Source organism: Pseudomonas sp. P1_F1_2 (genome assembly GCF_056405815.1).
Genome location: NZ_JBFUBK010000024.1, coordinates 1 through 57,671 on the forward strand (window position 1 = coordinate 1; position 57,671 = coordinate 57,671).

The window sequence follows — 57,671 nt, forward strand, 5'->3', positions numbered from 1 at the left end:
ACCGCACGACCCTGACCCTGACATTTGTGAGGACTTCGCTGCGGTTATTTGGCTGGAGCCCGATGGTGTCACGACCCCACAATGGCGTGAAGACGGCTGGCATGTGAGCAGTCTCAGTCAACAAGGGTTGTTGCAGGCATTACAACTGGCTAACGGAAACGTATCGACAGTCTCGAATCTCTACAACGACCGGCATCCGGAAACGCCCAAAGCGCTGCACGTGTTGGCGGTGGAAGATCATCCGATCAACCAACTGGTCCTCACCGAGCAGCTTGAGCAACTGGGCTGCCAGGTGACGATGGCCTCTGACGGTCGTGAGGCGTTGCAAATCTGGCAGCGTGGCGACACATTCGACGTGATGTTGACTGATGTGAACATGCCGCATCTGGACGGTTACCAGTTGGCCCGACAGTTGAGGGCAGACGGAGTTGACATTCCGATTGTGGGCGTCACCGCAAATGCTCATGCGGAGGAGGGTGAGCGTTGTCGCCAGGCCGGGATGGATGCGCATCTCGCCAAACCGTTTTCACTCGCGAGTTTGCGAGAGGCCTTAAACATTGTGGGGGCCATAGTTGATGCTCCCGAAGAAGATTCGTCCACCGCGAATATATTGTCGACATTGAATGGAATCAAACCTTCCATGCGCGAATTGTTTGTTTCAACCACTAGAAGTGACTGGGCCACCATGATGGCCGCGATCTCGGATGAGGATGCAGTCGTTGTCTCTCAATATGCGCATCGACTCAAAGGTGCATTCGCCACTGTCGGACTAATTGGCGCTGCCGAGAATTGCTCGCAGATTGAAACACTGTCTGCGTCAGGGCGACTGTCCCAGATCGACGAGCACCTGCAGCGTCTGAAACAGTTTTTGAATCCTATTCTGGAGGCATCTTCATGAGCCTGAAGGTAATACTTGCCGATGATCATCCTATCGTCTTGTTAGGTGTTCGTATGGCCCTTGAGCACGAACCGGGGATTGAAATTCATGGTGAGGCTGCGGACTCGACTGAACTCGTCGCACTGATGGATAAGGTAAAACCCGACATTTTGATCAGCGATTTTTACATGCCCGGTGGCGCCCATGGCGACGGGCTGACTCTCCTGACATTCGTGAAACGCCGCTATCCGCAAGTAAAGCTGATCATCCTGACCATGATGACAAATCCGTTGATCCTGGAGAACATCATTTGCGCCGGTACCGAAGGGGTTTTGCTGAAAAGTGGAGGGCAGGATGAAGTTCTCGACGCGATTCGGCAGGTCGCCTCAGGCCAGCAATACATAGGAGCAGCGGTCAAGAAACTGCTCCAGGATTTCAAGCTCGATCATTTGAATTCGCGGGGTGATGCGAGCCACAAGGCGCTCTCAAAAAAAGAATCCGAAGTGTTGAGATTATTCGTGAATGGGCATACCGTCTCGGAAATAGCGACCGTGCTGAATCGAAGTGTCAAAACCATCAGTCACCAAAAGATTTCCGCACAACAGAAGTTGGGGATTGCCAACGACAAACAACTCTACGAATACGCTTTGCGCAATGGCCTGTTATAGTGGGTTGTGTCGACCAAGACTGCTCGACAAAACCTGCTCAGCAAATATTGGTATGGAGTTTCGACAGAGTGTTGTAGCCGTTCGCTAGTTCCATGCTGATTCTACTCGCGGCCAAACGGGCCCCGGGAGTGCAGTACCTTCACTGATACGAAAGCGTGAATGTGACAACGCCATTAGCAACACCACTGCTCACAGTGTTATTGGTTTTCACATAAGTTGCGGTGAAGGGGAGTGTTATGGTTCCTGCTACTGTCCCCCCCAGACTTAGCTGATGCAATGTGCCAGGCGAAGACGAGTCGGGGCCGAAGCTCACGATGGGCCCATTGATTTTGCGAATGCGGATGCCCACACCGGAGGCCACTGAGTTACCGGGCGTTAAACTGAGCACATCAGAAATATTGGCCAGATTGTTGCCATCGGTGAAAGTGGCAAATAGATTGATCCCACTACTACAATTCTCCAGTACGATATTGAAGTCGCCGTTGCCTGCGGTAGTACTGACTACACCAAAATCACTTGTTCTAACTTCACCAAGGAGGACAGATAAGTTTCTTGAGCCTGCACTGACGCTGCAGCTTTTGGCCTGTACCACGGTGGATGTTACGAGATTGAGTGGAACCTCCGAGGTCGTGCTACCACTGCTTTTTTCTATAACGCGCATCAACCCCACTTGGCCGCCGACCACGGTTCCGCTGATGATTGGCTCGCCTGTAGCTATCAATCGAATGGCTACACTGGCATCCCAGAAAGACGACCAGCCTTGAAGTAGATCGGTATATGATGTTTGCACCGCGAATAAGCCACTGTGTTTGTCTTTGGCCGAAAAAATTATGCCCACACCGGGTACACTAGTTTCATACACGGTGTAAGTAATGCCAGTATCAACGACGGTTTTGCCGGTTGCAATCAGAGTGCTACGAGCCTGAATGTAGGTCGTGGTTGTATCGGTAGCAGTGCAGCCACTGAGAATTTGCGATTCCGGAGGCTGTATCCAGGCGCTCAGAGGCGCTCCAGGATTCAAGTCGCGGGGAGGGCTGATCGATATAGGCAATGAAACGCTGATGCCCGGGGAAGTCGTGGTGCAGGTGATAGTCGCATTTGCGGCATGGGATAACGCTAGTCCGGTAAAAAATAAAACTCCTTCTATTGCACGAATAACGTAATTCGTCCAACGGAGTACATCGAAGAATTCGGATACGTGTTTTTTTGAATTTGAGCGATTACGGTTCATTGGTTTCCAGCGTACTAAATTGATTGATTGTTCTTGGGGGATCAGCTATTGAAGCTTCCTCATGCTATCGCTTCTCTCAATACTTGCATGTCAGATCAATCGCGTCTAGGTTCGATGCGTCTTTGCCTTTTGCCCCAGACCTTGCCATTTACGTATATGCAACTTGCCTTGATTACCATTTATCCGGGCCAAGACAAGCAATTGTATGGATATGCGTTGTGCAACGGCTTGCTGTAGAAGGTGGCTCGATCAGGATGTCATACGCGCCAACTGATCTCGCAAGTGCACAAGTGCCTTCACTGATATGAAAGGGTGAAGGTGACTATTCCATTGGCAATGCCACTGGTGATGGTGTTGCTTGTTTTCACATAGCTTGCTGTGAAGGGGAGGGTGACCGTACCTATTGACGAAGGACCCAATGTCATCTGATTAAGCGTACCAGGCAAATAGGAGTCAGGTCCGAAACGCACTGTTGCGCCGTTGCCAGTAAGGAGGCGAATCCCCACACCGCTGGCTGTTTGACTGTCGTTGGTCAGGCTAAGTACATTTGAGGTGTTGCCGGGGTTATTGGCATCCGTGAAGGTGGCAAACAAGTTGATTCCTGTACTGCAATTTTCCAGGGCGATGCTGAAGTTGGCGTTACCGGCGGTGGAGCCTGAAGCGCCAAACTCGCTTGTTTTTACAATCCCAAGGGGAACGGAAAGGTTTTTTGAACTGGCGCTGACAGCGCAGGTCAATGCATTGATGACGGTGCCGTCTGCCACACTCCAAGTTACGCTGGGGCTGTTGCTGCAGTCACCCGAATAACTAATGGTCATTGAGGGCAACGCTGTCAAGATACCTGACTGAATAGGGCCAATGACAACCAATTGGGCTTGGACGTAATTTACGCCGCCTCCCGCCCCCGTCTTGCTGAAAGTTGTTGTGAATGGAGCATCGCTGAACCCCCCAAGCCAACCATAAGTGGCTTGGAATTTGATTCCTATACCATTTAAATTGGTTTTGTAAACGTTAGTGAATCCTGGAGCGAGGGGGCCGTTGACCGTAGCCGTTTGAATTACATTGTCCGCACTTGACATCAAGCCCAAGCCTGGATTCGAATAAGTACTTTGCAATACGGTATTTAGCGTTTTGCTGCCAGCAGTGGTGACTGGACTGTTAAACTGTAAAACCGTAGATACTGGATTATTTGGATAGATGCAGGTGGTTGAGGCAGCCTGTGCCGCATGAGGGAGCAGTAACCCGAGCAGTAACACCCAGAAAGAAAGTGTTCGGCGAGATCCGCTCAATACGTTCAGGCAATTATTCATTTTTGATCCTCATAAATTGTGGAGGTATTGGGCTGGAGCAACCGGCGGACGATGAAATGAATCTACGCAATCAAACAAGTTGTCTGCGGCGTTTTGTAACTCTCAGCGCTTGCAAGTCAGATCAACGGTTTCCAGCTTCGATGAAACTTCGTCTTTCACCTTCGGGGCCAGTTGATAGGCCAGGTGGCATGGACTGGAGTCCTTGCCGTCGCCGCTGATGCGCAACGTACCTTGGTCACCCTCAACCCGGGCAAAGATCTGTCCGCCCTGGCCAACCGCACCCACGTCTTTCCCTTGTTCATCGTATACCCCGGCACCGAAAGGCAAAGGCTTGCCGTCGACTTGATGAGCGTTGATCAGCAGCGCCCGGCCAGCGACGGTGTTGAATTTGGCCATGATCACCGAACCACTGCGTGGAACAACTTCCTGACTGGTGCGCTGCAGTTCTACGTCATCGGAAATGCCTTTCGGATCCAGTTCCAGAGTGTTTATCCGGTAAGGGTTCAAGTAAGGCACCACCGCTTGACCGCTCTGATCGAGCTTTACCCCTGTTGCATTGGTGAGCGTTGCACCTACGGCATCAGGGGCAACGACAATCGCAATCGAGTCACCCAGTGGCTGGCCAAAAGTGATGCCGGCCGGGTGGACGACCACCGAACCGCTCGCACCCAAGGACGCTTGCTGGAAATCGTTGCCCTTACTGGCGGAGGCGCTGAGGTTGGCCGCGGAGGTTCGGTATTGCCCGTTACCACTGATATTGGTGGTTCTGTCGCCCTCGGCTGGACGATTGTTGCTGCTGGTAATGCCATAACTGAGCGATTGGTCGTCGCCGCTGGTGCCGCTTAGGGTCGTTTGGAAATTGGCACTGCCATCACTGCTGGAAGTGGCGCTCGCACTCAGGTAAGGCCGATTGTGAGAACTGGCCGAACCCAAGGGAATGGACACGTTGAAGATGTATTGGGTGGTGTCGTTTCCCGACATGTCCTGGGTACGCGAGGCACCTATACCGGCGCTACCCCAACTGAAGTTTTGGCTGAAACCGGCCTGATACTGCTTGTCGGTGCCCGAACTGTTCCAGTAGCTCTGTACGGAGCTATTGATGTACAGGTAAGAACGGCTGCCGAGATTCTGACTGACGTTGAGTTGTGCCTTGCTGCGGGCGTGTCGGAACGAATCCACACCGCCTTGGCTATCTCCGAGTGCGTCCAATTGATCGCGGGCATTGAGAGCGTCGTTGATGCCGAAATAGCCTGCGGTGGAATAACGGTAAGCAGCGACTGTGAAGTTGGTCCCGGTGCTTTGCAGAATCTTGTTATAGGTCACGCGGGCCGATTGACCGGTAAAGGTCTTGCCTTCCAAATCGGTTTTCGACGTGGTGAGGTCTGCACCAATCGCGCCGTATTCGCTGTTCAACACGCCACCGAGAATCGCCGAGCCGTAGCCTTCGGTGGCGGAAAAGCCGGTGTAACCGGTGACGAGGTTGGTCAGGCCACGCTGGTAAGTACCCTGTGTAACCAGCGGTTTGCTCCCATAAGGCAGTTCGCGAGCCTGGCCGACTGTCGCAGTGTAGCGTGACGTACCTTCGCGCAAAGAACGGCTGACCGACGAAAACGGCACGATGAAATGTTTTTCCTGGCCATCGGCCTCGGTCACTGTGACGTCGAGGTCGCCACTGGTGCTCGCGGGATTGAGGTCGGTGATCGCGAAGGCACCCGGTGCGACGGTGGTTTCCTGGATGATGAAGCCGTTCTGGCGGATGGTGACGCGGGCGTTGGTCGAGGCCACGCCCCGGATGACTGGAGCATAACCGCGCTGAGAGTCCGGCAGCATTCGATCGTCAGTTGCCATGCGCACACCTCGGGTCGCGACGGTGTCGAACAGTTCGCCGTCGGTGAAGCTGTCTCCCAAGGTCAGCTGAGAACTCAGGGTGTCGATGTCCCGTTGTGCATAACTGTCGACAGCTTGGTAGTCCTTGCCGGTTTGTTTGTCCCAGTTCAGCGTCGAACGCTGGCGCAGGCGCCAGTCACCTAGGTTTATGCCCGCCTTGAGGTTCGCGTAGGCGGTATTGTTCTGAACACCCTGGCTAGTTGTCTGGTAGGTGTTGACGTTGTAGTCGACGAACGCCGCATCAACACCCCGATCCCAGCGTGTCGGGCTGACATAACCGCGTGGACGATTGAGCAACGCTACCTGCGGAATGCTCAATTCCAGCCGTTGATCAGCACTGTTGTATCGATAGGTGGCATCCGGGATGAGATTGAGCAGATCGTGAGCCGGTGCGCTGTCGGTACTGCTTTGAAGCTTTTCGGTATTGACGCCGACCTTCTCAAGCAACTCGATCGACAACTCGGGCTTGGCGTGGTCAGCAGTTGTCCCGGAAACGAAGGTGACATCGTAGCGACCGGCAGGGGTGCCATTGAGGCTGACGTCCACGCTGTAGGTGCCAGGCTCGACCGGGTTACCTTCGCTATAACGGTCGACATTCAGTGACTGCGCGCCTGCGCCCCAAAGCATGCTGTTGTCGAAACTGGCAAGCTCTTTGGAAGTGTCGCGATTTTCTACGGCACTGACGCTGGTCGCCAGGCTGCCACCGGCAAACATGATGGCGACGGTGAGTGGCTTCAAGCAAAAACGAGCAGCAGACATAGCGTTGATAACAGTGAGACCGTAGTTGCAATGCTTGATCATGTTTCAAAGTCCTGCATACAAGATTCAATGGCTGCGTGACTGTTTCCAATGCCGTCTTTCGTGCAGCCGGAGAGCGTCACGGGAACTTGTGAGTTCGTGATCTGAATAGGTGCTATGACTGCTTAAAATTGGAGGAACAGTGCTTCCATCCCAAATAGAATCAGAAAAATAATGCTGAAGTGTCGGGGTGTATGGCCCAAATTACACCCTTATGCAACCAGAGCGGTTCAGCAGTAAAGTTTACTGCGTGAGAGGCTGTATAAGCGTTTGGATTCCTCCGTAGTCATTGATTGCAGAAAACTCAACTTGCTTTACGCCTGGTGCATCTGTTGTGCCCTTGAGTGGCAATGTCTTGTGTTCGCCAGGTGCGAATATACTGTTTGTCAGGTCCAGTTCTGCACTGGCGCTACCGACTTTTACAGCACTCAGGTTTAAGTAATAGGGTGTAGGGTTAGTTGCGTCCAAACCCCATGAGTCGGCATTCCTGACCAACCGCCATTGCATTTGCTGTGCGATCTGCAAAGTATCGAGCTTTAATGCCGTTGGGCGATAAAAGAATTTGACCCTACTGCGGAAGGCAATTTTGAGTTTGTTCTGACCATCATCGGTGGAGGGGGGCACTTCCAGCACGTTCAGCCAGAAAATCGATTCTCTGTCCTGCGCCAGGCTCTTCTGACCGGTGAAGCGCACCCGTAAGGTTTGCCCTTCATGCTTATCGATTCGGGCAATGGGCGGGGTAAGAACAAAAGGTGCCTTTGAGTTATCGGGCGTGGAGTGAGCATCACCTTCGTCGATCCAGGACTGAACGAGCAAGGGAGCTTCGCCGTTGTTATCGAGTTTTACGCTGATTTCTTTTTGATCGGAGGGGTAGATCACACGGGTGCCATTAATAACGATGGCTGCCTGGGCTTGAGAAACGAACAAACTGCCAGCCAGGATCAACCCAGAAAGCAAGCACTGAGAGAAGATAAAAGATTTCATGGTGTCTCATATGGATGGCGGGTGTTGTTAAGGGGTTAGCGGATCGCCTGAACGATCCGCTGGCACGCTGTTTAGAAATACACGACCGAATAAACTACGCTCGAAGTTACAGTGCCTGCGCCTGGAGTAGCGCTGGTGGCATAGTACTTAACTGTGTAAGGCAGTGTGGCGGACCCGTTCGGTGTAGCGCCGGTCATGGATTTGTATGCCGCAGTCGGCGCTACTCCCAGGTTCAGCGGGCTTGCGGCGTTGGTTTCATACAAAGCCAGATCTACACCGGTGGCCGCACCATTGTTGGTCAGGCGTCCGTTGGCATTCACATTGACACCGGGTTCGAAGTGAACAGCAACACCGCTACCGGAAACGTCAGTACCCGAGCAGTTGGTCAGCTCAATGTTGAAGTTGGTGTCGCCTGCGGTTGCACCTACAGTGGTCAAAGCGCTTTTGGTGATGGTCGGCAAAGTGACGGTCGAAATACCACTGGTTCCGGCGGCCTGTACGGTACAGGTAACATCTTTGATCGCACCAACGAAGTTGATGGTGCCATCGGAAGCTTGGGCTGGTAGCGCGAATACTACAGTCAGACCGGCGGCGACGGAAAGAGCCAATAGAGTTTTGAGCATAAAACAACCTCGGTGTTGGTAAGTGTGGTTTATTTTGAAGCAAGTCGCTATTAACTTAAGCTTTGAAGAGGGGTGGTGTCAGTTGCGACGGGGGGCAATGTAATGCGTGAAGCGGTCGATCCATATAGGAATTCTCTTAAAATTCAGAAAGGCATGAGGTTTGTTGTTTTGAGTGTCGGTGATTATGTAGTGTAAATAAGAAAATTCTGAAATTTATATAAGTCAGCGGAAAGCAGTACTTTACTAATTAGTGATTGTTTATTGAATGTTTGAGCGGAAAATTGCTCGGTGCAGGGAAGTAGAGATTGTCGAAATATTATATGGCACATTAGGGCCGTATGTTTACTGGCCGGTCTGCGTGCTATCCTCGGTCTTGTTGAAGATCTAGCTACGGTTATCTCAACCGCATCCAGTCGAGACGACGGCTAGAGCGAGAAGCTCAACGCAACGTCGAACTGATGTGGCTGACCGGGTGTTTGATGCCCGACTTCAAGACCAACAGCAAGGCCATCCGAGGCGTCTGGCGACAGATCGTTGTGCTGTGTCAGCAGTTGGGATTGTTCGGAGAACATCTGGTCGCCATCGATGGTAGCAAATTCAAAACAGTCAACAACCGCGACCGCAATTTCACCAGCGCCAAACTGAAGCGGCGAAGGGAAGAGGTTGAATCGAGCATCAGCCGTTACCTGACGGCAAACTCCCAGCTGCCGAGCCCAGCATCGTGCGGTTGGAAGAGAAAATCGGCAGGCTCAAAGCGCAAATGTAGGAGCTTCAAACGATCGAAATCCGGCTCAGCGATTCGCCGGACGCGTCGAGCGATCGTTCACGCAGGCCACTGCCTAAGGGTGGAGGAGATCATGAAATCTAAGCTTTTTTCAGAAGTTGTATTTGCGGTCGCGGCATCGGTTGAAATTGTGGCGTCCAATGCACGTGAGGTTGATTGCCCATGAGACCTCCTTGTCTGTTTTTTGATACAGAGCTGAAGAATAGCCCTGCAAAGTCCAGAGAGGGTTTACGAAAGTTAACAGTTTAAAACCGGGCGCCAGCAGGATCGTAAATAGCCATCTCAATGATCAGCCAGTCGATATGGCAAGGCGCTGTCGACAGTGCGCGCGCCCAACGGGCTTTTTTGATGAGCATCGCACCTCCGGGCGGAATTTGAACGTCACTCAGGCAAGGGAATGACCAGTGCTAGCCACGTGTTCCAGCCTTCAGCTCGTTTTTTTGAGTCAAACTCATAATAGCCCTTTAGGTTGGCATACCAGGTCTGCTTTCCTACTTTGAAAAAATGCCCAAGTTGGGGCCCCACGGCGGTGACCTTGGACTTGAAGTCTCCTTGTGTAGCACCAGATCCGCTATCGCCGGTCATTTGATGATAAAAGTAGCCAACCAAGCCGAGGTGGGTCTCGTCCGTGAAGAAGTGTGAGGCGCTCCAGTCCAAGTGAGCATCTATCCCATTCTGGTAACGGGTGTCGGTGTTTTCCCAGTTGTAAGTGATCCCCGCCACTGCCGTAAATTCGTTTTCCCGGTCAAAAAAGGTATAGCCGCCGCCGACGTCTAGAGCGGCATGTCCCAGGCCTAGATTGACCAAACGATCTGGATCATAAGCGCCGACAGGCAGGTTTCCCATGCTGTACACCATGAAGTTGTGAGATCCGTGATTCCATTTCAAGCTGCCCTGTACGTAGACATCACCGCTGCCAGATAGCGCGTCGTCGGTACCTCCGGAGAAGCTCCGTCCACGGGGGCCTGTAAGTGTTGCATCGACACTTACTTTGGAGCGGCCCACTGGCGCGATCAATGAAACAGCCGCCTGAGCACCGAAAACAGGTTCGCTGAAGGTATAGGCTGGCCCCAGGAATAACAGGTCTGCTTCAGCGTTGACACCCAGAGTCGTCCGGCCGCCTCGGGGAAACGGTTTCCCGCTACCTTCGCTTGCTTTGGCATGGTAATAGACAAACGCCAAGCTCCATCCTGGCGCGGTAGGAACCGCAGCCAGGGCACCGAATTGTCCAGGCAACCAGAAACTCAGGCCTCCTTCGTCCGCGTGCGAAGCCATCACTGAAATCAAAGCAGAAATGCCTACTAGCCATCTACAACTCATTCCGTTATCCCCAATGCTCCCGGAAACGAAAGGGGCCTGATGCCTCGGCCCCTCCGATTTTTTTCGAGATTTACGGCTTAGGCTGGAGCCTTAATGCGCCGTACAGCGCACTGACCATCACGCGTCCCTCGGCATCGATCACGGGCTGCGAATAAAAGCTGTTGAAGCGTGCGCCTCCTAGTACGTAATGGAACTTAGATGCGCCTGTAGCCCAATCAACGCCCTCAAGAGTCCACTGGTCATCTCGCGCACCCATCATGTACACAGTCCCTGAACCCGTCGAAACAAATGGGACTCCGTTTATATCGCTGGCGTCATTGTTAACCCAGGCTGGATTGAGCGTGCGCGTCTTGGGATTCCATTCGAATTTTTGTACACCACGCGGCTGATATTCCTTCAGATATGCGAGATATCCAATAAACATCTTTTTCGATAACCGGTCGTCTATGATTGAGGTGGGCACATTACGAGGCTCGTTGTTGACCACTACCATGCCGTAGCCGGAAGTCACGACGGACTGCTCAGATTGCGCAGCAGTTAGCTTAGGGTCACCGAAATTAGCGGGACGCAAACCTGCGATCCGGCGTGATGGGGCGTCTGGCAGCTGCTTCCAATCCGAAGGGATATCATCTCGCCAGTAAGCCGTCACATTCATCAACTTGTCGCCATCGGTGATGACTACCAGTTTGTCGGGCTCGTTGCCGAAGCCGACGAGAGTGGGCGTCGATCCGCTGCCCCGTTCAAGCGAATTTCGAAAAGGCTCGTTCCATGCACCGTCCTGCTCGCTAGTCKATAGCTTGGAACCGTTCCAAACCACTTTGTGCAGGATATGTTGGGAGGGGATGTAGATACCGCCATTCTCATCAATTGCGAAACTGTTACGCAGCCAGCCTAAACCCTTTGGTTGTTTGGGTACCTCCTGCTCAGCACCGGGGAGGCGGATGGTCTTCACATCATTAAAGTCACGCGAGAGCGCTATGACATAGCCGTCGGACGTCGCCAGGACGATGCGCCCGTCAAATGTCATGTTCATCCCGATGAATTCGCCAGTGACATCTTTAGGCTGATCCCACTGCCCTTTTACGACGATGCCCGAAAGTCGGTCTCCAGGTGTCGAATCGCCATACACCCGGATAAAGCCTTTACCAGCAACAACGTACTGATTGTCTTTATCAAGCAGAGTGTAAACGCCTGAGATCGGCGGATACCCAGACTTCTGCACAACCGCCCACTTCTCATCAAAGCTCGACTTCGCGTCGAGCGCGGTTAGCAGACGCTCATGCGTGAGCACATCTGCATGATCCTCGCCAGGCAGACGCAGGGTAGCCACGATATCAAACGTGTCGTGGTCTAGCTTAGTCATGAACTGACTACCGTTCGTCCAGACCACCCGCTTACCATCCTTGTAAGGACTGGAGATTACGTAGGCCAAGTTGAACATCCCTAAGTCCTGGTAGCGCATCTCATCGTCGCGAAGCTGACGTGTGGGCCCTACGGGGCCTGGATCAACCGTTGAATCGGTTTGGGCTGAGTTGGCGTGGCCCATGCTGTAATTCGAGTCCGCAAGAAATGGGTTGCGAGGAGGCTGTACGACAGCAGCACTGAAAGCGGACGGCGCTATGAGCAGGAGAGCAGCATATAGGGCAGCAAATTTCATAGCGTTTACCTCGGTGGATAACATCCTGACAAAGAAAACAACGTGGCTGAGATCAGCGCGTCTTCAACTTGAGATACGACTGATGCAGGTCTGAAGCCCAGCCGTCCAAAACGGCCTTCACGTCCTGGAGGTGAGTTTTGAGTATCGTTTTCCAGCGGCTGGCCGGTGCCCTTGAGAACCATTTGAGCGATTACTTGCTGGTTGTTGCCTTCGAGAAAGTCGGCCTCAGCCGCGATGTCAACTTCCTGATCGCGGATACCTGAAGCCGTACTGACCGCAGCAACCATTAGGGCTATGGGGATGAGTTCGTAAGGTTTGAGGCTCTGGGTCTTGCTATTGCTATTGACGCCAGTGATGGCAGGACGCACCACAATCCCCCCTGGGCGGGGCCCTGTTGCCAATGGCAGCGACTTACCCAGTTCGCGCTTGAGCGCCTGGTCATAGTAGACAGTGATGGCATTAAGAGGCTGCTGGGAGATTTTCTCGGTCGGTTGTGGCCTGGGATAGAACTGACTGGGCTCGACATAGACACCGCTGTAGTTGCTGAGGTCCAGCTTTGGGGCGATCCATTTCATTACCGTACCGCCCGAGGGTGACTGACCTTGTGAAAGTCGGCGGTAATCATGGAGAAAACTGGAATATTGGCTCGTATCCACTGTACTGCTAGAGCAACCAGCCAATCCCATCGCTAGGGCGCYAACCGGTCCCACAGCAAGCGCTCCTTTCATAATTGCTCCTATTTGGTTTCCATTTCGGACGCGATAGGTATAGCCAATATCCAGGAAAATGCACCCCGAACTCAGTTCATGGCAGCTGATAGCCGAACCTTCGGGCACCAGCTCACGCTGGGCGATCATCCAGGCATGCAACGTATCCATCACCGCTACGGCTTTTTCTTGCCGTATTTGGCGGTGTATATCCAACTGCAGGTCGCGGATTTTACTTTCGATTTCGCACAGCAGTAGCGCAGGGCCTGCTCGGCAAGCGTGCTCTTGTTGGTGGTGTGTAGTCCGAAGAACTTTCGCCGCGCGTGGGCCATGCAACCGATCTCGGTCACGCCAAGTTCGAAGCTGGCCTTGTAACCGGCGTTATGAGTTGCAAAACATAATGGCGGCTACAAAGCAAGCTTCCAGCAAGGCATCACCGAAATCGGCTGCATGGCCCACGCCCGCCGCAAGTTTTTCGATCTGCACGCGACGAACAAAAGCCAACTAGCCGAACAGGCACTGCACTCAATTGGCGGGTTGTACGAAATTGAACGGCAAGCGCGGGAGATGACCGACGACGATCGCTGGCGAATACGCCAGGAAAAAGCGGCACCCCTTATCGACGCACTGCATACCTGGATGTTGGCCCAGCGCGACCTTGTGCCCGAAGGATCGGCTATTGCCAAAGCGCTGGATTACAGCCTCAAGCGCTGGACGGCACTGACTCGATATGTCGAGGACGGCGCTGTGCCCATAGATAATAACGCGGTCGAAAATCAGATAAGGCCGTGGGCGCTTGGACGCTCGAACTGGTTGTTCGCCGGGTCGCTTCGCAGCGGCAAGCGGGCAGCTGCGATCATGAGTTTGATCCAGTCGGCGCGCATGAATGGGCATGATCCGTATGCCTATCTCAAAGATGTGCTGACGCGGCTGCCGACGCAGCGGGCAAGCGATATCGACCAACTGCTGCCGCATCAGTGGATGCCTTCCTGACTTACACAAGGTGAGTTGGGCGGACGCTTACGAACCGTCACCGTTCAGAGTTGCCCAACGCGCCTCGTATTCTGATCGGTAGAAACGCCCCAAAGGCCTAGGATATTGAGAGACGGTTTTATCCACCCTTTTTTACCCAGCCTCCTGCACACTTGGTTTATCGTCGCCGAGACATGCATGCAGCCAAGTTATGAGTTTTTGCATAAAAGCGCATAAAGCCAGATCTTTAGATTTTTCTGCTGACTACGGCGCGTGAAGGGCAAAATAAATCTAAAATATCTAGTATTTAAACCAGTATACGATTCGTTTATTTCGCCAGCGGCTGTGGCGTTATCGAATGCGCCAGAGCATGAGTCGCCGGGGAAGTTGTTGGGACAATGCGCCGATGGAGCGTGTGTTCCGCAGCTTGAAAACTGAATGGATACCGACCATGGGCTACAGAACTGCTCAAGAAGCCCAGCGCGATATCAGCCAATTCTTGATGCATCGGTACAACTGGGTTCGACCCCATCAATTCAACGGTGGGCTGGCGCTAGCTCGGGCCGAAGAAAAACTTAACGTCGTGTCCGGGATTAGTTGGCCACTACAAAAGCATCGCCATGCCATTCTGTTGCCGCTGACCGAAAACTGAGCCAGTAAAGGCATTACTGCGTTCACAATGCCGTCACTCGATACTTGGATTCTTCAAGGAGCAGATTCTGGAGGTTAACATCCAGAATCCCATCGCATCCCTCTCGCCATTTTTTCTGCTAGTAATTCAAGTCGACCGCTTTGCCGCTAGTCCATCTGGACTCGGTCTGCAACTTCGGATGCCGTGAGTATTTCCAATCGGCTATCCGCCTTGGCCTTTCTGAGCAATCGTTCGATTACTGATAGGTGCTCGTCGTCCACCCCAGACACAAACGCATGGATGATGAAAGTGATGAGTTCCGCGCCTGCGGCGGCTTGCTCCAACTGTGCACTCCAGTAACTCTCTAGCTGGGCCGGAGTACGCGGGCCATCAGGGTGCATGTAGTACTGGTAATAGTCGATCAGCGGCCACTGCCATGGCACATTCACAATGCCGCCCTCAAGTAGTCTAGGGGTCATGGTCACTGCGGGGTCTTCGACGCTGCTGTCGTATACAAGGCCAAGTTTCTGCAGGATTTCCACCGTGTACTTCCCACGTGTACCGCCTGGGGCCCGGAAACCGCGAGGTTCGACGCCAATGTTTCGAAATGCCGCCAGTGCATCAATGAGCACGCGCTCGGCGTCGATCCTGTCGAGTTGGTGAAAAACCTCATGAGCCCATCCATGCAGGCCCACCTCGTGGCCGCGCTTGATCAGTTCAGTAACGTGCTCTGGATGATGCAAAGCATTCCAGCCCTCAATGAAAAAGGTTGCCTTGAGATCCAACGAGTCAAGTAAATCAAGTACGCGAGGATAACCAAGAACAAGATCTCTATCCTTGGGGTCCGGACCACTCACCTCCCGACGTCCAACTTTCGCAGCGCTTCCCATATTGTCAAAAGTCAGGCAAAGCACCCCTTTTTTTGTTAGAACCATGTCATTACATCCTCTCTTGGGTAACGCTAGGTGATCTTATACCCAGCTACTACTTGAACCGCAATTTACCTAGTACAACACGTCGTTGCTGAGCTACTGTTTAAGACCTAATGACTTAGCTGGCTGATCTGCGCTGAAGATCCGCGAATCACCTTGGTTCCAATCAGAAATTTGCACCTTCCGATTGTCCTTCATGGAAAATTGCTGAACCGATAATTGCTTGGAATTGGGACATAGCAGGCGCCAGCGATTCCGCTATCTGTACTGCTTTTGGTGTCGGCTCCACGTATTTGCCACGGGGTATGAAAAGACGATCGTCAAATCTACGGCGTAGCTTGCCCAATGAGTTGCTCACGGCAGGCTGAGTGACATTCAACATCCGAGCGGCGCGGGACACACCTTTTTCCCGGTATACAACCATGAAGGTCACTAAGGCATTGAGATCAAACTTGTAGAAGATCTCCTCATCGAATGGCATGCACAGGCTCCTCGCAGTTGAAATCGGAGAAACTGTTGAAGCAAATCCTCACACCGTACTTATCGAGTGTTTTTGCTAGGCCTGGGATTTGATCGGATTGGAAGTGCCGATCCATCTCGTTCCGATTCGACCAATAGCCGCTTAGTACCCATAAATCTGGTTTGCGGATACTGCGGGCCAGCCCATATGCCAGGCATCCAGGAGCATCTCGAAATCGGATTGAAATTTGCGCAACACAACGCTCCAAGCCTACCTCTGCCCATCGAGGAACAGTTTTCTCCAGTATGCTCACCGCTTTGATCAACATGGCATCACCTATCAAGGAACCCTGTCGCCAGAATGCTTCAACAGGGCAGCCATCTCGTGGATTATTCCGAGGGCGCTGGCCGTCAGGTCAACGCCCTCGGTTCGTTGGGTACGAGGCCGGAAGCCGTCAAGCGCATGAGCTCTGACGTGGCAGCAATTGGGGGTGGACAAGCTTCCTGATATCCAAGTCGCTACCGCATCAGCGAATGCCATCGATATGCTGAAAGATGGTCAGCGCCGAACTCTCGCAAATACGCTCGATGTTTATTCTTCGACGATCTCTACGTTGAGGTGTCCGAGCCCGGTAATTTCCGCTTCGATCTTGTCACCGAGTTTGAGGTAGGTGCCGGTGACGAAACCAACACCTGCCGGCGATCCTGTGAACAGGAGGTCGCCCGGTTCGAGAGTGAGATGTTGGGATATCGCGGAAATCTGCTCCGCAATCGACCAGATCATTTCACGCGTGTTGGAGTTCTGTTTGAGCTCACCATTCACCCATAGTTTGATATCGAGGCTTTCCGGATTGATGTAGCGCGACGGGACGATCTTCGGGCCGAACGGGCTACTGTCGTCGAGGACCTTACCGCCGAACAGATCAAACTTCTTCGGATGGCGGTCACTCATTTGCCAGTCGCGAGCAGACAGGTCCAGGCCAATGGCATAGCCGGCCACATGGGACATCGCGTCTTCAAGCTGGATGCGCTTGCCGCCTTTGCCAATCACTACTGCCAGCTCGACTTCCCAGTCGAGGGCGTTCGACTGGATCGGATAGCGCACCGACTTGCCAGAACCCGTCAGCGCGGTGGCGGGCTTGAGGAAGAACAGTGGGTCGAAGTCCTCCTTTCGAAAGTCGGTCATCTTCATGTCTACACGCACGTGATCCCAGTAGTTCGCGCCGGTCATAATTATCTTCGACGGGAACTGCAGGGGGGTGAGGAAGTCATCGTCCTGTGGGTCGACTTCGAGGGCGCGAACCGGATGGATGCCTTCCAACAGCTGCAAGGCTAGCGCCAGCAGTTTCGTCTCGTTAGCTTGCCAATTTTTGAAAATCTCGATCAGCCCGCATCCGTGCGGTGGCAGAAGCTCGGGGGCGACTTCGGCGAGGCTCCAGTATTTGCCGCCCACCTCTATAACTGGAGTGGGCTGGCCTTGATGGCGAATTGTAGATAGGGAGTAGGACATGATGTGGGGTCTCCTAAAAGTGGTTCAAACAGGCTAGTTGCAAGCCACGTTCTGACGGGTGTTTCTGCCCAGGCCGGCGGCACCGATGAACTCCAGACTTTGGTCTTCTTCAATGCGCAGCAGCTGGTTGTACTTGGCCAGGCGCTCCGAACTGCGCACTGAGCCGATCTTGATCTGTCCAGCGCCGGTACCCACTGCCAGGTCGGCGATGAAAGTGTCCTCAGTTTCTCCAGAACGGGCCGAGACAACGGTGGTGTAGCCCGCGCGCCAGGCGGTTTCCATTGCGTCGAGGGTACCGCTGAGGGTGCCGTTCTGATTAACCTTTATCAGCACGCCGTTGGCAGCACTGCATTCGATGCCCATCGTAATGCGCTTCTGGTTAGTCACGAATAGGTCATCGCCGATGACTTGCACGCCAGGTACTGAGGCCGTGAACGTCTGCCAGTTGAGCCAGTCGTCCTGTTCGAGGGCATCCTCTACCGAAATGATCGGATACCTCCTGACGCATTCAGTGATAAAGCTGGCCATCTCTTCCCCACTGAATTGGAAACCGTGGCGGACTAGCTCGTAGCGACCATTAACGAACAATTCGCTGGCTGCAACGTCGATGGCGATGGCCATGTCCTGGCCCGGCACTAACCCGGCCGCCTCGAAGGACTGCACCATCAGGTCCAATGCTTCATGCGCATGTTTGAAGCCCGGACTCAGGCCGCCTTCATCGGCGAGCAGCACGGAGTAGCCCCTATCGGCCAGCAGGCGGGTGGCGCTCACGCGCACACGGGAGATCATTTCCAGTGCTTCGCTGTAACTGGAGGCTCCCACAGGTATCGCTAGGAAGTCCTGGAGATCCATTCCGCGCCCCGCATGCGCCCCGCCGCTGAGGATGTTCACCATTGGCAGTGGCAGGCTCATCGGGCGGCCGCGGCAGAGGCTATTTATGTAGCGGTACAGAGGATTGTGCGAGTGAACGGCAGCGGCACGACATACGGCCATGGATGTGGCCAGTACGGCATTGGCACCTAGGCGACTGAGATTGGCTGAGCCGTCCAGCGAAATGAGCAGTCTGTCGATTTGACGCTGGTCCAGTGCGTCCTCGCCCAGCAGTCGGTCGGCTATCTCACTGCGGACATTGTTCACCGCCTGACCTACTCCTAGGCCATCATACTGACTGGTGTTGTGATCCCGGAGCTCTATGGCTTCATGCCGCCCTGTGGAGGCGCCGGACGGAACGCAGCTACGACCAAAGCTACCGTCAACGAGCTCCACTTCCGCCTCGACCGTTGGGCGGCCGCGCGAGTCCAAGATCTGGCGCGCATGCACCCGTGCTATTCGAGAGGCTTTGTAGGTCACAGTGCAAACTCCTGCATTAGAGGGAAATATGCTCCAGGTCCATCCTGGGGCTCACAAATCATGCTCGTGGCGATCCGGCGTACCGCGGCGGTGTCGAGTCGGTCGAGGTAGTCCACCGGTGAGTCGCCATCGAGCCGCGCCAGGATCAGGCAGCCGAGAATGCCGACTAGTGCGCAATCGAGTACGGCAGGGCCATCCGCCCTGTACGCCTCAATGAAGGCATGGGCTGTAGCCGCGAGCTGCTGGCGAGGGGCTCCGAGGATGTGGCTCTTAAGAAGTAGGTGGGACAGGCAGAAGGCCAGGTCGAAACGCGGATCGCCCCAGTGGGCAACTTCGCAGTCGAGCATTACTACGTCAGCGCCGTCGGCGAGGATATTCTTCGGACTGAAATCGCCATGCACCAAGGCGTCGCGACGCTTGGACATGCCCTCGACGATATTCTGGATCTCCTCGGCCAGTGAGGGGTTCTTCTGAGCGACGCGATGGAAATACGGCTCTATGCGCAGCGTCTCGAAATAGCTAAGGTCGTCGAAGCGATCGCGAAGATCGTGATCCATTGCGGAGCGCGCATGCATGGCGCCGAGCAGCGCGCCAACCTTTGTCGCGGTACGGTCGTCAATGTGTCCTGCGAGCAAGTCCTGTTTCCAGTTGCGTAGGCGCGGCTCGATCAGGCGCATAGCGAAGGAGTTGGTTGCCGTGTCGGTCCACAGTACCTCAGGAACCGCATCTTGGCCGATCAGGTCGGCGATAGCGCATAGCGCCGCCACCTCGGTCGACGAGCGTGCCGGATCGGATAGCCACTCCGCTGCGACCCGCAATTTTTCCAGCGCCTGCTTAACCACATAGGGTCCGTCTTCACCCTGGACCAGGCGGATATCGCTGGCGACCCCACCGGCCAAGCGCTGATCGGCCAGAGAGGATGCGTCCGTGGGCGTGTTACACGGATGCAAGGGCTGCTCGCCACGCAGGACTCGTACCACCTCCTCGCAGGCGCGGCGACGCAACTCGATCAATGAGGCGTTGGAGAGAAAAGCGATATGCGGGGTGGCAATGACCCGCGAATGCGCAATGACAACTTCCGGCGGCTGAGGCTCGCCCTCTACGACATCAAGGGCTGCACCTGACAATTTGCCGGAATCCAGGCCACGTAGCAGCGCATCGTTGTCGATCAAGCCTCCACGGCTGACGTTTACCAGGAGCGGACGTCTAGTGCAGCAGTCGATGAAGGCATCGTCGACCAGATGATGAGTGGATTCCTGAAGTGGCAGGTGCAGGACGATCGCATCGGACTGCTGGCGAAGAGTCTGTAGGTCGACGACCTCGACATTGGCTGGAGCCTGCGCTTGAGTCAACCGCGGCCCATGGGCAAGGACGCGGCAGCCGAATGCTAGGAGCCTGGATGCGGTGGCACGGCCGATCCGTCCAAAACCGATGATACCCACTGTCAGTTCGCTGATGCGCTCAGGACTGGCGCCTTCGATAGCCCAGGTGGAGGACTTCTTGACCTGGCGGTCGTACTGAACGATACGGCGGAAGTGGGCCAGTAGCAGCGCAACGGCGTGGTCGGAAACCTCCTGCACACAATAGTCGGGCACATTCGTGACCCATGCGCCGCGCTGAGTGGCGCTATCGACGGCGATATTGTCGAGACCTACGCCCAGGCGAGCGACGATGCGCAGATTGCGGGGAGACTCGATGGCAGCGGTGGAAACCGGTGCCCAGCAGGTAATGATGGCGGCAGGGTCGGTTCGGGCGATCAGGGCTTGTACCTCTTCGGCGCTGGTTGCCGTTGCCGGTCCAGTGATCAATTCGATACCCGCCTTGTTGAAGATTGCCTGCTCGACGTCCAGATCGGGCCAGGGGTGGTCGGTCAGCACGACTCGGTCGCGGCGGGTTTCCTTGTTCGTTGTCATTTCGGATGCACTCGCTGGGTTGATATCTAATATTGCTAACGATAGCATAAGATTATGAAAGTGACGCTGGTTCGTCAATACCTGAGCTTTCTCTTGTGTTATAGGCCAGTCCGAGGCATTTCAGGTAACCTTCGGGAATCGATAGAGTCGATGCCTTTGCAATGCATCTGCGCATTCGATTGCATCAGTGAATGCTGCGAAGAATTTTGAGGGAGGAGAGTCAATGGTCACGGCGAAACAGGTGGCGGAACAATTGGGAATCGCGGTATCCACTGTCGGCAGAGCGATGTCGGACGATCCGCGCGTCAGCGCCGAAACCAAGGCGCGGGTACGAAAGGCCGCCGAGCAATTGGGTTATGTAGGTAACACGGCGGCCCGGGTAATGCGTGGCGGCTCGAGTAAACTGATCGGTTTGCTGCTTCCGGACGTCACCAACGATTTCTACGCCACCATCGCCCAGGCGTTGTCGGAATGCTGCGATGCGGAGGGCTACCGCCTGATCCTGTCGATACACAACGATGATCGCGAAGTCGAGTTCCGACATATCAAAGAGTTGGTGGCCGCGCGCGTTGCGGGCGTCATCGCGGTGCCCACAGCTGCGCCGCGGCGGGAGAGCATTAGCCTTATGCGCACGGTGCCGCACGCGCAGTTGCTGCGAAGCGTTCCGGCGCTGGCGCCGATTTGTTTCGGCATCGACGACGAGATGGCATTGCGGGAGGCTACTACCCATCTGCTCAATCTCGGCCATCGGCGCATTGCCTATATCGGCGGCCGCGAGATGCTTTCCACTGGGGCGGCGCGGGTTGCCGGTTTCCGTCGGGCCTACGCCGAGCTAAATATCGATCGGGATCAGGCAATCGAAAAACTCGGCCAGCCGAACCGGATGTTCGGCGCGCAATCGATGACCGAGTTGCTGCGTGCCAAGCAAAAGCCCACCGCCATCGTCATGGGTTCCATCCATGCCACGATGGGGGTACTGGAGGTGCTCAGCGAACAACGTATCGCGATACCTGACGAACTGTCTCTCATCGGCTTCGGTGATCCGTCATGGTTCACTTGGTGGGGGCCGGGGGTGACCACTGTTCGCCCGCCGATGCAGGAACTGGCCACTACCTGCGGGTTGTGGTTTCTGCATCACCTGAAAAACCTCGGCAAAAAAAGTACAGGGGACTGTCATAAGGCTATTTCTAGTTCTGCTCTAGTGGTTCGTGGCACGACAGCAGTTGTGACTACGAGCTCGAATGGCAGGGCAAAGACACCGGCCAAGGCTAGGGTGAGCTGATCACCGGCCTCTCTTCATTCGTTGGTTTATAAAAGACCTTTGCCGTACTTCGCTGGTCATGCCATGACCAGCGCCTCCAAGCTACCAATTTTTCGATCGTTAGCAAAATTTCTTCATCAAGAAGCTTGCTGACACGTTTGCCTGCGTTCGTGCATCGGTAGCTTTTCGGCTCTCTCTGCCCATCACTAAGTATCGTTGAGCGCGCCGTCTAGTCATCCTGGCGATTGCTTAAAGCATTGTTTTTGCTTGGCTTCCATATCTTTAGCTGGCTCGGTCCGCGAATCGTGTTCAAACATTTGACTTTCTGAGTGGGGCCTTTCACCGCGTACGCAAATTTTGTGTTGACGGTCTCTGAGCTGTCTTTTAGTCTATTGCTATCGATAGCATTTATCTGCTTAATACGTGCTTTCGATCGTGAGCTTGCGCAGGTGTGGAGGCATCGAATTCCCGGGAGTAGGAAGCTTTAGAAGTGGATTTCGAGGTGGTGGCCTGCTGGATATGCGAAAGAGGCGCAGCGGGCTAGCTAGGTGAGCGTGCACAACAACTACAAGAAAAAGAGGTGTGTCAGCATGAAATCGATTGCGCAAAGGTCTTTCCCGACCCCAGCAGGCCTAAAAAAWGGCCTCGCTACGAAGCCGGCAAAAATACTGGCTCTCGCTATTGCCTCCCTAGGCGCACAAAACGCGGCGATGGCGCTTGACCTGGATCTCGGCAACCCAGACCTGAAGCTGTCTTGGGACAACACCATCAAATACAACACCGCGTTCCGTGTGGAGGGGCAATCCAAGAAGCTGACTTCGAATCCCAACCTGGACGACGGTGACCGCAATTTCGACAAGGGTCTGATCTCCAATCGGATTGACCTCCTGTCGCAAATGGATCTGTCGTACAAGAAGGACTACGGTGTGCGAGTCAGCGGTGCCGCTTGGTACGATGATGTCTACAACCAGGGCAACGACAACGACTCCCCGGAAACCAGCAACAATTACTCGAAACGCCATGACCAGTTCGTCACCAAGACCCGCGACTTGCATGGCCGCGATGCTGAGTTTCTTGACTACTTCGCCTACGGAAGGTGGTCGCCGTTCGATATGGCGACCACTGTACGTTTCGGCAGTCACGCGCTGATCTACGGGGAGAGCTTGTTCTTTGGAAACAATGGCATAGCCGGTGGGCAGTCACCGGTCGACGTGGTGAAGCTGCTTTCGGTACCTAACTCACAGTTTCAGGAAATCGTCCGCCCAGTTAACCAAATATCCACGCAGATCCAGTTGCGCGATAACCTGGCGATCGGCGCCTATTACCAGTTCAAATGGGATGAAACCCGTATCCCGGGAAGTGGCAGCTACTTCTCTTCCGCTGATGTGTTTGAAGGCGGCGAACGCTTGCTGTTCGGCCCAGTCGACCCAGCAACTCGGATCGGCCCGGCCCTATTCCGCGGCAAGGACATTACCGCTAAGGATTCCGGCCAGTTCGGCGGGCAAGTCCGCTGGAGGCCGGAGGGCTCCGATTTGGAGTTCGGCTTCTACGCGACTCGCTACCACGACAAGACGCCGCAGGTTTATTTGACCCCTGGCGAAAATCTGGATCCCACTATCGGCAAAGTCGGCGAATACCGGCTGGTGTATCCCGAGGACATCAAGGCCTACGGGATGAGCGTAAGCACGCAGGTGGGCGAAGCCAGTGTGGCGGCGGAGTTTTCGATCCGTCGCGACACACCGCTGGTCAGTGACCCGCAGACCGTCTCCCCGGGTTCGAATGCCGACAACGACAAACATGCGGCCTATGCCGTGGGCAATTCCGCCCATGCGCAAGTGTCCAGCGTCTACATCTTAAATCCGAGTCGTTTCTGGAGCAGTGCTACCGCGCTTGGCGAGATCGCCTGGAATCGTCGTACTAGCATCACCAAAAATCCGGACGCGGTGGCCGCAAACTCCTCCCGCGATGCTTGGGCGATGCGTGGCGTTTTCGAGCCGGCTTGGTATCAGGTTGCGCCCGGCCTGGACCTTTCTGCGCCAGTCGGCATTGGTTTCAGTACCCATGGCAATTCTTCGGTCGTGAACTCATTCAACCCTGGTGGCAAGAAAGGAGGAGATCTCAACTTCGGTATCGCAGGCTTGTACCAACAGACCTACAAGTTCGGTGCCAGTTACACCCACTTCTTCGGCGACAAAGGTAACGCTCTGAACGACGCCAATGAGCTGTCGTTCGACCAGAGCTTTGCCGATCGCGACTTCATTTCGATGTATGTGCAGCGGTCCTTTTAAACATTTGAATTTGATCCAGGAGATGACAATGAACAATTACAAGAGTGTCTCTTACAAGGCCGGCGCAATGTTCGCCGTTCTGTTCGGCCTTGCCACCTCCGTGCACGCCGCAGTTACTCCGGAGCAAGCGGCGCGACTCCAGAAAGACCTCACTCCGCTGGGCGGTGAACGCGCGGCAAACAAGGATGGCAGCATTCCTGCCTGGGATGGCGGCTACACCAAGATTCCAGCCGGCTATAAGTCGGGGCAGCCGCGACCTGATCCCTTCGCCAACGAGAAGCCGCTGTTCACCATCACGTCGAAGAACATGGCGGAGCACGCTGACAAATTGTCCGCCGGGGAGAAGGAGCTGTTGACCAAGTACCCGAACACCTACCGCATGGATATCTATCCGACTCACCGTACCGCATCGGCGCCGGATTGGCTCTACAAGTTCACCGTTGAAAACGCCACCCGTGCGAAGTCATCCGCCAACGGACAGTCGATCGAAGGTGCTTATGGTGGCATCCCGTTCCCCATCCCGCAGAGCGGCGCCGAAGTGATGTGGAACCACCTGCTGCGCTGGAAGGGGGATTCCGTCCTGTACCAGGCAGGTAGTTACGTCGTTTCTGGCGGCAAGCCGGTGCTGGCAAGTGCTACTCGCAACGAGATGAACTATCCCTACAACTTCGAGGACGGCTCGCTGGCGAACTTCAATGGCGACTTCTGGCACTACTACATGGTGACCACTGCGCCGTCGTTCAAATCCGGTGAGACCATCCTTATTCGCGAGCCGGTGGATTTCGTCGGCAAGGGCCGCCAAGCCTGGCAGTACTTGCTAGGGCAGCGCCGTGTGCGGCGAGCTCCGAGCATCGGTTACGACACACCAAACTCGGTGACCTCCGGTGCCGACTTTTTCGACGAGGTTTCGCTATTCCTGGGTGGGCTTGATCGCTACGACTGGAAACTCGTCGGCAAAAAAGAGATGTACATCCCCTACAACATGAACAACTTCCACCTGCAAAAGGTTGACGATGTCCTGGGGCAAAATCACCTGAATCCGCAATTTGTGCGCTGGGAGAAGCATCGGGTCTGGGTGGTCGAGGCGAACCTGGCGGCCGGACAACGGCATACGGTGCCGAAGAAGGTGTTTTATGTCGACGAGGATACCTGGAATGCCTCGCTGTATGACGGCTGGGATGCTCAAGGCCGTCTGTGGCGTACGGGTTCCGCTCTGCCAATCCTTGCTTATGACTTCCCTGGTCAACTGCTCAATCCCTTCATGATTACCGACTTCATCAAGGGTTCTTATGAGGCGACCATCATTAACGAGCAGTCGGTACAGTACGGACGCGTTCCAAAGTGGCCAGAAGACAACTATACGCCTGAAGCCGTAGCCGCGCGGGGTGTGAGGTGAGTTCAACTCGCCGGGTATCCGGCCTGTTCGCTTGCGTAGTGATCGCATCGTTGCACGGTGTCGATACCTTCGCTGACGACGCCGTGATTGATCCGTTGAACCGCGCCTCAATCGTCAGTGCGCGCGCAAGTGTGGCGCTGTTGACGGCGGTAGAGCCGACTGGCGGACACTTGGTTGCGGTCGGCGAGCGGGGCATCATCCTGCTCTCCAAGGACGATGGGAGGACCTGGGTGCAAGCCCAGGTTCCCACCAGTTTGATGCTCACCAGTGTGCGTTTCGCCAACACAGAAAACGGTTGGGCGGTCGGACACGGAGGGATCATCTTGGCGACGTCCGATGGTGGCCGCGCCTGGCAAAAGCAGTTGGACGGCATCTCAGCCGCCCAGCTGCTGCTCGAAGCTGCACGCGCCAATCAAGACGCTGACCCACACCAGCTCGCTTACGCTGAACGCATGGTCAGCGAGGGCGCGGACAAACCGTTCCTCGATCTGCTCGTCCAGGATGAACGGACTATCACCGTGGTCGGCGCCTTCGGCCTGGCGTTTCGCAGCAATGATGGTGGGCGCAGTTGGCAGCCTTGGAGTTCGCACATTCCTAACGGCCAGGGCAGCCATCTGTACGCGATCCGGCAAATTGCTCAGACCCAATACATTGCTGGTGAAATGGGCGCAGTGTTTCGCTCAAACGATGGTGGCGAGAGTTTCACTCGCATCGAGACTCCATACGAAGGCAGTTTTTTCGGCCTCGTCCTGGTTTCTCCAGAGCATATGTTGGTCTACGGCCTGCGTGGCAATGTCTATCTCTCCAAAGATGGCGGGGCGAACTGGCAGAAATCCCAGCTCGATACCGAGGAAAGCCTAACCGCGGGTTCAGTGCTGAAGGATGGTTCGATCGTTCTGGGCAACCAGGCGGGCGGGTTGTATCGCAGCACCGATGGTGGGCTCTCATTCGCTTCTGTTCCCCTCGGCAATCCAGCACCCATCGTCGCCTTGGCAGAGTCCGCCGGCAACAGCCTGATCCTGGCTGGCGCGCGTGGCACTGTCCGCCTGAGCGAAGCGGCCCTAAATGTAGGTAACAAGCAATGAACGCAATTCCCTCGACCGCTCCGAAGCAGGGTGTCGTCTGCGAACTCAACCAGTTCGACCAGAATTCGGGCTCGTTCGCCGAGCGGCTGTTTTTCAACAACCGTATGGTGGTCGTCCTGTTGTGCTTGCTTGCAACACTGCTGCTGGGTTATCAGGCGACGAAGCTCGAACTCAATTCCAGTTTCGAGAAGATGATTCCTATTGATCATCCCTACATTGGCAACTATCTAGCCCACAAGGCCGATCTGAGCGGCCAAGGCAACGTATTGCGCATCGCGGTGGAAACTCGCAAGGGCTCAATCTTCGATGCGCATTACCTCGAGACGTTGCGCAAGATCAATGACGAAGTGTTCCTTCTGCCCGGTGTCGACCGGGCTTTCATGAAGTCGCTGTGGACACCCAATACGCGCTGGATGGCAGTGACCGAGGACGGTCTTGATGGCGGCCCGGTAATCCCGGCCAGCTACGATGGCTCCGGGCGCAGCATTGAGCAGTTGAGCACGAACGTCGAACGTTCGGGCGAAATCGGCCAGCTAGTGGCGCCGAATTACCAATCGTCGATTATTTTCGTACCCTTGCTGGACAGTGATGCCGATACCGGCAAACCGCTGGACTACAAGGCACTGTCAGACCAGCTCGAACAAATACGCGGCAAGTACGCCTCGGACGACCTGAAGATACACATCATCGGTTTCGGCAAACTGGTGGGTGATCTGATCGATGGGCTGCATCAAGTGTTGGTGTTCTTCGCCTTCGCCATCATCATTTCTGCTGCGGTGCTGTACTGGTACACCCGCTGCATCAGAAGCACCTTGCTGGTAGTGGTGTGTTCATTGGTGGCGGTGGTCTGGCTGCTAGGGCTATTGCCGACTCTAGGTTACTCCCTCGATCCGTACTCGGTCCTGGTGCCGTTCCTGGTCTTCGCCATTGGCATGAGTCACGGCGCGCAGAAGATGAACGGCATCATGCAGGACGTCGGCCGCGGTCTGCATCGACTGGTGGCGGCGCGTTATACCTTCCGTCGACTGTTCCTTGCCGGCCTCACTGCGCTGGTGGCGGACGCCGTGGGATTCGCTGTGCTGATGTTAATCCGCATCGAGGTGATCCAGAGCCTGGCAATCGCCGCTAGCATCGGTGTGGCGCTGTTGATCTTCACCAACCTTGTATTGCTTCCGATCCTGTTGTCCTACTGCGGCGTCAGCGAGTCTGCGGCTCATCGCAGCCTGCAGGCCGAGCAAAGCGATTCCGAAAGTGGCGACCACCGAAAGCACGTCTTCTGGGATTTTCTCGACCGCTTCACCACGCGTAAGTGGGCGATACTGGCGCTGGTTGGCGCCACGCTAATCGGCGGCTTGGGCTACCTTGTTAGCCTTAACCTGAAGATTGGTGATCTTGATAGTGGAGCCCCGGAGCTGCGCGCGGACTCGCGCTACAACCGCGACAATGCTTACATCGTTTCCAACTACGCGGCAAACAGCGACGTTTTGGTGGTCATGGTCACCACGCCCGCCGAGCAGTGCGCATCCTACGGCACACTGGTCAAGTTGGATGCTCTGGAGTGGCAGTTACAGCAACTGCCTGCGGTAGAGTCGACCAACTCGTTTGCCGCGTTGACCCGCCGCACCATGGCCGGGCTCTCGGAAGGCAACATGAAGTGGGGTGAGATCCTCAACAGTCAGGACTCGATCAATGCCGTGACTACCCGCGCCCCGCGGGAACTGTTCAACCAGCGCTGCGACTTCCTGTCCCTCTATGTCTATCTGAAGGACCACAAGGCGGACAGCCTGGAGCAGGTGGTCGGAGTGGTGGAGACATTCGCCAAGGCCAACAACACCTCTGACGTGCACTTCATCTTGGGTGCGGGCAATGCGGGTATTGAGGCGGCCACCAACATTGTGGTGAAGGCTGCCAATCGGCAGATGCTGTTCCTGGTGTTCGGTGCTGTGACCATCTTATCGTTCATTGCCTTCCGCTCTTGGCGTGCTGTGGTCTGCGCGGTATTGCCGTTGCTTCTTACCTCGATTCTCTGTGAAGCGTTGATGGTGGGATTGGGTATCGGTGTGAAAGTCGCCACGTTGCCTGTGATCGCGCTTGGTATCGGCATCGGAGTCGACTACGCGCTGTACGTGCTGACGGTAACTCTGGCGGGTTTAAGAGCGGGACATAGTTTGTCGGAGGCCTATTACCGAACGTTGCTGTTCACTGGCAAGGTAGTCGTACTCACCGGCTTCACCCTGGGAGTCGGTGTGGCAACCTGGGCGCTGTCGCCCATCAAGTTTCAGGCGGATATGGGCATCCTGCTGGCCTTCATGTTCATCGGCAATATGCTCGGCGCTCTGATCATCTTGCCTGCGCTCGCCTACCTGCTATTGCGTGATAAGGAACCACAACCTGACCAAGTTTCAGATGGTCACGCTGTCTAGGTTCCGAACGACGCGCCTAACCCCGCTGATATAAAACCGTCCCGCATTCCGGCGGGCCGGCCCCCTCCAGCTTTGATCCAAGAGTAGAGAAGGCAATCGCATGGAAATCAACGCACGCTTGCGTGAAGACGTTCATCAGTTGGGCGAACTGCTTGGTCATGCAATTTCCGACCAAATGGGTGGCGCATTTCTCGACAAGATCGAGCGTGTTCGCAAGGGGGCAAAAACGTCGCGTCAGGGCTCTCAGGAAGGGCACCGGCAACTTGCGGAAACCCTTAGTGAGCTGGATGACTCGGAATTGTTGCCAATGACGCGGGCGTTCAACCAATTCCTCAACTTGGCCAATATCGCCGAGCAATGCCACCGGGTGCGCAGACGCCGCCCGGGTGAAGCCGAGCCTAGCGAGAATCAGGCCTTCTCGGCGTTGCTGGAACGTCTGGGCCTGGCAGGTCATAGTCCCGAGGTGCTGACGGAGGAAATCTCCAAGTTGGACATTGAGCTGGTCCTCACCGCTCATCCCACGGAGGTTACCCGACGCACGTTAATCCAAAAGTACGACAGCATCGCAGTCCAATTGGCACGACAGGATCATTCCGACCTGCCAGAAGTTGAGCGTCAGGAAATTTCTCGACGCCTGCGGGAAATCATCACCGAGGCTTGGCACACCGACGAAATCCGTCGCCAGCGACCCACCCCGGTGGATGAAGCGAAGTGGGGCTTTGCGGTCATAGAAAACTCGTTGTGGCAAGCCTTGCCAAAGTTACTGCGCAGTGTCGACGAGGCGCTTTTTTCAGCCACCGGTGAGCGTCTACCGCCAACCGCTGCGCCAATCCGTTTTGCCTCCTGGATGGGTGGTGATCGGGACGGCAATCCCAATGTTACCGCAGCGGTCACTCGCGAAGTCTTGCTGCTGGCTCGCTGGATGGCCGCTGATCTGCATCTCAAAGATGTCGAGCAACTGACTGCAGAACTGTCCATGCAGGCGGCCTCCGCCGAATTGCGCGACCGAGTTGGTGATCACCCCGAGCCCTATCGTGCGCTGTTGAAGCAGTTACGCGAGCGCTTGCGAGACACCCGTGAATGGGCGCACTTGCTGCTGCGCGGGGAACGTAGCGAAGGCCTGCGTGTACTGACGGACAATGCTGAGTTGGTCGAGCCGCTGCTGCTCTGTTATCGCTCGCTGCAAGCGTGTGGCATGGGTGTGATCGCCGACGGCTTGTTACTGGACTGTCTGCGGCGTGCCAGCAGTTTTGGTCTTTTTTTGGCCCGCTTGGACATTCGCCAGGATGCAAGGCGTCATGCCTCGGCAATCGATGAAATTACGACAACACTGGGTCTTGGTCGCTACCTTGACTGGAGCGAGGCAGAGCGCCTCGAGTTTCTCTCGCGGGAGTTGGCCAATCCGCGACCGATCCTGCCTGCGTGCTTCGCGCCCAGCACAGAAGTGGCGGAAGTACTCGATACTTGTCGGGTGATCGCAGAGACCCCGTCTGCAGGACTTGGCTCCTACGTGATATCGATGGCCGGTCGCGCATCTGACGTATTGGCTGTGCAAYTGCTGCTCAAGGAGTGCGGGGTAAGATGGCCGATGCGCGTCGTCCCGCTGTTCGAGACATTGGATGACCTGGAGAACGCTGGAGCGGTTATCGACGGCTTGCTCGCTCAAAGCGATTACCGAAACCGCTTGGCCGGTCCGCAGGAAGTGATGATCGGATACTCCGACTCTGCCAAAGACGCCGGTACGTTGGCCGCCGCCTGGGCTCAGTATCGCGCCCAGGAGCGTCTGGTGGAGGTGTGCCGCAACCATGATGTCGAGCTGGTGCTTTTCCATGGTCGGGGAGGCACTGTCGGGCGTGGCGGCGGACCCGCCCGAGAGGCAATCATTTCGCAACCTCCTGGTTCTGTGACTGGCCGCTTTCGGGTTACCGAACAAGGGGAAATGATCCGCTTCAAGTTCGGACAGCCAGATATCGCTCAGCAAAATCTCACGCTCTATTTGGCCGCAGTTCTTGAGGCGGTGCTGCTGCCTCCAGCTGCTCCACCAGAGATTTGGCGGGAGACCATGCAGAAACTTTCGGCGGACAGCCTGGAGGAGTACCGTGGAGTGGTGCGAGAACGCCCTGGCTTTGTTGACTACTTCCGTCAGGCTACGCCTGAGCTTGAGCTAGGTCGGCTGCCGTTGGGCAGTCGTCCCGCTCGCCGCGGAACTGGTGGCATCGAAAGTCTAAGGGCGATTCCCTGGATATTCGCTTGGACGCAGTCTCGCTTAATGTTGCCGGCCTGGCTGGGCTGGGAGTCCGCTTTAGCGCAGGCCTTGGCGAGAGGGGAGGGGCCGATACTGAAGGAAATGCGTGAGCATTGGCCGTTTTTCCGAACGCGGATTGACATGCTAGAGATGGTACTGGCCAAAGCCGACGGAGAAATCCAGCGTTTGTACGACGATCGTTTGGTGGATTCGTCCCTAAGGAGTTTGGGCATGGAGTTGCGTACGCTTCTATCTCGGGCTACGGAAATTGTCGTGGGAATCTTGGATGTCCCCGAACTCATGGCCGCTCATCCCGAGACCCAGGCGTTCATCAACGTTCGCAACGCATATTTGGACCCTCTGCATCGGCTACAGATCGAACTGCTAGCACGTTCCCGCAATGCTCATGGAATATCCGACAGCGCGGTGGATCAAGCATTGCTGGTTAGTGTCGCAGGTATTGCGGCGGGGCTACGCAATACTGCATGAACCACATACGAGGAGTATTGGTTGACAGTCAGATAGGCAGAACTTAGTATAATTGCTATCGTTAGCACAAAGTAATTAACAACCATCAATCGAAGCTACACCAAAGACAAGAAATGCGTCAGGAGGGTTATATGAACAACAACATCAGCCTCGTCGATCGTACCGATTCAGCTCGCCACACTGCGGCTCAGCGTCGTTCAAAGACCAGCATTCAGCAGCTGTCGCATAGCGCCGTGCGGGTTCGCGATATGGAAAAGACCCGCAGCTTCTACGAGGACCTCTTGGGGCTGCCGTTGACGTCCTCTCTCGTAGCCCAATTCGATGTGGTGACCAACGCACCCTCCAATTACATTCACTGTTTTTTCGAACTGGCTGACGGTAGTGCAGTGGCGTTTTTCCAGTTCGAAGAGGGCTATCGTGATGAGCCGTTCCCGCGTATCAGCGATCCGTACGAACGTCATACGGCGTTGCGCGCTGATAGCGAAGAAAGTGTTATCCACCTTCACAAGCGCGCGGAATCCGCTGGCGTGGAGTGCTTTACTGTCGATCACGAGTGGTGCTATTCCCTTTACCTCACCGATCCAGATGGTGAAATCATAGAGATCACCGCTCATCGACCGTCCGCCGAAGAAGTTTTAGATCACGAGGGTGCGCGCGACATTCTCAAGCAGTGGCTGGCTGCTCAAAGAAAGTAACTTCCGTTCTCTTTGTAACTGCGGGCCTGAATAGCCAGGGTATCTGTCCGGTTGAGGATACGCTTGGCTTAACGGTCATCTTGGGTCTTCCACTTGGGAAGGTGCAGTATGAGACTGAATATTGCGAAATTTTACGAAGTAGTCGATTCCGGGGATTTAGAAGAGTTCTCCAGCTATTTGGCTGGAGATCTGGTATTTCAGTTCGGGAACTCTCCAGAGCTCCACGGGATTCCGGAAGTTATTGAGGCTCTCCGGGGTTTCTATCTACGGATTAGCGGCGTAAAGCACTTCCTATATAAAGTTATTGATTCTGGTGATCACACCTTCATTACTTGTGACGTCCAATACTGGCGCCTTGATGGAACAGTGCTCAAGGTTCCTGCTGCTGTACTGTTACGTCATGTTGATGGCCAAATAAGCGATTATCGCATATTTGTCGATAATAGCAGTCTTTGATTTTTTAAGTGCTTTTGATTCTGTTTCCTTCAAGGCCCGATAGGCATAATTATATCGGACTTTTTTATAGTTGGCGTCTGCTCCAGACTGGTTTCTTAATGTGAGTGCGGTAACTTTAAAACATTATCGACGAGCTCAAACTAAAAGTTTTTGCATTTATGTTGGTAGATTCATGTAGCCATTCTGTGGAGAGTGGACGCGTGGGTCGGCAACTGTATTCACTCGTCTGGTCTCAGGGGAGCGACAGGATGTCGGAATCGGAGTTTTCGCTGCTATAGGAGCGGCTAGCACTCCGCTGTCATATGCGGGAGGCGTATGCGATCGCACGGCGCCACGACCGTCTGGCGATTTACTAAACCACACACACCAGTGGGCAGCGGGTTCCGGTCACAAGCCGGGGGGCCGCTAGCCTTAGCCGCCTCCAGCGGGAGCGAACCCGCCGTACCCGGCCACTTGGGTGAAATAGTACAGCCCGTTGAGGTTTTCCGTGATGGTTCACAAATTAGAACTCTACGACCTATTTAGTTGGCTTGGCCGATAGTTGCAGTTGTAGTTTTTTGCGTCCTATCTAGGTGTGAGCTTTGTGGCCTTCTCGGTGGCGACACTTACTGCAGCTTTTTGTGTGGTCCGGATGGGCTGGAGTATCAGATGAAAATAAGCACGAAGACATACCCGCTGGTTTCCAGCCGAGCGCTGTAGCATGAGCAATCCTTTCAGTAGATACGGATAGACCACTTTGCTTGGTTACTTCTCCCACGCTCAGGCTCTGGGCGGACGTGATTTCTTCGTCCATGGTTGTTGACCTCAACTATGGTGTAGGTTTTATAAAATAGTCGCCGCGTCAGAGTTAGGCCCCCCCACCTTTATCTAATTTTGGGAGAGACCACCGATGAAAAAAAGCTAACTGCAATATCTGGGAGTCTTGCGAAAGCGTCGGTGAATACAGCCATTCTTCGTACTGTCGCTGAGCGTGCGCCAGCAGGTGTGGAAGTAGTAGTTTTGGATATTTCAGATATACCGTTATATAACGAGGATTTTGAAACGAATCCGCCGGCTCCAATCCCTATGGCTCACAGTTAAGAACTTGGGCGGCGTTATCCTGGCTTCTCCCGAGTACAAGCATGGAACTCCGGGAGTCATGAAAAATGTGCTTGATTGGTTGTCCCGGCCCTCCGGTGAAGCACACTGACTGGAAAGAAGGTGTTAGTACTCTTCGTCATCTGCATTCACCGGGGGAGTGCGCATTTATCCTCAGCTCAATGCAGCGCTGGATGGTATGAGGGCAGATCGAATTGACTATCCTCAAATTTTAATTGCACGCGCCGACAGCAAAGTCGTTAATGCCATATTTGTTGATGAGGAAAACTTGTCGTTTATCCTATTTCCAATCGATCATTTCTTATGTCTCGGTTCAAGGCGATTGTTATAGAATCAATATTTTTTGGTAATAATTAAGCTTGGCCACTACAACTCCGATAAATTACCAGCGCACACGCAAAAAAAAACCGCCGTATGCGCCTCCTGATCACTTTAGGTTTGATGGACAGCGCCTTTGAAACTGCCAAAGTGACTCTCCAGATTACTACAGGGATTTACAAGTGCATGCACGCCAGCAAATCATTTATAGAGAGCGATTAATGAATATACGAGATATGAGTATCGCACCGCGAGCCTTCCTCAGCTTCGCATTTATAGCCGTATTGGTGATCGCGCTGGGTGCTTTCGCGCAAAACAGAATGACCGTAATTCACCAGGCAACTATGGATATGGATACAAATATGCTACCAAACATTGTATACCTTGGTGACGTAAACGAAAACCTCCTTCGTTTACGCATTACTATATCGGAATTGCTAATTGATCGAGACGCTACACACCTACAAGGGGCATACACCCTAATTCCGAAACTTGTAGAAAAGCTGCAAGAGGCAAAAAATTCTTATGGTTCGACCCCTACTCAGATTGAAGAAAAAGCAGTATTTGCACGGTTTAATACCGAGTTTGAAACCTATATTTTCTTGCAGAACCAGGCACTTGAATTGTCCAGGCAAGGCAGCATCGACAGATTGAACTCCCTAGTAAGTGGCCAGATGGAAAGCACTTCTGAGTCCCTGGCGAGATATTTGGGACGATTGATAGTAATAAACCAAAACGCAGCTAAAGACTCTTCGAAAGTCGCTGGCGAGCAGTATGAAAGGGCATATTTTGCGATCGTTGGCACATCCATTGTGGCCGCTCTGTTGACCATTTTGTTGGCATTGCTGCTTACCCGCAGCATCGTCAAACCTCTTGCCCTTGCCGTCCGAGCCGCCGACGACATTGCCGACGGAAACCTGACAATACCCATACAGGTTGTCGGCAAAGACGAACCTGCAAAGCTTTTAGCTTCGTTAGCAATCATGCAAAAAAAACTGAAAGCGACTATTGAGGAGATTTCTGGCTCTGCCATACAACTGGCCTCGGCTGCCGAGCAATTGACCACCCTCGCGGACGACGCCACCGAGGGCGTGCATCAGCAAAATAATGAGATAGAGCAGGCTGCCACTGCGGTCAATGAGATGACTGCTGCAGTCGAAGAGGTCGCTCGAAATGCTACTTCTACCTCAGAGGCCTCAGAAAAATCCAATCAAATTGCACTTCACGGACGTAATAAAGTTGTTGAGACAGTGGAGGCCATTCAAGCCATGACACGAGATGTGCAGTCGACGTCTGCTTTGGTTGAAGGGCTTGCGTCTCAAGGTCGTGATATCGGAAGAGTACTGGACGTTATCCGCTCGATTGCTGAGCAAACCAATTTACTTGCGCTAAACGCTGCTATCGAAGCAGCTCGTGCAGGTGAGGCGGGAAGAGGTTTCGCAGTAGTTGCCGATGAAGTCCGAGCATTGGCGCATCGTACAGCACAATCGACAGAAGAAATTGAAAATATGGTTGTCGGTATTCAAAACGGCACCAATGAGGCAGTGCAGTCTATGTTTCTAAATGCTAATCGAACCCAGTCGACATTGATTTTAGCGCGTGATGCGGGCGAGGCACTGAAGCAAATAGCCGATTCAATTTACCAAATAAATGAGCGCAACTTGGTAATCGCAAGTGCTTCTGAACAACAAGCTCAAGTGTCCAGAGAAATAGATCGAAACTTGGTAACAATTCGGGATCTATCTATCCAATCGGCAGCTGGAGCCAACCAAGCTAACGCGGCAAGCCATGAGTTAACACGCCTGGCAGTTAATCTTAACACTATGATTTCGCGATTTGTGATTTAGGCACAATAGGAATTGACCTTTTTCTGACGAAGTAGCGTCACCAAAAAAATTGGTGACGTTACTTTATCAATTAACTATCACACTAAAGCTAAGAATCGGATTCTTGTGAATGGGCAATTCGGCCCAGCTGAGCTTCCAGATCAAGGTCTGATGAGTGGAATCTAGCTTATTAATATTAGTTACTGATCCACGGTATGGGAGGTTGGAGTCACATCTCGTTGCATCTCTCCCCAATGACCGCTATGGAGGCACAGCGGTTGTACCGGGCTCTCACCTACAATCAACACTGATATCGAAAAATATGTCCTGATGTGGCAGCCGGCGCTGCTCTGGCACTGCATTCCACGATTCTGCACGGTAGCAACCCTAATCGGAGCGGACAGGAACGAGACGTTATCGTCATCCAGTTTGGATTGCGTGCATCGACTCTTCGTTGCCAAGCGAACGAAGCCTTGTCCCTATCGGCTCGTGAGGATCTTCTGGAATTCTATCGGGATAGTGCAGAGAAACGAAATACCGACTCCTGAACGTCAGCTACTGGCTGTCCGTCGCGAATGGCAGCAATAGGAACTGCGGGCGAGGTAGTCGATCCAAGGTCTTGCATTTTCTGCCCATGTTTCATGTCGGCTGAAGTATTGACCTAGGAACGGGGCTAGTCCTATTCCTGGCTTTACCTCCAAAGGTTGATGGGGCGATGTGTGGATATTGAACAAGTTTACCCCTAGCGGCATAGCCAGGTCCGCTGTGCGTTTGAGATCCCGTGGACTGAACGCCCAAGGCTGCAGGAATGCTCCAAACCTCTCGGCGCCGACTTGTTTGCGCCCATATAAGTGTGCTGCCGATGCAGCCCCATTACATCTGCTAAGTAGGTCGGACGACCCTCACCGTCTGGGGCAGTACCCACATCGCACCCATCGGGACATCGGCGCGACCTCGCATGCTTATGTCTTCACCTAACTGTGGGCGGTTATCTTCGAGTGCTTCGCTGTAAAGCTTCAAACCTCGTTCATGCGCCACATCTGCGAGCGTCTGGAAATACTCGCTGGACACCAATTGCGTGATGGTGCGTCGCCAATCCCAGAGAAATCGATCACTGGCTTCAGAGCTTTCAATCACAAAACCGGCAAAAGTCGGTAGCCATGGTGTCGCATCGTAGCCGCGCAGATGATTGAATTTCTCGAGCAGGGCGGGGGGCCAATTCTGCGGTCCCGATTCGATACTATCGGCCAATAACCCGCGAAGAGCGTTACTTTGATCGCCCATCGAATTGCGATACAGATTCAGATAGTGCTCCAGATATACCCGTCCCATCTGGTTTGACCGACGTTGGGAAGTAGTTAGCTCTTCGCATTCCGGAAGTTGTCGATTGGCACAAGGACGTCGTATGAGCTGTTGCGGCACTTCGGCAAGGACGCAACCGAAAACCGCACAGGCAGTGCACAAGCTAAACGTGGGACTGACGTTCTTTGTGTGCAGTTTTTATCAGGTGTGAATGGCGAAAAACAGCAAGCGACCGACTAGGTGACCGTAACCCCAAACGACTGGCGAGGCGCTAAGATCCCTGCCTCTCCTGCCTTTCAAATGAATTTGCAAGAAAGTCGATTAGGGCGCGCACGGAAGGCAGTAGACCTCGTCGAGAGGGAAAGACTGCGGTGATTACACCTTCATCTGGCCTCCATTGTGGGATAAGCGTTAACAAACGACCGTCGGAGATTTCTTCCCTGACCACGGCTAGCGGCATGCTAGCGATGCCCACCCCCCGACTCACTGCACTTTTGAGTACCGCCATATCGTCGCTGACCAAGCGCGGAACATGGCTGATTTGGGCGGTGGCCCCGTTGGGATCATTCAGGTGCCAGTTGTAGTGCGGTTGAGGCGCTCCCCAATGAATACTCGGAAGATCCACCAAATCCGCCGGTACCATCAACAGCGGGTAGCGTTGCACAAAAATAGGGTTGGCAACCAGTACCTGTGGACTTCTGGCCAGGACTTTCATCACCAATTCGCTACTTTCCAATGGAGGAAAACATAAGCTCAAGGAAATGTCATATCCCTCGCTGATAACGTCAACACGACGGTTGAAACTCTTCACATAGAGTTCCACTGATGGGCATTGCTCCATGAACTCGCCTAGTAATGGGGCCACCCAGAAGTTCAGTAGTGGAGTGGTGCAGCACAGGCGAATAACGCCTCGGGGTTCCGACCGGCTCTGTTCAATGACATCTTCCGCCGACTCAGCTTCCGCCATCATGGCCACGCAATGGCGGTAATAAGCCTGACCGATATCGGTCACTTGGAATTGCCTTGTAGAGCGCTGAATAAGGCGCACACCCAGCCGCATCTCTAGTTGACTGACCCGTCGACTCAAGGTGGATTTTGGCATGTTGAGGGCGCGGCCTGCGGGAGCGAAGCCGGCATGTTCAACCACTTTTGCGTACAAAAAGAGTTCATTGAGATCAATCACTCGTGGCCCCTATCGTTCCATATTTGAGACTGTGAAGTCTAATCCAGCCACTACCGGCATCCAACCTCCACGACTAAGGTGATTCGCTCGGGTCTTTGGTAGGCGATGCAACATGAAGAAAATTCTGGGCATTTACAGCAGCCCCAATCGGCATTGGGTAGGGGATGGGTTTCCGGTCCGCTCGCTTTTCACATATGACACGCTGGGCCGTCATATCAGCCCGTTCCTGTTGTTCGACTACGCAGGACCTGCGGATTTCCCGCCTTCACCGCACCGGCGTGGAGTCGGTCAACATCCGCACCGAGGTTTTGAGACGGTCACCATTGTCTATAAAGGTGAACTCGAGCATCGGGATTCCACTGGCGCTGGCGGCAAGATAGGACCAGGCGATGTGCAGTGGATGTCAGCAGCGTCGGGCATCCTTCATGAGGAGTACCACTCACCAGAATTCAGTCACGCTGGTGGAACATTGGAGATGGTGCAGTTGTGGGTGAATCTACCCGCAAAAGACAAGATGTCTGCGCCTCGATATCAGACGATTTTGAACCGCGACATAGTGCAAGTCAGCCTACCTCACGATGCCGGTTTAGTGCGCGTGATTGCCGGTGAGTACGCCGGGCGTAAAGGCCCCGCGCTGACCTTCACCCCCATGGATGTATGGGACATACGTCTGAACGCAGGCAAGAGCATTTCCCTGCAATTAAGAGCTGGCTTCACCTGTGCAATCGTCCTGCTCAGTGGGGGGGTTGAGGTGAATGGCAGTGCAGTTTTGCAGGAGGCACAGGTGGCGCTGCTTGACCCTGATGGAGTCAAGCTGTTGCTGGAGGCCAGTAGCGACTCAAAACTGGTCCTGCTCTGTGGAGAGCCCATCGATGAACCCATCGTTAGCCATGGTCCGTTTGTCATGAATACCCAAGCAGAAATAGTCCAGGCCATCACAGACTTCAACAGCGGCCACTTTGGACAGATTACCCCCTAACCATTTCGTAGTGCCATTGGTTGACATTACGAAACCCGTCGGCGGCTACGCCGTCTTTTCTCACAGGAGAACGTCATGAGTACCCCGGCTAATTTCAACAACCAGAGACCGGTCATCGACCCATCCAATGTCGCCATGCTGCTGATCGACCACCAGAGTGGTCTGTTCCAGACAGTGGGCGATATGCCGATGCCCGAACTACGCCTGCGCGCCGCGGCGTTGGCCAAGATGGCGTCGTTGGCCAAGATTCCGGTCATCACCACCGCCTCAGTGCCACAAGGCCCAAACGGCCCGTTGATCCCCGAAATTCATGAAAACGCCCCACACGCCCAATACGTGGCGCGCAAGGGTGAAATCAATGCTTGGGACAACCCGGAATTCGTCGCCGCAGTGAAGGCCACGGGCAAGAAACAGCTCATCATCGCCGGCACCATCACCAGCGTCTGCATGGCCTTCCCGTCCATCAGCGCCGTCTATGACGGTTATCAGGTCTTTGCGGTGGTCGATGCCTCCGGCACCTACACCAAGATGGCGCAGGAAATTACGCTCGCCCGAGTGGTGCAGGCGGGTGTAGTCCCGATGGATACCGGTGCTGTTGCGTCTGAGTTACAAAAATCCTGGAACCGCGACGATGCACAACAATGGGCTGAGGTTTACACCAAGATTTTCCCGGCCTATCAGTTGCTGATCGAAAGTTACATGAAGGCTCAAGCTGTAGTGAGTAACCATGAAGTGCTGGACTCCCAGCGCAAGTAACCGAGCCCAACACGGGGGAGTGTCCCTCATCAGTGGAAGCCATCGGGGCTTCCGTTGTTCACCTGGAGAATGAAAATGTCCACTGCCTATAAACGTCTCGATAAAGATCAAGCGGCCGTGTTGTTGGTCGACCATCAGACCGGCCTGTTGTCGCTGGTACGCGACATCGACCCGGACAAGTTCAAGAACAACGTGCTGGCGCTGGCCGATCTGGCCAAGTACTTCAAACTGCCGACCATTCTCACCACCAGCTTTGAAACCGGCCCCAACGGCCCGCTGGTGCCGGAGTTGAAAGCCTTGTTCCCGGACGCCCCTTATATTGCGCGGCCAGGTCAAATCAACGCTTGGGACAACGAGGACTTTGTCAAAGCCATCAAGGCTACCGGCAAGAAGCAACTGATCATTGCCGGGGTGGTGACCGAAGTCTGCGTGGCGTTCCCGGCGCTGTCGGCGATCGAGGCGGGTTTTGAGGTGTTTGTGGTGACCGACGCCTCGGGCACCTTCAATGCCCTGACCCGTGATTCTGCATGGAACCGCATGTCGTCTGCCGGTGCACAATTGATGACCTGGTTCGGTCTGGCCTGCGAGCTGCACCGCGACTGGCGCAACGACATCGAAGGGCTGGGCACGCTGTTCTCCAACCACATTCCCGACTATCRCAACCTGATCACCAGCTACACCAAACTGACCACGGATAAGTAAGCCAAGGCTCAGGGGCTGTCGCAGTACCAACAGCCTCTGAGCACACCGACACGCGATCACGGAGAACCGTTATGACTAACTCAAATATCCAGCGAGACGACACCTTACTAACTGCGGATAACCATGCCCTTTTGCTGATTGACCACCAGTACTTGCAACTGTTGGCCGTGCGCTCTCATCCCGCAGAAACGGTGGTCAGTAACACCACGATGCTGGCCAAAGGCGCAAAGATATTCAATGTCCCGACGTTGTTGACTACTGCCTTTGCTGAACGCCAGGAAATTTTCCAGGAACTGCAAGCGGTGTTTCCTGAGCAGAAGCCAATCGATCGCACCGGCCTCAACTCTTGGGACGATCCGCGGGTGCGCGAATGGGTCTCGAAGACCGGCAAGAAAAAACTGGTAATTGCAGGTTTGTGGACGGAAGTCTGTCTAAGTCTTGCCGTGTTGAGCACCCTTGCCGAAGGTTACGAGGTTTATATCGTTACTGATGCCGCTGGAGGGGGGAGTGCAGAAGGCCATGAGCGAGGCGTACAACGGATGGTGCAAGCCGGCGCCCGGCCACTGACCACAGCCGTCTATGTCAGTGAGCTGCAACGTGACTGGTCCCGCGAAGAAACTGCCGGTGATGTGGCCAAGCTCTTTGCTGAGTTGGGTGGTGCTTTTGGTCAAGGTTTACGTTGGGAATGGCAACTGCTGGGTCTCAAGGAAGGTACGCGGTAATCCGGATGGCTTTGGCGATGGGCTTTGCCTGTCAATAGGTTCATCGGTCACAGCCGCCAGCAACACGAATAGGAGTTTTCAATGAGCGAATCAACGATCCGCGCTTCCTTCGAGGGCACTGCCTTCCAGGTGAAGTTATCGGATGGCTTGCATGCATGGGCCAGCGATGTGCCGCAAACACTCGGCGGCGGAGACACTGGACCCTCGCCGCATCAATTGCTGTTGTCGGCCCTTGGTGCCTGTACGTCGATCACCGTTGCCATGTACGCACAGCGCAAGGGAATTCCGCTTGAGGAGGTTGACGTTAAGCTGAGCATTCTGCGGGAGCGCATCACCCATGATGCGCAGACTCACATCGGTCGAGACATCCACTTGACGGGTGCGCTGAGCCACGAGCAGCGCTTGCGGTTGCTGGAGGTTGCCAACGCCTGCCCCATCCACAAGGTCTTGAGCGGCGAAATCCTCATCAGCAGCCAACTGGCCGAGTGAGGAGCGCGGTCATGGCGAATCTTCCCGAAATCAAGGTCCTGGGGGTCTCCGGCAGTCTGCGCCGCGGCTCCTACAACACGGCCGCTTTGCGCGAGGCGATAGGTCTTGCGCCTGCCGGCATGCACATCGAGATGGGGACATCGCCGAGATCCCGCAGTACAACGAAGATGTTTTCGCTCTCGGTTTTCCCCCGGCGGTCGAGCGTTTTCGCCAGCAGATCCGAGCGGCCGATGCCTTGCTGTGGACCACACCGGAATACAACTACTCGGTTCCTAGTGTGCTGAAAAATGCCATCGACTGGGCCTCCCGTCCACCCGAACAACCCTTTGCCGGCAAGCCGGCCGCGGTGTTCGGGGCCAGTGCCGGACGCTTCGGAACTGCCCGTGCGCAGTATCACTTACGCCAAAGCATGGTGTTTCTCGATGTACACATGATGAATCGGCCAGAGGTCATGATCGCGGGTGCCCCGGCGCTTTTCGATGCTCAGGGGCAGTTGATGGATGAGCGCACACGCGAACAATTGCGCGGTCTGCTTGAGGCTTTTTATGTCTGGGTCATCAAGCACAAAGCTTGGCCGCAAGAGAGGTAACAATGAGCAATCAAGAGCCCCAATGTCAGTTGTCCACGTCATCGGGCTGTCCGGTGGAAGAGGGCATTAGAGCGATTCAGAGAGTCACGGCGCGCTCCGCCGAAGTCGGTGGTGGGATCACGGTCAACCGATTACTGCCCTCAGCGCAGCGACGGATGATTGGCGCCTGGTGTTTTCTCGACCATGCCGGTCCAGCGGTGTTTGAAAAAAAAGCCGGTCTGCGCGTCGGCCCCCATCCGCATATTGGCTTGCAGACTTTCACCTGGATGATCAAGGGTAAAGTGCTGCACCGCGACAGCCTGGGCAACGTCCAGGTCATTCGCCCGGGTCAGGTCAACTTGATGACGGCCGGACGGGGTATCACCCATACAGAAGAGTCGCTGCCTGACGAGCACCATCTGCACGCCGCGCAGCTATGGATTGCCTTACCGGAAGCTGACGAGAACTGCGCTCCGGCGTTCGATCATTATCCAGACTTGCCAGTCTGGGATGACGGGGGGGTAACGATCACCCTGCTGGCCGGGAGTTTCGCCGGCCGCACCGCCCCCAGCCGCATTTTTTCGCCACTGGTGGGAATGGACCTGGCGAGTCAGGGGGCAGCCTCGATTCGATTGTCTGTGGATCCGCGATTCGAGTACGGCATCTTGCCGCTGGAGGGCGCTTACACCATCAACGGCCAGACCTTTGCCCGCAATGAGCTGGCTTACCTGGGGCGTGGCCTCAGTGAGATTGAGTTGTCATCCACTCAGGTCTCGCGTGCCTTGCTGCTGGGGGGCGAACCGTTTGCCGAGGAAATACAGCTGTGGTGGAACTTCGTCGGCCACAGCAAGGAGGAAATCGGCAAGGCCCTTGAGGCCTGGAACAGCCGGGACCTTGAGCGCTTCGGTGACGTAGAGGGGTTTGACGGAGAACGTTTGGTCGCCCCGCGGTTACCATGGTAATGCCTGAGATGCTCGACGACAGAGCTTCCCAATGCAACCCCTGATTAATTATTTCAAGGTTGTTTTTAACCCCGGTCTTGCGGGGCTGCTGTTTGCCTTGCGCACTGTCGCCGCCGGCCTGCTGACCTTGTACCTGGCGTTCATCTTTGACCTTGATCAGCCTAAGTGGTCGGTCATGGCGGTGATCATCGTCAGCCAGCCCCTAGGGGGCATGGCCCTGCAACGCAGCTTCTCGCAGGTCATTGGCACCACGGTGGGCGCTGTGGTGGCGGTGCTGATCATGGCGGTTTTTCCCCAGGCACCACTGCCGTTCATTGTCACATTGGCGCTGTGGTTGGCGTTGTGTACCGCCGGGGGCACCCTGCTGCGCTACACCAGCTCCCACGCTTTTGTACTCAGTGGCTTCACGGCGGTGGTAGTTGCCTTGCTGGCGGTCCCCGAACAGGACAACACCTTAATGCTAGCCATTACCCGGATCACCGAGACGCTGCTGGCTGTCGCCTGTGTGTGCGTGGTCAGCCTGTTGACGGCGCGGCCGGAGGCGGTGGCTCGGGGTTACTTTGCCAAGGTTGATCAGGTGCTGAAGCTGATGGCGCAACACGCGGCGGCGGTGATCCGTACCGAGGAAAGCGAAGCAGATTTTCATAAGCGCCAGTTGCAACTGCTGGGGGAGATCAGTGCGCTGGAGGGCTTGCGTCGGCATCTGTACTTCGATGCACCGCGTTTGCGCAGTGCCAACAGTCTGGTGCAACTGCTGGGCAATCAGTTGGTGTTGTTGACCTCACGCCTGACCGTGTTACGGCATCAACGCACATTGATCGGTGAACGCTGGGAGGGTGAATTTCCTGAGCATATTCAGCGTTTGCGTGAAGATGAACTGCTGTTTCTCGACGAATTGGCCAGGCAGGGCCGCTCGCTGTCCAGTGACGCCCGGCATCAATTCAAGATACTCCAGCAACGTTTTGATCACCTGGCGGAACAGGCCGAACAGCTGAGCGAAAACATGCCGGCCACCCTACGTTCACTAGCGTGGGCGTTACGCTGGGAGCAAGCGCGCCTGCTGCAACAGCTAGAGGAAATTCTTGAACTGAGTGACGCTATTCAGAGCGGCCGTGAGGCCAACTGTGTCTATCAGCAGGCTCGTAGTAACCCGTTGCATTTGGACCTTCGCCTGGCCGCGATGAACGGGACTCGTGCGTTTATCGCATTGCTGGTGTCCGGGTTGATCTGGATCGAAACCGGCTGGGACGGCGCCCGTGCCGGGATGATTCTGGTGGGCATTTTGTGCTCGTTGATGGCGACCTTTCCGCGTCCGCTACTCGCCAGCCAAAACTATGTCCGAGGTTTGGGCTTAGCACTGGTTGTTTCAGCGATTTACCAGTTCATGTTGGTGCCTGCGATTGGCGACTTCGAAATGCTGGCGTTGATCCTGGTGCCGCTGCTTTACGTGATCGCGGTCGGGCTGGCCAGTCCGACGACCGCGGGAATCGGCATGGGCCTTGGACTGTCGACCTTCCTGATGGTCGGCCCACAGAACATTGGGACTTGGCAAAATACCGCGACCCAGTGGTTCGAATTCACCGGGGCTTATGTCTGTGCCGGGGTGCTGTCGTTGCTGGTGTATTCCTGGGTGTTTCCCTTCAATCCGGTGCAGCGCATCTACCGGCTGTTCCGGGAGACCCGTGAGCAGGTTTATCTGCTGCTCAAGACGTCGGCCGTCGACGAACAGCAGTTTGCCTTTGAAAGTCGCATGGTCGATCGCCTGACAATGATGCTGGGGTTATTGCCAGCGGCCAATGACCCTCGCAGCAATCAGTTGTATGAAGTCAGCCTGGCGTGCATGGCGCTGGGCGTAGCCCTCAATCAGCTGAAACAGCAAAGTCAGGACAATGCGCTGTTGAGTCCGCAGGTCAAAGACCGTTTGCAGTCGATCCTGCGCCAAACCGGTCGCTACGTCGCGGATAGACCAGGCATTGATTTCGACGAACTGACGGATGAGTTACGCCGCCTCGGAGAAGAACTGGATCAGTTGCATTCCGGCGAGCTGGCGTCAGGTCACGAACACTTGTGGTCGGTGTTCCGCATTCGCGTCGCGCTGTTGATCGTGGCCTCGTTCATTGAACGTTATCGCGAATTTCTTCAACCCTCGGACGCAGGAGTACCGATCCTTGCCCATTGATTTCGAGCTGGGCGGCGTCTACTTGCCGCCTATTGCTCAGGCCCTGTTATTGGCGTTACCGATTTTTCTGCTGCTGGATTGGTGCGCACGGAGGATCGGTTTGCTGAAGTTCGTCTGGCATGAAGCGTTATTTGAGGGGGCACTCTATGCCTGCGTGTGTGCGGTGGTGATTTTGCTGATGGGTGTCTCATGAGTCTGAAGAAAACCGTTGCACAACTGGTGACTTTGGCCGTTGTAGGGTTGGCGGTTCTGCTCGGTTGGTTTGCTTGGGAGCATTACACTCGATCGCCCTGGACTCGTGATGCGCGGGTGCGTGCCGATGTGGTGACGCTGTCCGCCGACGTCTCGGGACGTATCGTCAGCTTGCAGGTGCAGGACAATCAGCATGTGCAGAAGGGCCAGTTGCTACTGGAAATCGACCCGGCGCGCTACGCACTGGCGGTCGAACACGCGAAGCGTTCAGTCGAAGTGGCGAAAGCCACTCAGGGCCAGTCGCAGGCATCAATCATTTCCAGTGAGGCTTTACTCAAACAACGCCAGAGCGAAGAACRCAGGCGACGGACCCTCAAACAGGGTTTCGCGATCTCCGGCGAAGAGTGGGAAAAGTCCAGTACCGAAGTGGCGGTGGCTCAAGCTGAACTATTGAGAAACCAGGCCAACCTTGGTTTGGCGCAAGCCAATGTGCAGCTGGCCATTGCCGCTTTGTCCCAGGCCGAGCTTGACCTGCAACGGACCCGGGTGGTGGCACCGGTCAGTGGCTATGTGACGAATCTGCTGACCCGCGAGGGCGATTTCGCCAGTGGTGGCAGTGCGCTGTTGGCGCTGGTCGACAGTGAATCATTTTATCTCAGTGGCTACTTCGAAGAAACCAAGCTGCCGAGGATCGAGGAGGGCCGCCCGGTGCGGATTCAGTTGATGAGTGGCGAGACGTTCGGTGGTGTCGTGCAGAGCATTGCCTTCGCCATCACTGATCGGGAGAACTCCCCTGGCAGTCGATTGCTGGCCAACATCAACCCCAGCTACACCTGGGTCAAACTGGCGCAGCGGGTTCCCGTGCGGATTCAGATCGATCCCCAATATGCGGGCAAGGGGCGCTTGCGCGCAGGCACCACTGCCACGGTTACCGTGCTCGAAAATATCAACAATGAGCGGGAGTCACGATGATGGCCGAGACGTTGAAACGACTGCTGGGAATCTCTGTTTCGCTTGGAGTATCGCTGGCGATGGGGAATACCTATGCGGACAACTCGCTGGGCCAACGGGATAACCTCAGTAGTGGAATCAATGATCGACAAAAGGCTGAAATGGGGGTGCCGGCCGGATTTGTCAGTGGCTCGTCGCTCAACGGATTGTTACGCAACTACTATTTCAGCCGTGATAACCACGACACTCCGGCCAGGCTCGACCAGCGGGAGTGGGTACAGGGTGCCTATCTGTCCTTTCGCTCCGGCTACACCGACACACCCATCGGCGTCGGTGTCGATGTACACGGGTTTTATGGACTGAAGCTTGACGGCGGAGGAGGCAGCGGCGGTGCCGGGCTACTCCCGCTGAATTCAAAAAAAGAGCCGGAGTCGGAATTCTCCGCGGCGGGAGCCGCATTGAAATTCAGGGGCTTTGACAGCCTGGTCCAGGCCGGCGATCAATACTTGGAGAACCCGGTGATTGCCAGTGGGGTTAGCCGGGTGTTTCCCCAGACCTTTCGCGGTGTGGCGTTAAAAAACTACAGCGTTCCAGACCTGACCCTCGATGCCGGCTGGGTCGACTCCACACGGCTGCGCAATCAAAGTGGCCAGAGTCATCTGACGACCAGCTACGGCTCCAGCAACAAAGCGGGGGTGCCCGCCGACCGTGAAAGCCCGAATATGACTTGGGCGGGCGGTGTTTACAGCGTACCGGGCGCTATCACCCTGACGGTCTATGGCGGACAATTGAGCGACATCTGGAATCAGTACTACGCAGGCGTTAGCTGGCCACTGAAGTTGACCCAAACATTGACGTTGACGCCGTATCTGCACTATTTCAAAACCCGCGATCAGGGTCATAGTCAGTTCGGACGGATCGACAATGACACCTACAGTGGTGGTCTGACGCTCTCTGGCGCTGGCCAGAGCCTGACCCTGGGTCTGCAAAAAATCGACGGTAATACACCGTTTGACTATATGGTCCAGGATGACCGGACGTTCCTTTACCTGAGCAACTCTCAGCAGTACGCCGACTTCAACGGGCCGGGAGAAAAGTCCTGGAAGCTGCAGTATCAGACCAGCCTGAAATTTGTGGATGCACCGAATGTCCAGTTCAGCGCTTCCTATACCCGCGGCGAAGCCGACCTGACTCGCGTGGATCCCGCCAGTCAAGGGTATGGCTACATCTACAACGCTTCCGGAAAAGATGCACACCATTGGGAACGGGATGTGGCCCTGCGTTACGCGGTGCCCGACGGCAAGGCCAAGGGGTTAAACCTGACCCTGCGTTGGGCGGCTCACCGCTCGGGCGACGGCTACACGGCCCCGGGCAATACCCGAGGCAATTCGAATGCCGATGAGTACCGGGTGATTGTCGATTATCCGTTCAGTATTTTTTAGCCCGCAACGTAGGAAGGTATGACATGCGCCAACAGGCAAGGTTAATCCGGGCCATCGGCATTAGCTCGGTGTTCATCTGCTCACCGAGCAAGGCCGATCGCGTCAGCTTACCGCCTTTGGCATTGGGCAACGCGAGCTTCATGGATGGTGTGGCGGGTCCGGGAATGCTCTTCGAATTGCCCGCGCAAATCTATCGCAGCAACTCGGCGCGTGATGCTCAAGGCCATTCTCTGCCGGGAACGCAAAAAGTTCGTAGCACTACCGTGCTTCCGCATTTTGCCTACTTCAGTTCCAACACTTTTCTGGGGGCCAGCTATGGGGCAGAGGTGCTGTTGCCGATAGTGCATCTGGACCTGGATATCGACCAGGGGCCCGACGGTAGTCGAACTCGGCAGGGCGACATGGTCATCAGTCCGCTGCTGTTGCAGTGGGCGCCGCGCTCGGTACTCGGCAGGCCTTACTGGCAACGGTTGAATTTTGTTTTTTCGTTGCCGACGGGGTCCTACAGCGCTGATTCGGATATCAACACTGGCAGCAATGTCTGGGTGTTCAACCCACATTACGTGTTCACCTGGGAACTGACTGATCGCCTGGAAGTGAGTGGCCGGTTCCATTATGCATGGTCCAGTCGCAACAACGATCCGGCGTCTGTATTAAAGGCAGACAATATCCAGCCGGGTGAGGCGATCCACAGCAATCTGGCGGTGTCTTATGCGGTGTCTGACACCTGGCGGATAGGGGTGGCTGGCTACCAGCTTAAGCAGATCAGTGATGACCGGATCGATGGTCATCGGCAAACAAATTCTCGGGAACAAGTCGTGGGCATTGGGCCGGGTGTGATGTATCGGCAAAGAGCACAAACGATTTTCGCCAACCTCTACTTTGAAAACGGTGCTGAAAACCGCTCGCAGGGAACACAGCTGACGCTACGTTATCTCCACGCATTTTAATGCTCCCTTATTCGGCGGTATCGATTTTCTCAACTCGAGTTTGAATACCCTCAAAAGGGAAAGAGTAAGCTATGTATAATCCGTTCTCAGTGACACTAACACTTATCGCAATGGTCACAATCTCTGCGTGCTCTACTCAGCTAACTGAAAAAGGTTTTAACGTTAATTTGGTCACGGCATCATCATCGGATCAATGCAGCCTAATCAAGATGTTCACCGTTCAGGGTTCAGACCCGGACGAAACATTACGTATGGCCTTTAATGAGGCTGCGGTTCTGGGGGCTGACAGCATGGCTGTGGCGGACGGCAAGGAAACCGCCAGTGGAGCCGAGATAAAGGGGGCTGCCCTAACTTGTCGGAAATGATAGGAAGAGGCTCGTGATCCTTCATAAATGAGAAGCATGTTTAATCGACTTCAACCTGCCTTTTATCTTACGTCGGCTTAAATGAGGCAGCCGCTTTTGGCGGCTGCCTATAAACCATTGATACAAAAAAAGAGTTAAACATCGCTCGTCGTTTGTGGCGCAGGGCGATGGCATACACACTTCCTGTGCCTGACTCGGAATCTACTTTGTGTCAAGTGCGTATATTCCATACCGGCGTCCTGTCTTCTCCTTGTAAGGAGTGAGATATGCTTTCGCTATGACCAGAGAATGATGCATCCCGACTATGCCGCTTCTACGTTGTCCTTGGTTTTCAACAAGACGTGGCGAGGCGCCGTTTCGCACAGGAACAATGCTACGAGCAAGCCCAGCACCGCGCCGCTCAATGCCAGGTAGAGCGTGTTTTCGATACCGTGATGCTGTGCAATGTAACCAGCCAGTGCTGGTGCAACACCGCCACCGAACACCTCACCAATGCCTACGACCAGGCCCGTGGCCGTGGAGACCAGGGCCGGCGGCACTGACTCGCTGGTGAGTGGGCCGACTGTCAGGCAGATCATGCTGAAGTTGAAGAAGGTGGTCGCGAACAGCAGCAGGAACAGTTTTACTGGCTCGGCTCCCGTTTGGATCATCAGCCAAAGTGCCAAGCCGGTGGCGAGGCAAGAAAGCAGTGCCACCGGTTTGCGCCCCAGTCGGTCGGAGAGGGTGGGCATTACTACCATGCCGAAGAATCCACCGAAGCCGATGGCCGACATGACGAACCCCATCTGCTGCATACCCATGTGCAGGTAGTCAGTCAGGTAGTTCGGCAGCATGACCGAGCTGACGAACAAGCACGTCAGCATGCAGAACATGCAAGCGATGTTGAGTAACACATTGCCTTGGCGCAGCACCGTCGTCCAGCGAGTGCTGGGCACTTCTACGTGTCGCACCGCCGGTGCAGTCGCGCGGGGTTCGCGCAATACACGGTACAGCGCCCAGGCGATCAGAAATCCCGGGACTGACACCAACACGAACACCCAGCGCCAGGACGGCACGACCAGCAGCAATTGGGTCGCGACAATTGGCGCCAGACCGAGCCCCAGTAGGGGAAAGAAGGCTTGCTGGATACCGATGTTCATCCCCAGTCGACGAGGATGGGACGCCTCGGCGGTGGCGGCAATAGAAGTCGGGGTGAAGGCCCCCTCGGCGACGCCCATGACCGCGCGGATCAGCAGCAGTGCACCGACACTCGTCGCCAGGCCAGACAATCCGGCCAGTAACGAAAACATGATCACAGAAGGAATGATCACCTTGCGCCGACCGATCCGGTCGGACAATCGCCCCATGAAGATCGAAGAAATTCCCCAGGCGAGGGCCAGCACGGCAGAGATGTTGCCCAGGTCCTGATAGTTGAGGTTGAGGTCACGCATCATCACTGGGAACAGCGGCAGAATGATGAAGCGATCCAGGCCGACCAGGCCGAAGCCCAGCGCGAGTAGCGCGACGGCTTTCCATTCGTAAGCCGAATCCCATTTCTTGTTATTCATGGCATTTCTCCGCCCTTGCGGGCATGGGTGGACAGGGCGCCGATGAAGTCGACGCACAATGGATAGGTCAGAAATAAACCAGGGCCTCGACCAGCCCGGTCATTTGCGTGCGGTCGCGGCCGTTGCCGTAGATGCGATCGTGCTCAAGGGGTTCGAACCAGTCGTAGCGCAACTCGGGACGCAGGCTGACGTTTTTGCTAACGTCCCAGCGAAAACCGACGGTCATGGCGTTGAAATCGCCTCGCGCAGTGCTGGTCGGGAACAGCACGAAACCGTCATGGTCACGGAAGTGTTCGCCCCGTAGCGAGAACGCCAGATCGGGGCGCGGCTGGTAGGTCAGAACGCTGTTGACGCCCCACCAGGAAGCCCCGTCGAAACCCGGTCCGGTGACGATGTCCACGGTGTCGACCTTGCCGTCGCCGGACTGCCGGCCGTAAACCAACTCGGCACCCATCGACCATTGCGAATCAAAGGCGTGCCAACCGTTCAGCGAATGCTGTTGGCGAAGTTGACCGTGGGGCGAAATCAGCCGTGCAGTGGGTGCTTGCACGTCGTCGATGTTTTGGTTTTCCTCGTCGCCCACCATGAACTCATAGTCGACCCAGGTGCGCATGTCTGCTGTACGCCAACGCAGGGCACCCATCACCGATTTGCCGTGGTTGTTGTCGCGCAAATTGTTCCAGCCTTGCACCACTCCCAGTTCGGCCCCGAGCAGACTGCTTTCGCCATTGAACAGACGCGTGCTGGCAAGAATGCCGGATACGGTGCTGGGCTCCGTGACAAAGGCGTAGGTCTTGCTGGCGAACGGGTTGCGTGCCTCACGGATGTTCGGCGGAATTTCGTAGCCGATGGCCGGACCGAAGATCCCAGCTATCACACTGACGCCGGGGCCGTAAGGCATGTACATAGAGGCGAACAGGTTGGGCGTGGCGACGAATTTCTGCTTGTGGCGTTTGGCCGAGTCGGGATCATCGTCGCCGGGCGAATTGGCATCCCAGTGCATATCCCAACCGAAGGTACGGGCGAACTGTCCATTGCGCCCGTAAAGGGTTTCCATGCTGAAACCGAAGGAAAACTGCTCCGGGCTTGGACCCGGCAGTGGTGTGACGCGGGGGATGACATTGGCAACCAATGGTTTGTCGACAAACACGTGGACTGACGCCAGTTCCAGGCCTTCATCGGAATAGCCGGTCAACGGCAGGTTGCTCAGGCCATCGTCGCGTTCATCGCGGGTAGAGCGGTTGTTACGTACATAACCGATGTCGAGCAGCCCAGAGACCTTGATTCCATAATCCTGCTCCAGGCTTGGGCCGAAAAGACTGCGTACCAGCGAGCCTTCACCCTTTTCCTGTTCTTGTGCCTGCACATGCAGGGATGCGAGGGCGAGCAAACCCGCACCGAGCATTTTTTTGCCGATGGTCAACATAACCTGCCTCTTTTTATTGTTGTTATTGCCGGTGAACCGAAACCTTCATGCGTGTTTTTTCACGGGCGAGCGATGCCCGTGGCGGGCCGTTGCCGGCCCGCGAGAAAGCTCATGCGTTCAGGTGGTGTAACGAATTAGCGGCGATCGAGAAGGCTCTTGAGCACGTCGAGCAGAACCGCCCCGTTAGCGTGCTTGCCGTTCTGTGCGCGCCAACCGACGTGGTTGTCCGGGCGTACCAACAGGCAGCCGTCCTCTTCGATCTCGCGTAGGCGAGCCCAGTCGCCGTAGCTGTCGGCATAGTCCAGGCCAATACCGATGCGCCGTACTTGCAGATCAATGCCCAATTCACGGGCTGCCGCCTCGGCGGCCTGGCACCAAACCGTACCGCCATGGCCAGTGAGCAGGGTCAGGTGACCCTTGCCGCAGATATCCAGTGTCGACACCTGACGCCCTTGCGTATCGTTAAGCCAGGCATGGGGCAGTCGCGCACCGGGCCAGGTGGTGGGGTGGTAATACAGCTCGCGATCACGGGTATAGGCCGGTTGTTCGCTGCCATCGTCGATGACCGCCGAGCTGCGATAACGCTGGCCCAGTTCCACACCATGGCAGTTGAACTGGTAGTTTTGCAGGGCGATGGCCTGATTCAGCTCAGCACGACGCTCACGACCGAGTTCGGTTTCGGCATACAACTCGCCCAGGCTGGCCCAGCCTTCTTCTTCGCTCTGTCCTGGTTTGAAGCCCAGGGCATTGGCAATCGGCAGCATGTTGCGCACGCTGGCCATCGCCCGGTCCACGACCTGGCGGCCGACGGGCTGGCGTTCCGAGTTGTAGCTGTCCAGCAAGCCTGGGCCGGCCTGGCCCTTGAGCACCATGGCGAGTTTCCACGCCAGGTTGTAGACGTCTTGCACCGAGGTATTGGTGCCCAAACCATTGGCTGGGGGATGACGGTGGACGGCGTCGCCCGCACAGAACACCCGACCCTGGGCGTAGCGGTCGGCAACCACATGGTTGATCTGCCACTTGCTGGTGGAGAGCACTTCGACCGGAATGTCGGCATCGCCGATGACCCGGCGCGCGCGTTCGATCACGGCGGCTTCGCTCAGGTCCGGCTCGCCCTGAGCAGGGTCGTACATGTAGAGCATTACCCATTCAGTCCAGGGTTTTACACAGATGAAAGTGCCGCTGCCCACCCAATAGTCGTTACCCGGCTGGACCATCCAGTAAAGAACGCCGGGGCGGCTCTCGCAGTAGCGGCGCAGGTCTGCACGCAACCAGACGTTTACGGCGCAACCCAGGCCAGTCTCGCCCTCTAGCGGGATTCCGAGCAGTTCCATCACTCGGCTACGTGCGCCGTCAGCACCGATCATGTACTGAGCGCGAACCTGGTACTCATGGCCGACGGTACGATCGAGGATGCGTGCGGTGACACCGTCGGCATCCTGGGTGAAGTCGAGCAGTTCGCTGTTGAAGCGCATCTCGCTACCGGCTCGTAGCGCTTCGTTGGCAATAATGGGTTCAAGTAGGTGTTGAGGGATGTTGCACATCGCGGAAGGGCTGGCCGTCTCATAGTCGGACTTGCGCTCGATAGCATTGCCCCAGGTCAGCAGACGGCCCAGTTCCTGCCCGGCAAAACTGGTGGCCCACACGTTATTGGCCATCAATTCGTGTGGCGAAGCGGCGGCAACAACCTGGGGCTCTACTCCCGCGTCGCGGAACACTTCGACGGTGCGCTGATTGGTGATGTGTGCCCTTGGGCTGTTAGCCGTCCAGCGGTACTTGTTGATCAACAAGCTCTTGATGCCGTAGCGCGACAGCAGTAACGAGGCCGCGAGGCCAGCCGGCCCTCCGCCAATGATCAATACAGGGACTTCCAGAATTTCGGTGGAATGTTGTTGATTCATTTCTTTGCTCCGCAATCTTGTTCTTGTGTAACGGACCGATTCATAGCGCTTCGTAGTTGACGATGAATTCGTCGGGTACATCCGGCCCCCAGAGGTACAATGAATCCTCTGGTGGATGGTTGCCGGCTTCCCACGTGACACCTGCCGGGACGAAGTCGATATCGCAGGAGTACTCGCAGTAACTGCCCCACGGGTCGCGCACGTAATAGAAGTAGTTGGAACCCAGCACATGCCTGCCCAAACCCCACCCTTGCTTCCAGCCTTGATCAGCCATGCGCATGGCGCCGAGGCCGACTTCGTTGATTGACGCAACGTCCCAACTGCAATGGTGGAAGCCCGGGGCTTGCGACTGCACGAAAGCAACGGTGTGATGGTCTGCGCCGTGCACGGTGTGCATGAAGGCGACAACGTGTTCCGAGCGATCCGACAGGCGAATGCCCAGCGCTCGTTCGTAAAACGCGATGATGCGCGCAAGGTCCGGGGTGAACAGCATGATGTGTGACAAGCGTCGCGGCCGGACCGACGATGCGTGTCGACGATAGGGTGATCCTCGTTCACCACCGCAGGCACTGTCGAAACTGACTTCGGGTTTGCAATCGGGCGTGACCTTGTCGGCAATCCGGACCTGGACCTGGGTGCCATCCGGGGCAGCGAAGTGAAAACCTTCATCAGCGAGCGGCGACACTTCGCAGCCCTCGGCCTCGACTTGCGCTCGCAATGCGGGCAGATCCTCGGCATAAGCACCAAAAGCGATATGTCGAAGCTTTTTGCCGGGGCCTTTGTGAAGGTAGGCCCACGGGTGCGGATCACCGAAGGTACGCAGCACCAACACTCCGTTCTCTTCGCGGACATCCAGGCCAAAGCAGGTGTAGAAATCCCGGGCAGTATCCAGGCAGGGCACATCCAGGGCGTAGTGGTCCAGCGAGTGGACCCCTAGCGGGCGGGGCGAACCGTCCAATGCCTTGTCGAACAAGGTCATTACGTATTCCTCCAACTGTCGCGGCCTGCATCGGGCCGCTTTCTTGTTGTCGAGCCATGCTGCATCAGCATGGCCAGTTCTGATCGCTACGCTTCGTCAACGACCGGGTTGACCAGTTTGCCGATACCTTCGATCGACACCTCAACCACGTCGCCGGGCTTGAGGTAGACCTTGGGGTTCATGCCGAAACCGACACCGGCCGGGGTACCGCTGACAATCACGTCGCCGGCTTCCAGGGTGACCGCTTCGCTAAGGGTGGCGATGACCGTCGCTACATCAAAGAGCATGTCATTGGTGTTGGCGGATTGAACGACTTTGCCGTTGACCCGGGTCTCCAGCAACAGGCCCTTGCCACCGGCGGGCAATTCATCGGCAGTGACCAGATCCGGTCCGAACGCGCCGGTATCGTCGAAATTCTTGCCGACGGTCCATTGCGGCGATTTGAACTGGTAATCGCGTACCGAACCTTCATTAAACAGCGCGTAGCCGGCAACGTGATCCAGGGCTTGGTCTTTCGAAATGTGGCGACCGCCGCTCTTCAGCACCACGGCCATTTCACCTTCGTAGTCGAGGGTGTCGGATATTTTTGGACGGATCAGCGGCTTGTTGTGGGCCGTCAGGCTGCTGTTGAAGCGCGGGAAGAGTGTCGGGTAGTCCGGCTGGGCGTAGGGCGATTCTTTGGTGTGATCGGCATAGTTGAGGCCGACGCAAATGATCTTCCCCGGTTTGCGCATCAGCGGCAGATAGTCTTGTTCGCCAATTTCAACCACGGGACCCTGTGCGTTCGCACCGTAGGTGGCCAGATTCACGCCACGTTCGAGCAGGGACTCCAGCGTCTCTTCGCCCAGCACTTTGACGCCATCGGCGGTGCGTACGCCCAGTACGGCGCGGCCCTGATGGTTGAAGTAAACGTATCGCATGGGGTGAACCTCTTGTTGTGGTTGTTTGGGTTGGAGCGACCACCAGAGCACGGCGGTTTGTAGGACAAAAAGCTAACGTCATAAAAATATAACGTCAACAAAAAATATATATTCAAGATATTTTCTATTAATCCTGCCCCCTGTGTATGATTTGGCCATGACCCGTCGCAGGATGATGTTTTCCCATGAATCAACCCGAACAATGGCCCGATAGAAGCGAGCCCCTTGAGAAGCGCACCATGGCGTCGCAGCTGGAGGTGCGTGTTCGTCAGGACATCATCAATGGCCGGCTGGTACCCGGTAGCCGGTTGCGACTCAAGGAACTCGCGGACTTCTACGAAGCCGGCGTGATTCCGTTGCGCGAGGCGCTATCGCGATTGGCGGCAACGGGGTTTGTTGACGCGGAGGATCAGAAGGGTTTCAGCGTGGGTCGCATTTCCGCGCAGGAGATCCGTGACATCACGGACACGCGTCTGCATATCGAGTGCAGGGCGCTCGCATTGTCGATCAGTCAGGGCGATGTGGAGTGGGAGAGCAGGGTGCTCGCGGCGCACCATCGCCTTGATCGTTTGCCGGTTATCGAGGGCCCAGAGCGCCTTCTCAAGCCCGAGTGGGAAATCGCCCACGACGCCTTTCACAAAGCACTATTGTCCAGCTGCGGCTCATCTTGGCTGTTGCGTTTTGCCGCAACGCTGCGCGACCAGACGGCGCGTTATCGTCTGCTCGCCATGCATTACGCCGACAGTGATTCACGCGACGTAAGGGGCGAGCACAAGCGCCTGCTTGACGCGGCTCTGAGCAAGAACATCAAGGCTGCCTGTGAGATTCTCTCTGCGCACTATGAAGAAACCACAAAGCGGGTTCTGACTCACGAATGGCTTCAGCGTAGCGCTAGTCATACAGTCAGAACTCCTAAGATCTGATCGGCAATCAGAGTATTATCGTCCTGATCGAAATACTGGT

At 55.5% G+C, this 57,671-nt stretch carries 47 protein-coding genes and 7 pseudogenes; 31 read left to right on the forward strand and 23 right to left on the reverse strand.

All coding sequences use genetic code 11. From position 1 onward, the window contains the following. A partial coding sequence (locus tag AC1D2P_RS09555) for a response regulator (RefSeq protein WP_477811406.1) occupies window positions 1-898 on the forward strand: 898 nt, incomplete at its 5' end. Beyond that, window positions 895-1,545, forward strand: a complete 651-nt coding sequence (locus AC1D2P_RS09560) for a response regulator (protein ID WP_258668155.1) — start codon at window positions 895-897, stop codon at window positions 1,543-1,545. The genes AC1D2P_RS09555 and AC1D2P_RS09560, both read left to right, overlap by 4 nt. 139 nt (window positions 1,546-1,684) lie before the next feature. On the opposite strand, the gene AC1D2P_RS09565 is transcribed toward AC1D2P_RS09560, so the two are convergent. From AC1D2P_RS09565 to AC1D2P_RS09585, 5 genes are all read right to left on the reverse strand, one after another. Beyond that, window positions 1,685-2,776: a fimbrial protein gene (locus AC1D2P_RS09565; RefSeq protein ID WP_258668156.1), complete on the reverse strand. Its 1,092-nt coding sequence runs from the start codon at window positions 2,774-2,776 to the stop codon at window positions 1,685-1,687. Window positions 2,777-3,072: 296 nt separating this feature from the next. Next, a complete protein-coding gene (locus AC1D2P_RS09570) occupies window positions 3,073-4,086 on the reverse strand; it encodes a fimbrial protein (RefSeq protein ID WP_258668157.1) in 1,014 nt (337 codons plus the stop codon). A gap of 102 nt (window positions 4,087-4,188) precedes the next feature. Further along, window positions 4,189-6,774 carry a fimbria/pilus outer membrane usher protein gene (locus AC1D2P_RS09575; protein ID WP_258668158.1) on the reverse strand — a complete coding sequence of 862 codons (2,586 nt, stop codon included), beginning with the start codon at window positions 6,772-6,774 and terminating at the stop codon, window positions 4,189-4,191. 240 nt (window positions 6,775-7,014) lie between these two features. Continuing rightward, window positions 7,015-7,755 (reverse strand): fimbrial biogenesis chaperone, encoded by a 741-nt coding sequence (locus tag AC1D2P_RS09580; protein WP_258668159.1) that lies wholly within the window; start codon window positions 7,753-7,755, stop codon window positions 7,015-7,017. A gap of 71 nt (window positions 7,756-7,826) precedes the next feature. Further along, window positions 7,827-8,378: a fimbrial protein gene (locus AC1D2P_RS09585; protein ID WP_258668160.1), complete on the reverse strand. Its 552-nt coding sequence runs from the start codon at window positions 8,376-8,378 to the stop codon at window positions 7,827-7,829. 389 nt (window positions 8,379-8,767) lie between these two features. On the opposite strand from AC1D2P_RS09585, the pseudogene AC1D2P_RS09590 reads away from it, so the two are divergent. Beyond that, window positions 8,768-9,141, forward strand: a pseudogene (locus tag AC1D2P_RS09590) (transposase); the annotation flags it as partial. A gap of 402 nt (window positions 9,142-9,543) precedes the next feature. Here AC1D2P_RS09590 and AC1D2P_RS09595 read toward each other — a convergent pair. The 4 genes and pseudogenes from AC1D2P_RS09595 to AC1D2P_RS09610 all read right to left on the reverse strand — a co-directional run. After that, entirely contained in the window at window positions 9,544-10,344 is an 801-nt protein-coding gene (locus AC1D2P_RS09595; RefSeq protein WP_258668161.1) for a SphA family protein, read from the reverse strand. A gap of 208 nt (window positions 10,345-10,552) precedes the next feature. Next, window positions 10,553-11,923: a hypothetical protein gene (locus tag AC1D2P_RS09600; RefSeq protein ID WP_477811407.1), complete on the reverse strand. Its 1,371-nt coding sequence runs from the start codon at window positions 11,921-11,923 to the stop codon at window positions 10,553-10,555. A gap of 268 nt (window positions 11,924-12,191) precedes the next feature. Then, window positions 12,192-12,867 (reverse strand): annotated as a pseudogene (locus tag AC1D2P_RS09605) (DUF3313 domain-containing protein). A gap of 84 nt (window positions 12,868-12,951) precedes the next feature. After that, a pseudogene (locus AC1D2P_RS09610) lies at window positions 12,952-13,226 on the reverse strand (IS66 family transposase); the annotation flags it as partial. A gap of 25 nt (window positions 13,227-13,251) precedes the next feature. On the opposite strand from AC1D2P_RS09610, the pseudogene tnpC reads away from it, so the two are divergent. Next, window positions 13,252-13,839, forward strand: a pseudogene (gene tnpC / locus AC1D2P_RS09615) (IS66 family transposase); the annotation flags it as partial. 289 nt (window positions 13,840-14,128) lie between these two features. Beyond that, a pseudogene (locus AC1D2P_RS09620) lies at window positions 14,129-14,470 on the forward strand (integrase core domain-containing protein); the annotation flags it as partial. 146 nt (window positions 14,471-14,616) lie between these two features. Here AC1D2P_RS09620 and AC1D2P_RS09625 read toward each other — a convergent pair. From AC1D2P_RS09625 to AC1D2P_RS09650, 6 genes are all read right to left on the reverse strand, one after another. Continuing rightward, on the reverse strand, window positions 14,617-15,384 hold the full coding sequence (locus AC1D2P_RS09625; protein ID WP_258668163.1) for a polysaccharide deacetylase family protein: 768 nt from the start codon (window positions 15,382-15,384) through the stop codon (window positions 14,617-14,619). Window positions 15,385-15,547: 163 nt separating this feature from the next. Continuing rightward, window positions 15,548-15,862: a helix-turn-helix domain-containing protein gene (locus tag AC1D2P_RS09630; protein WP_258668164.1), complete on the reverse strand. Its 315-nt coding sequence runs from the start codon at window positions 15,860-15,862 to the stop codon at window positions 15,548-15,550. Beyond that, window positions 15,849-16,169 carry an antibiotic biosynthesis monooxygenase family protein gene (locus AC1D2P_RS09635; protein WP_408980984.1) on the reverse strand — a complete coding sequence of 107 codons (321 nt, stop codon included), beginning with the start codon at window positions 16,167-16,169 and terminating at the stop codon, window positions 15,849-15,851. Before AC1D2P_RS09635 ends, AC1D2P_RS09630 begins: the two co-directional genes overlap by 14 nt. 263 nt (window positions 16,170-16,432) lie before the next feature. Further along, on the reverse strand, window positions 16,433-17,350 hold the full coding sequence (locus AC1D2P_RS09640) for a fumarylacetoacetate hydrolase family protein (protein ID WP_258668165.1): 918 nt from the start codon (window positions 17,348-17,350) through the stop codon (window positions 16,433-16,435). 33 nt (window positions 17,351-17,383) lie between these two features. Further along, complete coding sequence (eno, locus tag AC1D2P_RS09645; protein WP_258668166.1) at window positions 17,384-18,700, reverse strand: phosphopyruvate hydratase; 1,317 nt, start codon at window positions 18,698-18,700, stop codon at window positions 17,384-17,386. Then, window positions 18,697-20,613, reverse strand: a complete 1,917-nt coding sequence (locus tag AC1D2P_RS09650) for an NAD(P)-dependent oxidoreductase (protein WP_258668167.1) — start codon at window positions 20,611-20,613, stop codon at window positions 18,697-18,699. Before AC1D2P_RS09650 ends, eno begins: the two co-directional genes overlap by 4 nt. Before the next feature lie 223 nt (window positions 20,614-20,836). On the opposite strand from AC1D2P_RS09650, the gene AC1D2P_RS09655 reads away from it, so the two are divergent. From AC1D2P_RS09655 to AC1D2P_RS09710, 12 genes and pseudogenes are all read left to right on the forward strand, one after another. Continuing rightward, a complete protein-coding gene (locus tag AC1D2P_RS09655) occupies window positions 20,837-21,895 on the forward strand; it encodes a LacI family DNA-binding transcriptional regulator (RefSeq protein ID WP_258668168.1) in 1,059 nt (352 codons plus the stop codon). Window positions 21,896-22,464: 569 nt separating this feature from the next. Beyond that, window positions 22,465-24,162 carry a DUF1302 domain-containing protein gene (locus AC1D2P_RS09660; RefSeq protein ID WP_477811408.1) on the forward strand — a complete coding sequence of 566 codons (1,698 nt, stop codon included), beginning with the start codon at window positions 22,465-22,467 and terminating at the stop codon, window positions 24,160-24,162. Between the two features lie 28 nt (window positions 24,163-24,190). Next, window positions 24,191-25,558: a DUF1329 domain-containing protein gene (locus tag AC1D2P_RS09665; protein ID WP_258668170.1), complete on the forward strand. Its 1,368-nt coding sequence runs from the start codon at window positions 24,191-24,193 to the stop codon at window positions 25,556-25,558. A 38-nt stretch (window positions 25,559-25,596) separates the two neighbouring features. Next, on the forward strand, window positions 25,597-26,643 hold the full coding sequence (locus tag AC1D2P_RS09670) for a WD40/YVTN/BNR-like repeat-containing protein (protein WP_258668171.1): 1,047 nt from the start codon (window positions 25,597-25,599) through the stop codon (window positions 26,641-26,643). Continuing rightward, entirely contained in the window at window positions 26,640-29,066 is a 2,427-nt protein-coding gene (locus AC1D2P_RS09675; RefSeq protein ID WP_258668172.1) for an efflux RND transporter permease subunit, read from the forward strand. The genes AC1D2P_RS09670 and AC1D2P_RS09675 overlap by 4 nt, the downstream gene beginning before the upstream one ends. Window positions 29,067-29,166: 100 nt before the next feature. Beyond that, window positions 29,167-31,800 carry a phosphoenolpyruvate carboxylase gene (ppc, locus tag AC1D2P_RS09680; RefSeq protein WP_258668173.1) on the forward strand — a complete coding sequence of 878 codons (2,634 nt, stop codon included), beginning with the start codon at window positions 29,167-29,169 and terminating at the stop codon, window positions 31,798-31,800. 131 nt (window positions 31,801-31,931) lie between these two features. Then, window positions 31,932-32,495 (forward strand): VOC family protein, encoded by a 564-nt coding sequence (locus AC1D2P_RS09685; RefSeq protein ID WP_258668174.1) that lies wholly within the window; start codon window positions 31,932-31,934, stop codon window positions 32,493-32,495. 108 nt (window positions 32,496-32,603) lie between these two features. Beyond that, the gene (locus tag AC1D2P_RS09690; RefSeq protein ID WP_477757559.1) at window positions 32,604-32,951 is read left to right on the forward strand and encodes a nuclear transport factor 2 family protein; all 348 of its coding nucleotides are present in this window, start codon (window positions 32,604-32,606) and stop codon (window positions 32,949-32,951) included. 873 nt (window positions 32,952-33,824) lie between these two features. Then, window positions 33,825-34,031: an NADPH-dependent FMN reductase gene (locus tag AC1D2P_RS09695; RefSeq protein WP_408980985.1), complete on the forward strand. Its 207-nt coding sequence runs from the start codon at window positions 33,825-33,827 to the stop codon at window positions 34,029-34,031. A 4-nt stretch (window positions 34,032-34,035) separates the two neighbouring features. Next, on the forward strand, window positions 34,036-34,140 hold the full coding sequence (locus tag AC1D2P_RS09700) for an NADPH-dependent FMN reductase (RefSeq protein ID WP_408980986.1): 105 nt from the start codon (window positions 34,036-34,038) through the stop codon (window positions 34,138-34,140). 463 nt (window positions 34,141-34,603) lie between these two features. Next, window positions 34,604-35,071: pseudogene (locus AC1D2P_RS09705) on the forward strand (MCP four helix bundle domain-containing protein); the annotation flags it as partial. A 90-nt stretch (window positions 35,072-35,161) separates the two neighbouring features. Then, a complete protein-coding gene (locus tag AC1D2P_RS09710) occupies window positions 35,162-36,214 on the forward strand; it encodes a methyl-accepting chemotaxis protein (RefSeq protein WP_408980998.1) in 1,053 nt (350 codons plus the stop codon). Between the two features lie 530 nt (window positions 36,215-36,744). Here the strand turns inward: AC1D2P_RS09710 and AC1D2P_RS09715 are convergent. The 3 genes and pseudogenes from AC1D2P_RS09715 to AC1D2P_RS09725 all read right to left on the reverse strand — a co-directional run. Beyond that, a pseudogene (locus tag AC1D2P_RS09715) lies at window positions 36,745-37,056 on the reverse strand (glycosyl hydrolase); the annotation flags it as partial. A 19-nt stretch (window positions 37,057-37,075) separates the two neighbouring features. Continuing rightward, window positions 37,076-37,525 carry a glycosyl hydrolase gene (locus tag AC1D2P_RS09720; protein ID WP_258668176.1) on the reverse strand — a complete coding sequence of 150 codons (450 nt, stop codon included), beginning with the start codon at window positions 37,523-37,525 and terminating at the stop codon, window positions 37,076-37,078. Between the two features lie 241 nt (window positions 37,526-37,766). Further along, window positions 37,767-38,678: a LysR substrate-binding domain-containing protein gene (locus AC1D2P_RS09725; RefSeq protein ID WP_258668177.1), complete on the reverse strand. Its 912-nt coding sequence runs from the start codon at window positions 38,676-38,678 to the stop codon at window positions 37,767-37,769. Between the two features lie 112 nt (window positions 38,679-38,790). Between AC1D2P_RS09725 and AC1D2P_RS09730 the strand changes: the two genes are divergently transcribed. The 13 genes from AC1D2P_RS09730 (at window position 38,791) to AC1D2P_RS09790 (ending at window position 49,935) form a co-directional block, all read left to right on the forward strand. After that, a complete protein-coding gene (locus AC1D2P_RS09730; RefSeq protein WP_258668178.1) occupies window positions 38,791-39,657 on the forward strand; it encodes a pirin family protein in 867 nt (288 codons plus the stop codon). Between the two features lie 75 nt (window positions 39,658-39,732). Beyond that, window positions 39,733-40,413 carry a hydrolase gene (locus AC1D2P_RS09735; RefSeq protein ID WP_258668179.1) on the forward strand — a complete coding sequence of 227 codons (681 nt, stop codon included), beginning with the start codon at window positions 39,733-39,735 and terminating at the stop codon, window positions 40,411-40,413. A 75-nt stretch (window positions 40,414-40,488) separates the two neighbouring features. Next, window positions 40,489-41,115, forward strand: coding sequence for an isochorismate family cysteine hydrolase YcaC (gene ycaC / locus AC1D2P_RS09740; RefSeq protein WP_477811409.1), 627 nt, complete (start codon window positions 40,489-40,491; stop codon window positions 41,113-41,115). A 71-nt stretch (window positions 41,116-41,186) separates the two neighbouring features. Beyond that, window positions 41,187-41,837, forward strand: coding sequence for an isochorismatase family protein (locus tag AC1D2P_RS09745; protein ID WP_258668181.1), 651 nt, complete (start codon window positions 41,187-41,189; stop codon window positions 41,835-41,837). Window positions 41,838-41,918: 81 nt separating this feature from the next. Then, on the forward strand, window positions 41,919-42,326 hold the full coding sequence (locus tag AC1D2P_RS09750; protein ID WP_258668183.1) for an OsmC family protein: 408 nt from the start codon (window positions 41,919-41,921) through the stop codon (window positions 42,324-42,326). Between the two features lie 148 nt (window positions 42,327-42,474). Further along, a complete protein-coding gene (locus tag AC1D2P_RS09755; protein WP_309475412.1) occupies window positions 42,475-42,915 on the forward strand; it encodes an NADPH-dependent FMN reductase in 441 nt (146 codons plus the stop codon). A 2-nt stretch (window positions 42,916-42,917) separates the two neighbouring features. Beyond that, window positions 42,918-43,856 carry a pirin family protein gene (locus tag AC1D2P_RS09760; protein WP_258668184.1) on the forward strand — a complete coding sequence of 313 codons (939 nt, stop codon included), beginning with the start codon at window positions 42,918-42,920 and terminating at the stop codon, window positions 43,854-43,856. Window positions 43,857-43,887: 31 nt separating this feature from the next. After that, a complete protein-coding gene (locus AC1D2P_RS09765) occupies window positions 43,888-46,035 on the forward strand; it encodes an FUSC family protein (RefSeq protein ID WP_258668186.1) in 2,148 nt (715 codons plus the stop codon). Beyond that, window positions 46,025-46,228 carry a DUF1656 domain-containing protein gene (locus AC1D2P_RS09770; RefSeq protein ID WP_258668187.1) on the forward strand — a complete coding sequence of 68 codons (204 nt, stop codon included), beginning with the start codon at window positions 46,025-46,027 and terminating at the stop codon, window positions 46,226-46,228. Before AC1D2P_RS09765 ends, AC1D2P_RS09770 begins: the two co-directional genes overlap by 11 nt. Beyond that, a complete protein-coding gene (locus tag AC1D2P_RS09775; protein ID WP_477811410.1) occupies window positions 46,225-47,199 on the forward strand; it encodes an HlyD family secretion protein in 975 nt (324 codons plus the stop codon). Before AC1D2P_RS09770 ends, AC1D2P_RS09775 begins: the two co-directional genes overlap by 4 nt. Window positions 47,200-47,258: 59 nt before the next feature. Next, window positions 47,259-48,620, forward strand: a complete 1,362-nt coding sequence (locus AC1D2P_RS09780; RefSeq protein WP_408980999.1) for an OprD family outer membrane porin — start codon at window positions 47,259-47,261, stop codon at window positions 48,618-48,620. Window positions 48,621-48,643: 23 nt separating this feature from the next. After that, entirely contained in the window at window positions 48,644-49,570 is a 927-nt protein-coding gene (locus AC1D2P_RS09785) for a SphA family protein (protein ID WP_258668189.1), read from the forward strand. 71 nt (window positions 49,571-49,641) lie between these two features. Then, the gene (locus AC1D2P_RS09790; RefSeq protein WP_258668190.1) at window positions 49,642-49,935 is read left to right on the forward strand and encodes a hypothetical protein; all 294 of its coding nucleotides are present in this window, start codon (window positions 49,642-49,644) and stop codon (window positions 49,933-49,935) included. A gap of 302 nt (window positions 49,936-50,237) precedes the next feature. On the opposite strand, the gene AC1D2P_RS09795 is transcribed toward AC1D2P_RS09790, so the two are convergent. The 5 genes from AC1D2P_RS09795 to AC1D2P_RS09815 form a co-directional block, all read right to left on the reverse strand. Beyond that, the gene (locus AC1D2P_RS09795) at window positions 50,238-51,482 is read right to left on the reverse strand and encodes an MFS transporter (protein WP_258668191.1); all 1,245 of its coding nucleotides are present in this window, start codon (window positions 51,480-51,482) and stop codon (window positions 50,238-50,240) included. A 67-nt stretch (window positions 51,483-51,549) separates the two neighbouring features. Further along, the gene (locus AC1D2P_RS09800) at window positions 51,550-52,908 is read right to left on the reverse strand and encodes an outer membrane beta-barrel protein (protein ID WP_477757560.1); all 1,359 of its coding nucleotides are present in this window, start codon (window positions 52,906-52,908) and stop codon (window positions 51,550-51,552) included. Window positions 52,909-53,042: 134 nt separating this feature from the next. Continuing rightward, complete coding sequence (locus AC1D2P_RS09805) at window positions 53,043-54,809, reverse strand: FAD-dependent monooxygenase (protein WP_258668193.1); 1,767 nt, start codon at window positions 54,807-54,809, stop codon at window positions 53,043-53,045. Window positions 54,810-54,849: 40 nt separating this feature from the next. Beyond that, window positions 54,850-55,788: a VOC family protein gene (locus tag AC1D2P_RS09810; protein WP_258668194.1), complete on the reverse strand. Its 939-nt coding sequence runs from the start codon at window positions 55,786-55,788 to the stop codon at window positions 54,850-54,852. A gap of 86 nt (window positions 55,789-55,874) precedes the next feature. Next, entirely contained in the window at window positions 55,875-56,708 is an 834-nt protein-coding gene (locus tag AC1D2P_RS09815) for a fumarylacetoacetate hydrolase family protein (RefSeq protein WP_258668195.1), read from the reverse strand. A 185-nt stretch (window positions 56,709-56,893) separates the two neighbouring features. Between AC1D2P_RS09815 and AC1D2P_RS09820 the strand changes: the two genes are divergently transcribed. Further along, window positions 56,894-57,631 (forward strand): GntR family transcriptional regulator, encoded by a 738-nt coding sequence (locus tag AC1D2P_RS09820; protein WP_258668196.1) that lies wholly within the window; start codon window positions 56,894-56,896, stop codon window positions 57,629-57,631. The last annotated feature ends 40 nt before the right edge of the window (window positions 57,632-57,671 follow it).

Coding starts and splice junctions, on each gene's coding strand:
- AC1D2P_RS09760 (WP_258668184.1), top strand. CDS start 42,918: ATGAGCAATCAAGAGCCCCAATGTCAGTTGTCCACGTCATCGGGCTGT.
- AC1D2P_RS09780 (WP_408980999.1), top strand. CDS start 47,259: ATGGGGAATACCTATGCGGACAACTCGCTGGGCCAACGGGATAACCTC.
- AC1D2P_RS09650 (WP_258668167.1), bottom strand. CDS start 20,613: ATGACAACGAACAAGGAAACCCGCCGCGACCGAGTCGTGCTGACCGAC.
- AC1D2P_RS09735 (WP_258668179.1), top strand. CDS start 39,733: ATGAGTACCCCGGCTAATTTCAACAACCAGAGACCGGTCATCGACCCA.
- AC1D2P_RS09800 (WP_477757560.1), bottom strand. CDS start 52,908: ATGTTGACCATCGGCAAAAAAATGCTCGGTGCGGGTTTGCTCGCCCTC.
- AC1D2P_RS09675 (WP_258668172.1), top strand. CDS start 26,640: ATGAACGCAATTCCCTCGACCGCTCCGAAGCAGGGTGTCGTCTGCGAA.
- AC1D2P_RS09745 (WP_258668181.1), top strand. CDS start 41,187: ATGACTAACTCAAATATCCAGCGAGACGACACCTTACTAACTGCGGAT.
- AC1D2P_RS09625 (WP_258668163.1), bottom strand. CDS start 15,384: ATGGTTCTAACAAAAAAAGGGGTGCTTTGCCTGACTTTTGACAATATG.
- AC1D2P_RS09795 (WP_258668191.1), bottom strand. CDS start 51,482: ATGAATAACAAGAAATGGGATTCGGCTTACGAATGGAAAGCCGTCGCG.
- AC1D2P_RS09810 (WP_258668194.1), bottom strand. CDS start 55,788: ATGACCTTGTTCGACAAGGCATTGGACGGTTCGCCCCGCCCGCTAGGG.
- AC1D2P_RS09570 (WP_258668157.1), bottom strand. CDS start 4,086: ATGAATAATTGCCTGAACGTATTGAGCGGATCTCGCCGAACACTTTCT.
- AC1D2P_RS09805 (WP_258668193.1), bottom strand. CDS start 54,809: ATGAATCAACAACATTCCACCGAAATTCTGGAAGTCCCTGTATTGATC.
- AC1D2P_RS09790 (WP_258668190.1), top strand. CDS start 49,642: ATGTATAATCCGTTCTCAGTGACACTAACACTTATCGCAATGGTCACA.
- AC1D2P_RS09635 (WP_408980984.1), bottom strand. CDS start 16,169: ATGTTGATCAAAGCGGTGAGCATACTGGAGAAAACTGTTCCTCGATGG.
- AC1D2P_RS09820 (WP_258668196.1), top strand. CDS start 56,894: ATGAATCAACCCGAACAATGGCCCGATAGAAGCGAGCCCCTTGAGAAG.
- AC1D2P_RS09580 (WP_258668159.1), bottom strand. CDS start 7,755: ATGAAATCTTTTATCTTCTCTCAGTGCTTGCTTTCTGGGTTGATCCTG.
- AC1D2P_RS09585 (WP_258668160.1), bottom strand. CDS start 8,378: ATGCTCAAAACTCTATTGGCTCTTTCCGTCGCCGCCGGTCTGACTGTA.
- AC1D2P_RS09765 (WP_258668186.1), top strand. CDS start 43,888: ATGCAACCCCTGATTAATTATTTCAAGGTTGTTTTTAACCCCGGTCTT.
- AC1D2P_RS09685 (WP_258668174.1), top strand. CDS start 31,932: ATGAACAACAACATCAGCCTCGTCGATCGTACCGATTCAGCTCGCCAC.
- AC1D2P_RS09750 (WP_258668183.1), top strand. CDS start 41,919: ATGAGCGAATCAACGATCCGCGCTTCCTTCGAGGGCACTGCCTTCCAG.
- AC1D2P_RS09785 (WP_258668189.1), top strand. CDS start 48,644: ATGCGCCAACAGGCAAGGTTAATCCGGGCCATCGGCATTAGCTCGGTG.
- AC1D2P_RS09565 (WP_258668156.1), bottom strand. CDS start 2,776: ATGAACCGTAATCGCTCAAATTCAAAAAAACACGTATCCGAATTCTTC.
- AC1D2P_RS09630 (WP_258668164.1), bottom strand. CDS start 15,862: ATGCCATTCGATGAGGAGATCTTCTACAAGTTTGATCTCAATGCCTTA.
- AC1D2P_RS09720 (WP_258668176.1), bottom strand. CDS start 37,525: ATGGGACGGGTATATCTGGAGCACTATCTGAATCTGTATCGCAATTCG.
- AC1D2P_RS09690 (WP_477757559.1), top strand. CDS start 32,604: ATGAGACTGAATATTGCGAAATTTTACGAAGTAGTCGATTCCGGGGAT.
- AC1D2P_RS09730 (WP_258668178.1), top strand. CDS start 38,791: ATGAAGAAAATTCTGGGCATTTACAGCAGCCCCAATCGGCATTGGGTA.
- AC1D2P_RS09560 (WP_258668155.1), top strand. CDS start 895: ATGAGCCTGAAGGTAATACTTGCCGATGATCATCCTATCGTCTTGTTA.
- AC1D2P_RS09655 (WP_258668168.1), top strand. CDS start 20,837: ATGGTCACGGCGAAACAGGTGGCGGAACAATTGGGAATCGCGGTATCC.
- AC1D2P_RS09815 (WP_258668195.1), bottom strand. CDS start 56,708: ATGCGATACGTTTACTTCAACCATCAGGGCCGCGCCGTACTGGGCGTA.
- AC1D2P_RS09575 (WP_258668158.1), bottom strand. CDS start 6,774: ATGATCAAGCATTGCAACTACGGTCTCACTGTTATCAACGCTATGTCT.
- AC1D2P_RS09640 (WP_258668165.1), bottom strand. CDS start 17,350: ATGTCCTACTCCCTATCTACAATTCGCCATCAAGGCCAGCCCACTCCA.
- AC1D2P_RS09665 (WP_258668170.1), top strand. CDS start 24,191: ATGAACAATTACAAGAGTGTCTCTTACAAGGCCGGCGCAATGTTCGCC.